General features: G+C 41.9%; 56 protein-coding genes (2 of these 56 cut by a window edge). 31 read left to right on the top strand and 25 right to left on the bottom strand.

Going from position 1 to position 57671, the window contains the following annotated elements:
• Nucleotides 1–1090, top strand: partial view of a menaquinone biosynthesis decarboxylase gene (locus tag KTO63_RS00490; RefSeq protein ID WP_217789155.1) — the 3' portion only. 833 nt of this gene lie to the left of the window's left edge; only the last 1090 of its 1923 coding nucleotides appear in the window; its start codon lies off the left edge, out of view; it ends in the stop codon at nucleotides 1088–1090.
• Between the two features lie 94 nt (nucleotides 1091–1184).
• Here the strand turns inward: KTO63_RS00490 and KTO63_RS00485 are convergent, their stop codons facing one another.
• The 10 genes from KTO63_RS00485 to cobA all read right to left on the bottom strand — a co-directional run bounded on the left by KTO63_RS00485 (nucleotide 1185) and on the right by cobA (nucleotide 9537).
• Nucleotides 1185–2120 carry a TraB/GumN family protein gene (locus tag KTO63_RS00485; RefSeq protein WP_217789154.1) on the bottom strand — a complete coding sequence of 312 codons (936 nt, stop codon included), beginning with the start codon at nucleotides 2118–2120 and terminating at the stop codon, nucleotides 1185–1187.
• A 286-nt stretch (nucleotides 2121–2406) separates the two neighbouring features.
• Nucleotides 2407–3318: a bifunctional molybdenum cofactor biosynthesis protein MoaC/MoaB gene (gene moaCB / locus KTO63_RS00480; RefSeq protein ID WP_217789153.1), complete on the bottom strand. Its 912-nt coding sequence runs from the start codon at nucleotides 3316–3318 to the stop codon at nucleotides 2407–2409.
• A 2-nt stretch (nucleotides 3319–3320) separates the two neighbouring features.
• Entirely contained in the window at nucleotides 3321–3758 is a 438-nt protein-coding gene (locus KTO63_RS00475; RefSeq protein WP_217789152.1) for a molybdenum cofactor biosynthesis protein MoaE, read from the bottom strand.
• Complete coding sequence (locus KTO63_RS00470) at nucleotides 3751–4845, bottom strand: HesA/MoeB/ThiF family protein (protein ID WP_217789151.1); 1095 nt, start codon at nucleotides 4843–4845, stop codon at nucleotides 3751–3753. The genes KTO63_RS00475 and KTO63_RS00470 overlap by 8 nt, the downstream gene beginning before the upstream one ends.
• Nucleotides 4846–4914: 69 nt before the next feature.
• On the bottom strand, nucleotides 4915–5145 hold the full coding sequence (locus tag KTO63_RS00465; protein WP_217789150.1) for a MoaD/ThiS family protein: 231 nt from the start codon (nucleotides 5143–5145) through the stop codon (nucleotides 4915–4917).
• Nucleotides 5146–5155: 10 nt separating this feature from the next.
• Nucleotides 5156–5677: a molybdopterin-binding protein gene (locus KTO63_RS00460; protein ID WP_217789149.1), complete on the bottom strand. Its 522-nt coding sequence runs from the start codon at nucleotides 5675–5677 to the stop codon at nucleotides 5156–5158.
• A gap of 35 nt (nucleotides 5678–5712) precedes the next feature.
• Nucleotides 5713–6456 (bottom strand): sulfite exporter TauE/SafE family protein, encoded by a 744-nt coding sequence (locus tag KTO63_RS00455; RefSeq protein ID WP_217789148.1) that lies wholly within the window; start codon nucleotides 6454–6456, stop codon nucleotides 5713–5715.
• A 15-nt stretch (nucleotides 6457–6471) separates the two neighbouring features.
• Nucleotides 6472–7656 (bottom strand): molybdopterin molybdotransferase MoeA, encoded by a 1185-nt coding sequence (locus KTO63_RS00450; RefSeq protein WP_217789147.1) that lies wholly within the window; start codon nucleotides 7654–7656, stop codon nucleotides 6472–6474.
• 104 nt (nucleotides 7657–7760) lie between these two features.
• On the bottom strand, nucleotides 7761–8459 hold the full coding sequence (locus tag KTO63_RS00445) for a Crp/Fnr family transcriptional regulator (RefSeq protein WP_217789146.1): 699 nt from the start codon (nucleotides 8457–8459) through the stop codon (nucleotides 7761–7763).
• 304 nt (nucleotides 8460–8763) lie between these two features.
• On the bottom strand, nucleotides 8764–9537 hold the full coding sequence (gene cobA, locus KTO63_RS00440) for a uroporphyrinogen-III C-methyltransferase (RefSeq protein ID WP_217789145.1): 774 nt from the start codon (nucleotides 9535–9537) through the stop codon (nucleotides 8764–8766).
• Between the two features lie 201 nt (nucleotides 9538–9738).
• On the opposite strand from cobA, the gene nirB reads away from it, so the two are divergent.
• The 7 genes from nirB to KTO63_RS00405 all read left to right on the top strand — a co-directional run bounded on the left by nirB (nucleotide 9739) and on the right by KTO63_RS00405 (nucleotide 21578).
• Entirely contained in the window at nucleotides 9739–12234 is a 2496-nt protein-coding gene (gene nirB / locus KTO63_RS00435; RefSeq protein ID WP_217789144.1) for a nitrite reductase large subunit NirB, read from the top strand.
• 123 nt (nucleotides 12235–12357) lie between these two features.
• The gene (gene nirD / locus KTO63_RS00430) at nucleotides 12358–12747 is read left to right on the top strand and encodes a nitrite reductase small subunit NirD (protein ID WP_217789143.1); all 390 of its coding nucleotides are present in this window, start codon (nucleotides 12358–12360) and stop codon (nucleotides 12745–12747) included.
• A 113-nt stretch (nucleotides 12748–12860) separates the two neighbouring features.
• Entirely contained in the window at nucleotides 12861–14213 is a 1353-nt protein-coding gene (locus KTO63_RS00425) for an alginate export family protein (RefSeq protein WP_232372970.1), read from the top strand.
• Nucleotides 14214–14291: 78 nt separating this feature from the next.
• The gene (locus KTO63_RS00420; RefSeq protein ID WP_217789142.1) at nucleotides 14292–15599 is read left to right on the top strand and encodes a NarK family nitrate/nitrite MFS transporter; all 1308 of its coding nucleotides are present in this window, start codon (nucleotides 14292–14294) and stop codon (nucleotides 15597–15599) included.
• A gap of 178 nt (nucleotides 15600–15777) precedes the next feature.
• Entirely contained in the window at nucleotides 15778–19287 is a 3510-nt protein-coding gene (locus KTO63_RS00415; protein ID WP_217789141.1) for a nitrate reductase, read from the top strand.
• Nucleotides 19288–19450: 163 nt separating this feature from the next.
• On the top strand, nucleotides 19451–20935 hold the full coding sequence (locus tag KTO63_RS00410) for a rubredoxin (RefSeq protein ID WP_217789140.1): 1485 nt from the start codon (nucleotides 19451–19453) through the stop codon (nucleotides 20933–20935).
• Nucleotides 20936–21095: 160 nt separating this feature from the next.
• A complete protein-coding gene (locus KTO63_RS00405; RefSeq protein ID WP_217789139.1) occupies nucleotides 21096–21578 on the top strand; it encodes a hypothetical protein in 483 nt (160 codons plus the stop codon).
• Nucleotides 21579–21804: 226 nt separating this feature from the next.
• Here KTO63_RS00405 and KTO63_RS00400 read toward each other — a convergent pair whose 3' ends face one another.
• A complete protein-coding gene (locus KTO63_RS00400) occupies nucleotides 21805–22074 on the bottom strand; it encodes an HU family DNA-binding protein (RefSeq protein WP_217789138.1) in 270 nt (89 codons plus the stop codon).
• Between the two features lie 302 nt (nucleotides 22075–22376).
• Nucleotides 22377–23447 carry a class I fructose-bisphosphate aldolase gene (locus tag KTO63_RS00395; RefSeq protein WP_217789137.1) on the bottom strand — a complete coding sequence of 357 codons (1071 nt, stop codon included), beginning with the start codon at nucleotides 23445–23447 and terminating at the stop codon, nucleotides 22377–22379.
• Nucleotides 23448–23607: 160 nt separating this feature from the next.
• On the opposite strand from KTO63_RS00395, the gene KTO63_RS00390 reads away from it, so the two are divergent.
• Nucleotides 23608–24927 (top strand): outer membrane protein assembly factor BamB family protein, encoded by a 1320-nt coding sequence (locus tag KTO63_RS00390; protein WP_217789136.1) that lies wholly within the window; start codon nucleotides 23608–23610, stop codon nucleotides 24925–24927.
• A 277-nt stretch (nucleotides 24928–25204) separates the two neighbouring features.
• Here KTO63_RS00390 and KTO63_RS00385 read toward each other — a convergent pair whose 3' ends face one another.
• Together KTO63_RS00385 and KTO63_RS00380 are read right to left on the bottom strand one after the other, a co-directional pair.
• Nucleotides 25205–26320, bottom strand: a complete 1116-nt coding sequence (locus KTO63_RS00385) for a BT_3928 family protein (protein WP_217789135.1) — start codon at nucleotides 26318–26320, stop codon at nucleotides 25205–25207.
• A gap of 133 nt (nucleotides 26321–26453) precedes the next feature.
• Nucleotides 26454–27005: a DUF1599 domain-containing protein gene (locus KTO63_RS00380; protein ID WP_217789134.1), complete on the bottom strand. Its 552-nt coding sequence runs from the start codon at nucleotides 27003–27005 to the stop codon at nucleotides 26454–26456.
• Between the two features lie 190 nt (nucleotides 27006–27195).
• Between KTO63_RS00380 and folP the strand changes: the two genes are divergently transcribed.
• The 3 genes from folP (at nucleotide 27196) to KTO63_RS00365 (ending at nucleotide 29845) form a co-directional block, all read left to right on the top strand.
• Nucleotides 27196–27972, top strand: coding sequence for a dihydropteroate synthase (folP, locus tag KTO63_RS00375; RefSeq protein ID WP_232372969.1), 777 nt, complete (start codon nucleotides 27196–27198; stop codon nucleotides 27970–27972).
• A gap of 423 nt (nucleotides 27973–28395) precedes the next feature.
• The gene (locus tag KTO63_RS00370; RefSeq protein ID WP_217789132.1) at nucleotides 28396–28866 is read left to right on the top strand and encodes an Lrp/AsnC family transcriptional regulator; all 471 of its coding nucleotides are present in this window, start codon (nucleotides 28396–28398) and stop codon (nucleotides 28864–28866) included.
• Nucleotides 28867–28873: 7 nt separating this feature from the next.
• Nucleotides 28874–29845, top strand: a complete 972-nt coding sequence (locus tag KTO63_RS00365; protein ID WP_217789131.1) for an EamA family transporter — start codon at nucleotides 28874–28876, stop codon at nucleotides 29843–29845.
• Between the two features lie 136 nt (nucleotides 29846–29981).
• Here the strand turns inward: KTO63_RS00365 and KTO63_RS00360 are convergent, their stop codons facing one another.
• From KTO63_RS00360 to KTO63_RS00350, 3 genes are all read right to left on the bottom strand, one after another.
• Nucleotides 29982–30527, bottom strand: a complete 546-nt coding sequence (locus KTO63_RS00360) for a hypothetical protein (RefSeq protein ID WP_217789130.1) — start codon at nucleotides 30525–30527, stop codon at nucleotides 29982–29984.
• A 240-nt stretch (nucleotides 30528–30767) separates the two neighbouring features.
• A complete protein-coding gene (locus KTO63_RS00355) occupies nucleotides 30768–31361 on the bottom strand; it encodes an acyloxyacyl hydrolase (RefSeq protein ID WP_217789129.1) in 594 nt (197 codons plus the stop codon).
• A gap of 10 nt (nucleotides 31362–31371) precedes the next feature.
• Nucleotides 31372–32028 carry a DUF4136 domain-containing protein gene (locus KTO63_RS00350; RefSeq protein WP_217789128.1) on the bottom strand — a complete coding sequence of 219 codons (657 nt, stop codon included), beginning with the start codon at nucleotides 32026–32028 and terminating at the stop codon, nucleotides 31372–31374.
• Nucleotides 32029–32283: 255 nt separating this feature from the next.
• On the opposite strand from KTO63_RS00350, the gene KTO63_RS00345 reads away from it, so the two are divergent.
• Nucleotides 32284–33003, top strand: coding sequence for a hypothetical protein (locus tag KTO63_RS00345; protein WP_217789127.1), 720 nt, complete (start codon nucleotides 32284–32286; stop codon nucleotides 33001–33003).
• A gap of 136 nt (nucleotides 33004–33139) precedes the next feature.
• On the opposite strand, the gene KTO63_RS00340 is transcribed toward KTO63_RS00345, so the two are convergent.
• The 3 genes from KTO63_RS00340 to KTO63_RS00330 all read right to left on the bottom strand — a co-directional run bounded on the left by KTO63_RS00340 (nucleotide 33140) and on the right by KTO63_RS00330 (nucleotide 34564).
• The gene (locus tag KTO63_RS00340) at nucleotides 33140–33658 is read right to left on the bottom strand and encodes a YkgJ family cysteine cluster protein (RefSeq protein WP_217789126.1); all 519 of its coding nucleotides are present in this window, start codon (nucleotides 33656–33658) and stop codon (nucleotides 33140–33142) included.
• A gap of 179 nt (nucleotides 33659–33837) precedes the next feature.
• The gene (locus KTO63_RS00335; protein WP_217789125.1) at nucleotides 33838–34113 is read right to left on the bottom strand and encodes a hypothetical protein; all 276 of its coding nucleotides are present in this window, start codon (nucleotides 34111–34113) and stop codon (nucleotides 33838–33840) included.
• A gap of 184 nt (nucleotides 34114–34297) precedes the next feature.
• Complete coding sequence (locus KTO63_RS00330) at nucleotides 34298–34564, bottom strand: hypothetical protein (protein ID WP_217789124.1); 267 nt, start codon at nucleotides 34562–34564, stop codon at nucleotides 34298–34300.
• Between the two features lie 456 nt (nucleotides 34565–35020).
• Here KTO63_RS00330 and KTO63_RS00325 point away from each other — a divergent pair, with 456 nt between their 5' ends.
• The 3 genes from KTO63_RS00325 to KTO63_RS00315 all read left to right on the top strand — a co-directional run bounded on the left by KTO63_RS00325 (nucleotide 35021) and on the right by KTO63_RS00315 (nucleotide 38404).
• A complete protein-coding gene (locus KTO63_RS00325; RefSeq protein WP_217789123.1) occupies nucleotides 35021–36202 on the top strand; it encodes a putative sugar nucleotidyl transferase in 1182 nt (393 codons plus the stop codon).
• 10 nt (nucleotides 36203–36212) lie between these two features.
• The gene (gene tpiA / locus KTO63_RS00320; RefSeq protein ID WP_217789122.1) at nucleotides 36213–36974 is read left to right on the top strand and encodes a triose-phosphate isomerase; all 762 of its coding nucleotides are present in this window, start codon (nucleotides 36213–36215) and stop codon (nucleotides 36972–36974) included.
• Nucleotides 36975–37057: 83 nt separating this feature from the next.
• Entirely contained in the window at nucleotides 37058–38404 is a 1347-nt protein-coding gene (locus KTO63_RS00315; protein WP_217789121.1) for a lipopolysaccharide biosynthesis protein, read from the top strand.
• Here the strand turns inward: KTO63_RS00315 and KTO63_RS00310 are convergent.
• Nucleotides 38401–38658 carry an acyl-CoA-binding protein gene (locus KTO63_RS00310; protein ID WP_217789120.1) on the bottom strand — a complete coding sequence of 86 codons (258 nt, stop codon included), beginning with the start codon at nucleotides 38656–38658 and terminating at the stop codon, nucleotides 38401–38403. The genes KTO63_RS00315 and KTO63_RS00310 overlap by 4 nt on opposite strands.
• Nucleotides 38659–38883: 225 nt before the next feature.
• On the opposite strand from KTO63_RS00310, the gene KTO63_RS00305 reads away from it, so the two are divergent.
• Entirely contained in the window at nucleotides 38884–39708 is an 825-nt protein-coding gene (locus KTO63_RS00305) for an alpha/beta hydrolase (RefSeq protein ID WP_217789119.1), read from the top strand.
• 141 nt (nucleotides 39709–39849) lie between these two features.
• On the opposite strand, the gene KTO63_RS00300 is transcribed toward KTO63_RS00305, so the two are convergent.
• From KTO63_RS00300 to KTO63_RS00285, 4 genes are all read right to left on the bottom strand, one after another.
• The gene (locus tag KTO63_RS00300; protein WP_217789118.1) at nucleotides 39850–40347 is read right to left on the bottom strand and encodes a lipocalin family protein; all 498 of its coding nucleotides are present in this window, start codon (nucleotides 40345–40347) and stop codon (nucleotides 39850–39852) included.
• Between the two features lie 89 nt (nucleotides 40348–40436).
• Nucleotides 40437–40649 (bottom strand): hypothetical protein, encoded by a 213-nt coding sequence (locus KTO63_RS00295; RefSeq protein ID WP_217789117.1) that lies wholly within the window; start codon nucleotides 40647–40649, stop codon nucleotides 40437–40439.
• Between the two features lie 85 nt (nucleotides 40650–40734).
• A complete protein-coding gene (locus KTO63_RS00290) occupies nucleotides 40735–40992 on the bottom strand; it encodes a type II toxin-antitoxin system VapC family toxin (protein WP_217789116.1) in 258 nt (85 codons plus the stop codon).
• A gap of 117 nt (nucleotides 40993–41109) precedes the next feature.
• Nucleotides 41110–41331, bottom strand: coding sequence for a hypothetical protein (locus tag KTO63_RS00285; RefSeq protein ID WP_217789115.1), 222 nt, complete (start codon nucleotides 41329–41331; stop codon nucleotides 41110–41112).
• 133 nt (nucleotides 41332–41464) lie between these two features.
• Here KTO63_RS00285 and KTO63_RS00280 point away from each other — a divergent pair, with 133 nt between their 5' ends.
• The 14 genes from KTO63_RS00280 to KTO63_RS00215 all read left to right on the top strand — a co-directional run.
• Nucleotides 41465–42340, top strand: a complete 876-nt coding sequence (locus KTO63_RS00280; RefSeq protein ID WP_217789114.1) for a carbon-nitrogen hydrolase — start codon at nucleotides 41465–41467, stop codon at nucleotides 42338–42340.
• Nucleotides 42341–42530: 190 nt separating this feature from the next.
• Nucleotides 42531–43568 (top strand): agmatine deiminase family protein, encoded by a 1038-nt coding sequence (locus tag KTO63_RS00275; protein WP_217789113.1) that lies wholly within the window; start codon nucleotides 42531–42533, stop codon nucleotides 43566–43568.
• Nucleotides 43569–43798: 230 nt separating this feature from the next.
• Nucleotides 43799–44635 carry a hypothetical protein gene (locus KTO63_RS00270; protein WP_217789112.1) on the top strand — a complete coding sequence of 279 codons (837 nt, stop codon included), beginning with the start codon at nucleotides 43799–43801 and terminating at the stop codon, nucleotides 44633–44635.
• 110 nt (nucleotides 44636–44745) lie between these two features.
• On the top strand, nucleotides 44746–45243 hold the full coding sequence (locus KTO63_RS00265) for a hypothetical protein (protein WP_217789111.1): 498 nt from the start codon (nucleotides 44746–44748) through the stop codon (nucleotides 45241–45243).
• A gap of 6 nt (nucleotides 45244–45249) precedes the next feature.
• Nucleotides 45250–47784 carry a replication restart helicase PriA gene (priA, locus tag KTO63_RS00260; protein WP_232372968.1) on the top strand — a complete coding sequence of 845 codons (2535 nt, stop codon included), beginning with the start codon at nucleotides 45250–45252 and terminating at the stop codon, nucleotides 47782–47784.
• Between the two features lie 269 nt (nucleotides 47785–48053).
• Nucleotides 48054–49958 (top strand): DNA topoisomerase IV subunit B, encoded by a 1905-nt coding sequence (locus KTO63_RS00255; protein WP_217789110.1) that lies wholly within the window; start codon nucleotides 48054–48056, stop codon nucleotides 49956–49958.
• A 152-nt stretch (nucleotides 49959–50110) separates the two neighbouring features.
• Nucleotides 50111–50464 carry a four helix bundle protein gene (locus KTO63_RS00250; protein ID WP_217789109.1) on the top strand — a complete coding sequence of 118 codons (354 nt, stop codon included), beginning with the start codon at nucleotides 50111–50113 and terminating at the stop codon, nucleotides 50462–50464.
• A 48-nt stretch (nucleotides 50465–50512) separates the two neighbouring features.
• Nucleotides 50513–51352: a DUF1835 domain-containing protein gene (locus tag KTO63_RS00245; RefSeq protein WP_217789108.1), complete on the top strand. Its 840-nt coding sequence runs from the start codon at nucleotides 50513–50515 to the stop codon at nucleotides 51350–51352.
• A gap of 98 nt (nucleotides 51353–51450) precedes the next feature.
• The gene (locus KTO63_RS00240; protein ID WP_217789107.1) at nucleotides 51451–53085 is read left to right on the top strand and encodes an ArnT family glycosyltransferase; all 1635 of its coding nucleotides are present in this window, start codon (nucleotides 51451–51453) and stop codon (nucleotides 53083–53085) included.
• A gap of 122 nt (nucleotides 53086–53207) precedes the next feature.
• Nucleotides 53208–53387 (top strand): hypothetical protein, encoded by a 180-nt coding sequence (locus KTO63_RS00235; protein ID WP_217789106.1) that lies wholly within the window; start codon nucleotides 53208–53210, stop codon nucleotides 53385–53387.
• Entirely contained in the window at nucleotides 53359–53472 is a 114-nt protein-coding gene (locus tag KTO63_RS26490; protein ID WP_394371597.1) for a transposase, read from the top strand. Before KTO63_RS00235 ends, KTO63_RS26490 begins: the two co-directional genes overlap by 29 nt.
• A gap of 563 nt (nucleotides 53473–54035) precedes the next feature.
• A complete protein-coding gene (locus tag KTO63_RS00225; RefSeq protein ID WP_217789104.1) occupies nucleotides 54036–56552 on the top strand; it encodes a DNA gyrase/topoisomerase IV subunit A in 2517 nt (838 codons plus the stop codon).
• Nucleotides 56553–56672: 120 nt separating this feature from the next.
• Entirely contained in the window at nucleotides 56673–57362 is a 690-nt protein-coding gene (locus tag KTO63_RS00220) for a hypothetical protein (protein ID WP_217789103.1), read from the top strand.
• 26 nt (nucleotides 57363–57388) lie between these two features.
• Nucleotides 57389–57671, top strand: partial view of a hypothetical protein gene (locus KTO63_RS00215; protein WP_217789102.1) — the beginning only. 413 nt of this gene lie beyond the right edge of the window; only the first 283 of its 696 coding nucleotides appear in the window; it begins with the start codon at nucleotides 57389–57391; its stop codon lies beyond the right edge, outside the window.

Below are 57671 nucleotides of genomic sequence, written 5' to 3'. Positions count from 1 at the left end.
GATTTGGGAAGGACCGTTCGGTGATCATACAGGCTACTATTCACTGCCAGACTGGTATCCGCGTTTTCACATCACGGCTATTACACATAAAAAGAATGCGGTTTATCCTGCGACCATCGTTGGTATTCCACCACAAGAAGACGCATGGTTAGGAAAGGCGACAGAAAGAATTTTCCTTGCACCGATCAAAATGACGATGGTGCCGGAAATCATTGATATGGATATGCCGATTGAAGGTGTGTTCCATAACCTGGTGATTGCGCAGATAGAAAAATCATATGCCGGACAGGGACAGAAAGTAATGAACGCCATGTGGGGAGCGGGGCAAATGATGTTCAACAAAATTTTGGTGCTGGGAGACCAGCATGTTAAAATACAGGACTACAAAGCACTTGCGAAATATGTGTTCGCCAATTTAGACGTGGCAAACGATGTGATCATCAGCACCGGCCCGATGGATGTGTTGGACCACAGTTGCAACAAACTGGGTTTTGGCGGTAAGATCTGTATTGACGGTACCAAAAAAATGGAAGAAGAAATTGAAGATTGCAATTGGTTGGCACCTGCCGCATTTGCTTTGAACGAAAACACACTTCTCCAATTGTATCCTGAAATAAAAAGCGTGAACACAGCGCTGCTGAAAGATGGTATTGGCTGCATTATTGTTTCCGTGGAAAAAGATAGAAGACATCACGTAAAAGAGTTGCATGAGCAGCTTTGCAAACTTCCTGAAATGGAAGGCATCAAAATGATCTTGTATGTTGAACATACGGTGGACGCGAAAGATCTGCCAACTGCATTGTGGCGTTTCTGTAACAATCTTGATCCAAAACGTGATTCGTTCCTGGTGAAAAGAGATTCGCTTACGCAAACCGGCAAAACCTTTGCCTGCCTTGGTCTGGACGGTACGCGCAAAACCAAAGAACTGGACGGCTTTCAGCGTGACTGGCCGAACATTATCGTCGCCGCAGATGAAACCATCAAATCAGTAGATGAAAAATGGAGCAAGCTTGGTTTGGGAGCATTTCTTCCATCACCATCTTTAAAGTACAAGGGACAAATGTATGGCGAAGAAGCGGTAGTGGAGTAACTGATTGACTGAATAACTGAATAACTGAGTGGTTGATATTTGTACTGAGTAACTGAATTTGAACTTTCAGTTATTCAGTTACTCAGTTATTCAGTTATTTCCTCGCTACTTGCGTGTTTTTGTTCGTTGGGGCATGCTTAACCGGTGTTAAAACATATCCTTGTTTTTTCAACAAATTGATGACGCCCAAATCGCCCGGAAGGTGCGCTGCGCCTACGGCAAAAAGACATGGCGTGGATTGAATGATATCATTAATTTTTACCGCCCAGTTTTTATTGCGGTTGTATAAAAGCAGGTCGAGCGATTGATTGATATCGTCCTCCTTCATTACCATTTCCTGGATTTTAGTAAGGTCCTGGCTCCTGTACACATCCTCCAGATCGGTGTCATCATTACTTTTAACATCAATACTATCAATCATCTTCACCAGTTCATCAGCCTGCGTCTTGTAAGGAATACTGTCAAAAATACTCGCCTGATATGCCGCCGTTTCAAGCCCCTTTATTTCCTTGCCTTTTTTCTTAGCGTAGGTCATGATCACTTGCTCCATGCCGTCTTTCTGCGGGCAATCCATTTTTTGTTCAGACAACAGCGATGCAATGAAATAAGGTTTGAATTTCTCCATCATGCTGAATGGGATCATAGACGGATTCTTCGTGAAATAATCCTTCACTTTTTTGTAGTCACCCTCACTCAGCAAGTCCGCCAATTTCTGATTGCCATTCATGCGAATGTATCTCAATGCACCCATCATCTCCATCATGTTGTCCATGTCAATTTCAAAATACACTTTGTCCGTGGTTCTGATGACATATTCCAGCGAGTCACTCAGCTGCGCATCATCGGCGCAGAGAATGTGCATGGTTCCAAAAAGATAAGAAGGATGGGCTAGTCCGTGACCGCTAATTTTCCAAAGCAATGTATTGGCCAAAGGTTCATTTTTAACGGCGGCAGATTTATTGTTAGATTTCTGTGCATACAGCCCCAGGGCCACGGCACAGAAAAGGATGAACGCGGTGATTTTTTTCATACTTCTAATTTACGGAAAATGGAACGCAGATTTTTAAGATTATTATGACTGGTGATGATTTGAGATTTGAAGTTCGTTGAGTTTGATGTCCCTCATTTACCACTAAGGCACTAAGTGCACTAAGTTGCACTAAGAAGTATCTAAATTTAAAACAACCCTTAGTGGAGCTCAGTGGACTTAGTCCCTTAGTGTTGAACCGGGGAGGTCGCATATAACGAATCTCAAATCAAAAGATCTTAACAAATCATGACAATCATGAGCATCTGCGTTCCCTTTCATTTTCAAATTAATCATGTCTCATCCCTTCCGCCACTTTAAAAATATGCAGCACATAGGGGAACAGCGCCTGCATTGTTTCTTCGGCGCCGCGAGTGGAACCGGGTAGTGTTATAACGAGTGTGTTTTTAATGAAACCTGCAACGCCCCGTGAAAGCATAGCGTATGGAGTACGTTGTTGCCCATAGCTGCGGGCCGCCTCCATAATGCCGGGAATGGCACGGTCGAGTAGTGGAGTAATAGCTTCAGGAGTTACATCGCGGGGCGACAAACCCGTGCCACCCGTGATGAGAACGAGGTTGTAATTCTCTTCGCTCAGTTGTAAAACTTTTTCCTGGATCAAGGAAAACTCATCAGGAATTACCCCGTAATAATTTGTTTGCAAACCATGGTGCTGCAATATCTGCATGATGGCTTTGCCCGCACTGTCTTTCTTTTCCTGCGCGGCAATACTATCTGAGCACACAACTACCGCACACAACAATTGCTTGTTAAGGCGATCGCTATAATCTGATTTGCCGCCTTTCTTGTTCAATAATTTTATATGGCTGATCTCGATTTCTTTATCAATCGGTTTCAGCATATCGTACATTGTTAATGCCGTGAGAGAGGCTCCGTGCATGGCTTCTACTTCCACACCGGTCTTGTAAATCGTATGAACTTCCACTTCGATGATGATATTGAAACCGTCAATCGTGTAGGTAATGTTTGCAAACTCAACGGGCAAAGGATGGCAGTCAGGAATCAGGTCACTTGTTTTTTTAATTGCCAGTAAACCTGCGGCACGGGAAAACTCAAACACATCACCTTTAGGAACCTGCCTGTTCTTGATGGCCTCGATCGTTTCCTGCTGCGACACGCTCACAACCGCTTGCGCAATGGCTTTGCGAAGACTGTTGACTTTGTTTGTGATGGTTACCATGCTTATTTATTTTGCTTCCACTGATAGGATTCGTTTTCAAATATCTCTTTTCCCCACACCGGCAATTCTGCTTTGATCCGGTTCACTACTTCTTCGCATGCGTCGATGGCCTCTTTTCTGTGGGCAGAAGAAGTGAACACAAATAAACATATTTCTCCGGCGTTTACAATGCCGAGGCTGTGATAAATATGCATACAGGTAAGCGGATATTTTGCAAAAATTTCTTCACGGATCTCATGCATTTTTTCCAGCGCCATGTCTTTGTATGTCGTGTATTCAATAGCCGCAACTTGTTGCTCATTGATCACATCTTTTCTCACCTGGCCGAGGAAAATACTGTGTGCGCCAATCTCCGTTTTTGTTTGATGCTTGCCAATGCTATCTGCGATCATAGCAGGAGGGATGGCTCCTTCAATAAAAATATCTTTGGGTTTATGCATGATCCATTTTGTTTAATGTGAGCCAGTTATTGAGACCTCCTTGCAGGCTAATAACATTCTTGTATTTCCTTGAAAGAAGCGCCGCTGCTGCTTTGCTTCTGTGTCCGGATTTGCAAACCACCACAATGGTCTCGCTGTTGGGTAGTGCCATGTTTTCATCAAAAACACTGAATGGCATTTGGATACTTTCAAGGGCCGGCGTTTCATTCAACTCATATTCTTCGCGAACATCTACAACAATGGTGCCCGGTAAATTGCGTATTTCGTCGAAAGAAGCGATGTCAATTTCCCGAACAGAAAATACATCGCAAACTTCGCCGTAATCAGCATTCTCAAGTGCTTTTTCATCAGCAGGCAAAAACGAAGCTGCCAGTAGATTTGCTGAAATGTTGAATTCGTACAGGCTGTTGTGCAGCATATTGTAAGTGATCAATTTGCCAGCAGCAACTTGTCCTATTCCTGTTATTATCTTAATCGCTTCTGCCGCTTGCAGACTTCCTATAATCCCCGGCAACACGCCAATAACGCCTGCTTCGTTGCAATCAGCAATTTCATTTTCTTTTGGTTGTTGCGGAAACAGGTCTCTGTAGGTAATACTTGTATTGTAGTTGAAAACGGCCAGCTGTCCTTCAAATTTTAAAATACTTCCGTAGATCAGCGGTTTTCTGAGCAGGTAACACGCGTCATTGACAATGTATCGTGCCGGAATATTATCTGTTGCATCAACTACCACATCATACAAACGAATGATGGGCAAAATGTTTTTGTTGTCCAGCCTTACAATGTGCTGATTGATTTTTACAGTGGAGTTCATTCGCTGCAAAACATCGGTAGCAGCTTCCGCTTTTAATTTGCCAACGTGCTTTTCTGTGTATAAAATCTGGCGATGCAAATTGTTGAGAGCAACAACGTCATCATCCGCAATGCCGATCTCACCAACACCGGCTGCCGTTAAATACTGCAATACCGGGCAACCCAGACCACCGGCACCAATGACCAATACCTTTGCCTGCAACAGTTGTTGCTGCCCCTGATCACCAATTTCTTTTAGTGCGGTCTGACGTTCGTATCGTGTTGTTTCTGTCATTGATAAAATGTAGAGACGCATGATAATGCGTCTTTGTGCGGAGGCGCATTATTATGCGTCTGTATGGAATCATCCGCCGGAAAATGGCGGCAATAATGCCACCACAGCATTTTCATTTAAAAGGGTGTTGGCTATTATCGTGTTCTTATCAACTGCAATTGTATAGCGAACATGCTGCAGAGCAGGGAAAGCCTTCTCCAGCGCAAGTTTAAGCGCATTGGTATCCACTACATGATCGAAAGAAAATGTAGTGCCGGTGATTTCCGCTACTTGCCCGAATGCTAAAATTGACAATCCCATACAACTGTTTTTATTGAACGCTTTTAACCTCGATTGAAGCTACCGATTTAGAGAAACGCCTTCCGGTGTTGTAATCACTCGGTGTAATGATCGCTATCTTATCTTTCATTTGCGAAAGTTGCTGGCCATCTTTATCTGTTACAATGTAAGTGGCGTCGCCGGTGGGCGAATTAAATAATTCGTTCCAGGAATACACCACTGTATAATCATCGGTACACTTTACAACGATGCAAAACTCGCTGAACTTTTTAAAATTGCTTTCATCAAGTTCCACCTTTGCCAGCAAGTCCTTTAACAGCACACCTTGTACATTCAATAACGTATCTTTCGGTTTGCCTTCATGGTTCTTTATCACTACGTTTCCCAAAGTTACTTTCTTATAAGCAGAAAGCGATGCCGGCGTAATAACCATTGGTGCTTTTATATTTCCCTTCACCACAATACTATCACTTGTTGCAAATGTTTTTTTCTGCGCAAAACCGATTGAAGCAGACGCCAACACTAAGGCCAATGCAATTATCAGGTTCTTCATTATTAATTTCTAATTATTAATTATTAATTGATTTCCTATGCTTTTGTAAACAACAGTTTGTACGCCGCAATTGCCAGTGCACAAGACAAAATGCCGCGCAAAATTGTTTGGTCAAATTTCTTTGAGCCCATGTATGCGCCTGCGAGTCCGCCCGCAAATGCAATGGCTACATACAGGTACATGTCCTGCGTAAACTGGATGCCTTTTGTAAGTTGCCCCATCAATCCGGAGACCGAGTTTACAAAGATGAATATGGCGCTGACTGCAGCTGCTTGTTTTTGGTCCGCCCATTTCAATAGCAACAACACGGGCGACAAAATAATACCACCACCAATGCCAATCATTCCTGAGAGTAAACCAATAACACCGCCAATCAACAATGAAAGGCCAATGCTGTTTTCTTTTGTTTCGGTGGTTTGCAACTTGTTGAAAAACGTAAACCTGATGACGGGTATAAGCAATAACAGCCCGAGAATTCTTTTGTAAGAGGTGCCGTCTACCGACATCAAACCACCCACGTAAGAAAGGGGGATAGATGCTAGTGCAAACGGCCAGAACAACCGCCATTTAAAGTGCCCGCCGCGGTAGAATTGTATGAATGAAACCATGGACACAAACAGGTTCAGCAACAAAGCTGTGGGTTTCATAACAGCAGGAGCGAAGCCGAATACCGCCATCAAGGCGAGATAGCCGCTGGCTCCGCCATGACCAACAGAAGCATATAAAAAGGCAACAATAAAAAGTAAGCTGTAAAATACCAGTACAAGACTTTCCGACATTCTTTCTTTGTTTTACTATATGGGTAACAAATGGACTTCAACTAAAGATCCTTTTTTATAGACGGTTTCATTTTCCGCAAGGCATACCAAACAATTGGATTTTGCAAAAGATGACATTCTGAAAGACTCCTGCGCGCCACAGGAAACAACCGTTTTATCAGTACAAATTCCCTTCAGAAAAAATGTAAGGCCTGCTTTTTTTTGCACATCTTCCGTTAATTCTACCATTTTGGTAGACAGAACCGGTACGAAGGTCGATGTTAATTTTGATAATGCCAAGGTTACGTACTCATAAAAACAAGTTAGTACGGATGCTGGATTGCCGGGCAATCCAAAGAAGATTTTGTTCTCCTTCTTGCCAAAGAACAAAGGCTTTCCCGGCTTTTGTTTGATCTTATGAAAAAGTTTTTCAACGCCAAAGTTTGCAAGCGCTTGCGTCACAAAATCGTAATCGCCAACGCTTACGCCACCTGTCATTAAAATGATGTCAGCTTGTGCCGAAGCCCGTTCAACAGCGTTCATGACATCAACAATATCATCACTCGCATGAAAGGTAATCACGCTGTGAATATGCAATTGTTGCAATGCTGCTTTCAATGCAAATGAGTTTGATTCATACACTTGTCCGAGAGTGAGTGTTGCACCGGGCTTTTGCAATTCATTGCCCGTAACTATGATGGCAACTGTGATTTTTCCATACACTTCAATTGCTGCAATGCCCATATTGGCAACAAAACCAATGGCAGCAGGAGTGAGGCGTGTGTGGGATTCGAGCGCCAGAGAACCCTTTGCGATTTCGGAACCTTTTAAGCGAACATTGGCTCCTTTTTGCAGAAGCTCGTCTTGTATGTTGAGCAATTTATTTTCTGCTACAACCTTTTCCTGCATCACAACGGTGTCTGCGCCCGGAGGAACCGGAGCACCTGTAAATATGCGAACGGCATTGCCTTGCGCGAGTGTTTCAATTGTTGATACACCTGCGGCCAATTCGCCGCTTATGGTAAGTGAATTGTTTTTCCAACTATCAAAATGAAAAGCATACCCATCCATCGCCGATTGATCAAAGAAAGGGACATCAACGGGTGAATAAATATCTGTGGCTGTTATAAGCCCCGCAGCTTCCATCAGCGACAGTTTTACGGAAGGTAGCGCCTGAACGTTATCGGTTATAATTTGCTTGGCTTCTTCAACAGAGATCATTCTTTTTGTTTTTTTGATTGCGTGCTTGCACCCGTAGTGACAAGGCAGTGCCCTGTCTCTGATACACCCGGATGATGTGAGACAGACAAGGCACTGCCTTGTTTCTACCCGCCGGTTTCGCTGTTGACAATCGCCCGTAATCTTTCTGCATCAACGATCGCAATACTCTTGCCTGATGCATTGATTAACTTTTCTTCCGAAAAATCAGACAACACTCTAAACACCGTTTCGTACGTCGTGCCGGCATAGGAGGCAATATCCTGCCTGCTCAATACAAGGTCGATAAAGCCCTCGCCATCAATTCCGAATTTGCTGTGCAGCGAAAGCAGTGCATTTGCCACACGTCCCTTTACTGACATGTGGGCCATGTTGCGCATATTCTTTTCCGATTCCTGTAGTTCATTTGCGTAGAACATCATCAGGTTAAACATCAGGTCGTGGTTAACTTTCAACGAAGTGAGCAGAAATTCCTTTTCTATAAAACAGACAGTAGTAGTTTCCAAAGCCGTTGCAGAAATAGGGTAAACGGTGTCATTACCCAAACCGCGGTGCCCGAAAATGCCGCCACCAGTGGCAAAGCGAATGATCAGTTCTTTATCATCGCCCCATTTCTTATGCACTTTCACTTTCCCTTTGTAGATAAAATAAATACCCACTACAGGATCTCCTTCTTTAAAAATCAGTTCGCCTTTCTTGTACTCGAAATTCTTCTTGTGTTCTTTTACTGCCGGAAGCCATTCTTTCATACTTAATCTGCACAAAAAACAGCTTTCAACATCACACTCATGTTTACTTTTTTTCATTCGCTTTAAAATTATTCCTGCCTTTAAGTTATACGAATTTGAATATTTATCGCAGAACTATCATGACAAATTTCAAATTCCTCCTTTCATGTTGCGGTCAGTTGCCGACAGTTGACGATCATAGCTTCTGTTTAACGGGGCTTCGACAAGCTCAGTCCCGCAGGCGTTAGCGGGACTGAGCTTGTCGAAGCCCGTCCGAACTTGATTCATCCGGGCGGGCCTTCTTGCATCAGCGAAATGACAAAATTTTCCTCAGAATGATTGACAGTAAAATCCTCAGTTATTCAGTTACTCAGTTATTCAATTATTCGCCACGTTTCGCACTTACCAATTCTTTCGCAGCAAAAGTCTTCAGGAACGACGGATGCAGCGTCACTACTTCGCCCACCATTATAATCGCCGGGTTGGTGATTTCGGCGTATTGCGCTCTGTACACAATGTCCTTTACTTTACCGATAACGATCTTTTCATTGGGCAATGTGCCGTTTTGTATAATGGCGACCGGCGTTTCAGCCTTGCCGTTTGCCTTAAAAATATCCATGATTTCTTCCAGCTTGCTCATGGCCATTAATATAACCACGGTTGCAGAGGATTTCGCAGCCAACGCAATGTCGTCGGAGATGTTGCCGGATTGGGTTGTGCCGGTCGTTACCCAAAAGCTTTCATTAATGCCACGGCAGGTAAGGGGGATCATTTGAGAAGCAGGCACCGACAATGCACTTGAAATGCCAGGAACCACTTCTACCTCTATGCCATGTTCTCTTGCCGTATCTATTTCTTCCTGTGCGCGACCAAATACAAACGGATCGCCGCCTTTTAACCGCACTACATTTCCGTGAGCCAATGCGCTGCTAATAATAAGGTCGTTGATTTCTTTTTGAGATAGCGCGTGACAACCATAGCGTTTGCCCACAAATTGCTTCACGGCGTGAGGGGAGGCGTATTCTAAAAGTTCATTGTTTGCCAGCGCATCATATAATATTACATCGGCATTTTTAATAGCTTTGATCGCCTTCAAAGTTATAAGCTCTGGGTCGCCCGGACCCGCACCTACCAGCGTTAGTTTTGGTCTTTTCATATATTGTAAAAATAATTATGTGTTTAATTTACCTAGTTTGTATTTGCAATATGAAAGTAAATTACCTAAATTTATAGTAGAAATCATAAAATGACTGCCAAAAATTGAAATTTTATGATTAAAGATATTACATAGTATAAAATGTAATATGTGACCAAAACGATTGTTTGCCATCCATTCTAACCAAAAAAATAACGCTGCATGAAAGTAGTTGTAATTGGAAATGGCATGGTTGGCTACAAATTCTGCGAAAAGCTGGTAGCGAAATTCGAACCGGGAACTTATTCTCTTACGGTGTTTGGAGAAGAGCCTCGCCCGGCGTACGACCGTGTTCATCTTAGCGAATTCTTTTCCGGCAAATCTGCCGATGATCTTTTAATGGCTCCGGCAAACTGGTACGCCGACAACAATATTATATTGCACACCAGTGATCCCGTTAAAGAAATCAATCGCGAGCAAAAAACAATTCTTTCCCACAAAGGCCTTACTGTTGAATACGACTACCTGGTGCTGGCTACCGGTTCAGCTGCGTTTGTTCCTCCAATTCCGGGTGTAGATAAACAAGGCGTTTTCCTTTACCGCACAATAGAAGATCTTGAAATGATGACGGCACACGCATCGAAAGCGAAACGTGGTGCTGTTATCGGCGGCGGTCTGCTTGGGCTTGAAGCTGCAAAAGCAATGATCGACCTTGGTGTAACCGACACGCATGTAATTGAATTTGCCCCAAGACTGATGCCGCGCCAGATTGATGACAGCGGTTCTAAAATATTGCAATCAAAACTTGAAACACTGGGCCTCACCATCTTCACCAATAAAAACACAAGCTGCATTACAGGTGATGAAAGCATTACGGGTATGCAATTTTCGGATGGTACTTCCATAGATGTAGATATGCTTGTAATATCTGCCGGTATCAAACCGCGCGATGAGCTCGCTAAAGCTGCGGGTTTAGAAACTGGCCCACGTGGTGGTATTGTGGTGAACGAAAAAATGCAAACTACCGATGAAACGATTTTCGCTATCGGCGAATGTGCTTTGTTCAACGGTATGATATATGGACTCGTTGCTCCGGGCTATGAAATGGCAGATGTAGTGGTGGCCACTCTTTCAGCCGCTGAGAAAGCTTTTGCCGGTTTTGACATGAGTACCAAACTCAAACTGATCGGCGTGGATGTGGCAAGCTTTGGCGATCCTTTTGTTCCTGCCGCAGATTGTCGCACCGTTGTTTTTGAAGACACGATGAAAGGCGTGTACAAACGCATCAATATTAGTACTGACGGAAAATATCTGCTTGGCGGCGTATTGATAGGCGATGCTGCTGCATACAATATGTTGCTGCAAACCACTAAAAATAAAGTTGCCCTGCCGGAAAATCCCGAAGATATTTTACTTGGCAGCAGAGGTGGAGATGCCCCGCAAGGCGCTGGTGTAGCGGGTTTGCCGGCAGATGCCGTTATATGTAGCTGCGAGGGAATTACCAAAGGAGCCATTTGCAGTGCGGTGGAAGCTGGCAATGAAACGCTTGATAGCATTAAGAAATGTACAAAGGCAGCGACTTGCTGCGGCGGTTGTGCACCAATGGTAAAAGACATTATTACCTATACGCTGAAATCACAGGGCAAATACATCCGCAATGTGGTTTGCGAACATTTCAACTATTCACGCCAGGAGTTGTATTACCTGATCAAGATCAAAAAGATAAAATCGTACGATGACGTGCTAGATGAACTTGGACATGGCGATGGTTGCGAAGTTTGTAAACCTGTTGTGGCTTCCATTCTTGCGAGCTTGTGGAACGAAATGATTTTGGTAAAAGGAAATGACACCGCGCAGGATTCGAATGACCGCTATCTCGCAAACATTCAAAAAGGAGGTACATACTCAGTAGTGCCGAGAATTCCCGGCGGAGAAATTACACCTGAAAAATTGATCGTGATAGGCGAGGTGGCAAAAAAATACAATCTCTATACAAAAATAACAGGCGGCCAACGTATCGATTTGTTTGGCGCACACGTAAGCGATTTGCCTGCCATCTGGGAAGAATTGATTGCTGCAGGTTTTGAAAGCGGCCATGCATACGGCAAGGCATTGCGTACCGTGAAAAGCTGCGTAGGCTCTACCTGGTGCCGCTTTGGTTTGCACGACAGTGTAAGTTTTGCGATACAAATTGAAGAACGCTACAGAGGTTTGCGTGCTCCGCACAAAATCAAATCCGCGGTTTCGGGTTGCATTCGCGAATGTGCCGAGGCACAGTCCAAAGACTTCGGGATCATCGCAACAGAACGAGGCTGGAATTTGTATGTGGGAGGCAATGGCGGATCGAAACCACAACATGCAATTTTGCTGGCGGCTGACCTCGACAGCGAAACATGCATCAAATACATTGACCGCTTCCTGATGTTTTACATCAAAACTGCAGATCCGCTGACCCGGACTGCTACATGGCTCAACAAACTGGAGGGCGGTATGGATTATCTCCGCAACGTAGTGATCAACGACAGTTTGGGCATTAATGCAGAACTCGAAGCAGAAATGCAATCGCTGGTGGACAACTACAAATGCGAATGGAAAGAAGTGGTTGACAATCCTGAATTGCGCAAACGCTTCAATCACTTCGTAAACGCACCGGAAGAAAAAGATCCTAGCATTCAATTTGAAATGATGCGCGATCAGAAGAAGGCCGCGGGATGGTAGAGAAAATTAGGAATTAGGAATTAGGAGTTAGGAATTAGAAGCGTGGTAGGCTGTTTCATTTTCAAATTTTCAAATTAGCACATTTTCAAATTGCCTTTATTAACAACTTATAAAACCAATACTATGTCCTCAACAACAACACTCACGGAAGTCCACTGGTTCTTCGCCTGTAAAACGGATGACGTTCCTTTAAACGGCGGTGTTTGCGTAAAATATAAGGAAGAGCAAATTGCGCTTTTCCATTTTTCAAGAAGAGAAGAATGGTACGCAACACAAAACATGTGTCCGCACAAACACCAGATGGCGCTCAGCCGTGGTATGATCGGTACACAGAACGGCGAACCCAAAGTGGCTTGTCCTTTCCACAAAAAAACTTTCTCACTCGAAGATGGCCGCTGCTTGTCCGACGAAGCAGAATGCTCACTGAAAACATACCCAGTAAAAGTTGAAGAAAACCGCGTGTATATAGGCTTCTATGGAGGCTTCGACAAGCTCAGCCTGACAACTGTCTGAACTTGTCACCCTGAGCTTGTCGAAGGGTAAAAAGCGAAGCCCGGAAGATTGCACTCTTACCAGGCTTCTCGATCTTAACTGATAGCGTCAATTAAAACCAAACCAAAATTAACATGAAAAATTTATTCCGCGCAGGGATATTTTCCGTGGTGTCATTGGCTTTGCATTCTCCTTTTAAAAGCCTCGCGCAATTATCCCTCGGCGCACAATTAAGAACCCGCTCAGAACTGCGGGATGGGCAAGGGGCACCGTTGCCGGAAGGCACAAAGCCCGCATTTTTTACCTCCCAGAGAACACGATTGAATGCCGGTTTCACGGGCTACCGATTTAAAGTGGGCCTTAGCGTGCAGGATGTTCGTGTGTGGGGACAGGATGCTTCCACAGTGAACCGCACTACCACTCAAGACAACAACGGCCTGATGGTACACGAAGCATGGGCAGAGGTAATGCTTACGGATACAACATTAAAAAACAAAACGTTCAGTATAAAACTGGGCAGGCAAGAATTACTATATGATGATTCACGTTTATTGGGCAACCTGGACTGGCTGCAGCAAGGTCGCCGCCATGATGCAGCTTTGCTGAAATATGAAGCTAACAGCTGGATGTTACATCTGGGTGGTGCTTTCAATCAGAATAAAGAATTGTCATCGGGAACGGTTTACAATCCTACGCCTCCCGGTAACTATCCTGCAAACACCAATGGCGGTGCAATGTACAAGAGTATGGAGTTTTTCTATGCAGGAAAAAAGTTTGAAAAAGGAAATGCATCGTTTTTGTTCCTGTCAGACCAGTTCAGCAAATATCATTCAGACAATAGCGTGAAAACATGGGAAACAGGGGCGTGGACAAGGTTTACAACTGGTTTCTTTTTCACCAATACATTTAACAAGACGACACTTACAGCATCGGCATATTACCAGGGTGGTAAAAATGCAGTTGGCCAAAAGCTAAACGCAGCCTTGCTTACAGCCAATGCGATGTTTGCTTTAAATAAGACTTTTTCTATAGGACCTGGCGTGGATTATACTACTGGTGGAACATCCGGCAGCACGAGTAAAGCGTTTGATCCGTTATACGGAACACCGCATAAATTCTGGGGATTGATGGATTATTATTATGCAGCAAGCGGATTTGGCGGTCACGGCCTGCAGGACTTTTACATCAAATCAAAACTCAAAGCCACTGGCAAACTATTGCTTGCCGCCGATGTTCACCAGTTTCTTAGTGCTTCCGATGTTACTTCTTCCAACAATGTTTCTTACAGCAGAAATTTTGGAACAGAAGCCGATGTCGTAGCAACGTACAATTTAACCAAAGTGATTTCCTTTGAAGCCGGCTACAGTCATTACTGGAGCACCGCTTCACTGGTTTCAGAAACTGTAAAAAATGTTGCGAATGCCAAGAGCAACAGCAACTGGGCGTACCTGATGATCAATATTAAACCGGACTTCATTCTTAAGTAATTGCTCCGCGTTTCCGATTGCCTGCCGTGCACGATTGCTTCCATATGTGTTTTATCAAACACTTCAAAACTACTAAGTATGCAGCCCACAATTAATAACAAGCCTTTAGAGAAACTCAACATATTCAGCATTAAGTCAGTGCAAATGCGCAGCTTCCACATTACGTGGCTGATGTTCTTTGTATGCTTTTTCGGATGGTTCGGCCTTGCGCCTTTAATGCCTACGATTCGTGAAGATCTTGGTTTGACAAAATCGCAGGTTGGGAATATCATCATCGCGTCTGTGTCATCTACCATCATCGCAAGGTTGATCATTGGTAAGCTCTGCGATATCTGGGGTCCTCGCAAAACAGCTATCAGACTGCTTTTGGTGGGTTCGTTGCCGGTGTTCCTGGTGGGACTGGCACATGACTACACTTCATTTTTATTGTTTCGGTTGGCCATAGGTGTTATAGGCTCTTCATTCGTTATCACTCAGTTTCACACTTCCATGATGTTTGCTCCAAAAATAAAAGGAACTGCCAATGCAGTTGCCGGAGGTTGGGGCAATCTTGGTGGTGGTGTAACAAACATGGTAATGCCTTTGATATTTGCTGCTATCGTTGGAATGGGTTATACAAAAGGAGAAGCGTGGAGATATGCCATGATCCTGCCAGGCGTTATGATGTTGGTGGCCGCATTTCTTTACTACAAATTCACGAAAGACACGCCCAACGGTAACTTTGATGAAATAGGATACAATGTGTCAAAAGGAAAAACAGATTATTCGGTTTTAAAAGACTGGAGAATATGGGCGTTGACGATTGCCTATGCAATGTGTTTTGGAATGGAAATAACCTTTGATAATGTTGCGTCACTTCACTTTGTTGACACTTTCAAACTATCGCAAAGTTCGGCAGGTTTTTGGGCGGGTATTTTTGGATTCATGAACCTTTTTGCAAGAGCACTAGGCGGCATTGTATCTGATAAAACCGGTGCCAAATATGGCATGCGTGGCAAAGGATTGTTGCTTGCATTTGTATTGTTGCTGGAAGGAATTGGTTTGATATTGTTTGCACAATCCGGCACTTTGATTGTAGCGATCTCATCGATGCTCACATTTGCGTTGTTCCTGAAAATGGCCAATGGCGCCACTTACGGCATTGTTCCGTTCATCAATGAAAAGAATGTCGGGTTGATAAGCGGTATCGTAGGTGCAGGTGGAAATCTTGGAGGAATGATGTTCGGGTTTTTATTCAAATCAAAATCGATCACTTATGTAGATGCGTTCACCTACATCGGTTGTATCGTGATAGTAGCATCGATAGTGATATTGCTTACAAGATTTAGTAAGAAAGAAGAAACTGAGGTGGTGGGTAAACTTGAAGTAGCGCTTGAGACCGTTTGAACTACAGCACACAGATAACACTGATTGGACTGATTTGCACTGATCTATTAACTGAATAACAGAGTAACTGAATAACTGAACTGATGAATGTTTTGAGTCTTCGATAAATAGTTTACCACTCGGAGAAAATCCGTGTAGATCAGTCTAATCTGTGTCATCTGTGTGCCAAAAAAATAACATGACAGAATCTATCAAAACAACTTGTTGCTACTGCGGAGTAGGTTGCGGAATTATCGTTCATAAGGACCGCGACGGAAAGCTGCATGTAGAAGGGGATAAGGACCATCCGGTAAATAAGGGCATGCTTTGTTCTAAAGGCATGAACCTGCATTACACGGTGATGGATACGTCCGACAGGTTGTTGTACCCTGAAATGCGCTATAACAAAAATCTTCCAAGACAGCGTGTTTCGTGGGACCAGGCATTGGAAAGAACAGCTGCCGTATTTTCTACGATCATAGAAAAATTTGGTCCGGAAGCTGTTGCGTTCTATGCTTCGGGTCAATGCTTAACAGAAGAATATTATGTTGTAAATAAACTGATCAAAGGTTTTATAGGCAGCAACAATATTGATACTAACTCCAGGTTGTGCATGAGCAGTGCGGTGGCTGCTTACAAAAAATCATTGGGTGAAGATTCTGTTCCTGTTTGTTATGATGATATTGAATTAACAGATTGCATCTTCGTTGCCGGCGCAAATCCTGCATGGTGCCATCCTATATTGTGGAGAAGAGTAGAAGCTGCAAAGGCAGCAAATCCAAACCTGGTGATCATTGTAAGCGATCCTCGTGTAACGCAAACCTGTTCACTGGCGAATTTGCATTTGCAATTGAATCCGGGTACGGACATTGTGTTGCATCATGCCATTGGAAGAGTGTTGATCGAGCAAGGAGATATCGATGCTTCCTTCGTGCACAATCACACAGAAGGTTTTGAAAAGTATGCGGCGAAAGTAATGGAACGCAGTGTGGAAGAGGCAGCCATTATCTGTGGCGTTCCTGCAGAGGATATTCGAAAAGCGGCGGCATATATCGGTGCATCAAAAAGTTTCATTACGATGTGGACGATGGGCTTGAATCAAAGTGTGATTGGCGTTGATAAAAATTTGAGCCTCATCAACCTTAATTTAATTACGGGAAAAATAGGAAAACCAGGCAGCGGGCCGCTTTCATTGACTGGCCAGCCAAACGCGATGGGCGGCCGCGAAGTAGGTGGATTGGCTAATATTTTACCTGCACACCGTGACCTTGCCAATCCTTTGCACAGAAAAGAAGTGGAAGAATTTTGGGGTGGAAAAAAAATATCAGACAAACGTGGATTGACTGCAACGGAAATGTTTGAAGCTTTAGAGTCGGGAAAGTTGAAAGCAATTTGGATCATGTGTACCAATCCCTTGCTGAGCCTGCCTGATGTGCGCAAAGCCGAAGCTGCATTAAAGAAAGCAAAGTTTGTAGTGGTGCAGGAAATTTCTTCCAAGCCAGAAACGATACAATATGCGGATGTGATTTTGCCTGCCGCTGCGTGGACGGAGAAAGAAGGTACGATGACGAATGCAGAACGCCGCATCAGTTATTTGTCAAAGCTTGTAACGCCGCCGGGTGAAGCGTTGCCGGATGCGGAGATCATTTGTCGTTTTGCACAAAAAATGGGTTATCACGGTTTTGATTATAATTCTTTCGAAGAAATTTACAACGAACATTGCCAGATAACAAAAGGCACGAACATTGATATCAGTGCTTTGTCGTATGACATCATCAAACGCAACAGGACGGTACAATGGCCATACAACGGCGATACTGAGCTGGGGACAAAGCGTTTGTTTACCGATCATCGATTTCACACACCTTCAAAAAAAGCGATCATTCATGCCGTGAATGATGAGAATGCTTCTGAACCTGTGAGCCCTCAATTGCCGCTGATCCTTACTACCGGCCGAATTCGCGATCAATGGCACACGATGAGCAAGACGGGAAAAGTGAATAAACTGAAACAACACATTGCAAATGCATTTTTAGAAATCCATCCTGACGATGCATTTACAAGAGACATTTCAGAAGATGATATTGTTGAAATAACCAATCGCAATGGTAACGTAAGAGTAAAAGCGAAACTGACAACCAGCATTAAGCGTGGTGTTGTTTTCCTGCCAATGCATTGGGGCAAAATTCTCAACAACGATTTGAATCGAGCCAATAATCTCACGCATACTTTGCTTGATCCTACATCGCTGCAGCCCGATTTTAAGTTCACGGCAGTGGAGGTTAAGAAATATAAAAAGCCAAAACAAAAGATCATCGTAATTGGCGCTGGTGCCGGTGCGCATGGCTTTGTGAGAAGCTATCGTGCAGTGAATAACACCGATGAAATAAAGGTTTTCAGTAAGGAAGACTTGCCATTTTACAACCGTGTAATGTTGCCGGACTATGTAAGTGGAACGCAAAAGTGGAACCAGCTGGTGAAGATGACAACGGAAGAGGTGATCGAACATGATATCGATTATTTCCAGGGAATAAGCATTACTCATATTGATCGCGCTAATAAAGTGGTGACAGATAGCAATGGTAAACTTCATTCTTATGATGTCCTTTTAATGGCAACCGGAAGTCGCGCTGCGCTACTGCGCGATACCCCTCCGTTGAAAGGAATTTTCACCATGCGCAGCAGAGTAGACGCGGACAATTTTAAGAAACATATTGATCCTGCTAATGGTAAAGTGATTGTTGTAGGTGGCGGTCTGCTGGGTATTGAAATGGCTGCATCGCTTACTGAGATGAACTTTGAAGTGATCTTAATGCAACGTTCATCGAAGCTTATGGACAGACAGTTGGATGAACTCGGAAGCCGCCTGCTGCAGGAAGAGCTTGCTGATCGCAAGATTGATATTTTATTCAACGATGAAATAGAAAGATTTCTTGGCAATAAAAAACTGGAAGGTGTAAAATTGAAAAGTGGTCGTACAATAGAGTGCCAGGCGGTTGTGATGAGCATTGGAACTACACCGAATATTGAACTTGCAAAAGCATCTGAGCTGACTTGTGTGCGGGGCGTTGTGGTGAATGAATACTTGCAAACGAATGATCCTTCAGTGTATGCGATCGGCGAGATTGCAGAGTTTAAAGGCGTTTTGTATGGAATTACTGCAGCTGCAGAACAGCAAGCTGAAATAGTTGCGAAGCATTTAAGCGGTGACATTTCCAACTATTACAAAGGTTCGCTTTTCATGAATATTTTGAAGTTGCATGGTGCTGATATTTGTTCACTTGGCACCGTGGAAACTCCAAAAGATCCGGCATATGAAGAGGTGGTGTTCATAGATAAGGCAAAGCGTTATTACAAGAAATGTGTGATTCATAACGACAGGTTGATCGGTGCAATTTTGATTGGCGATAGATCGGAGTTCCTGGAGTTTAAGGATTTGATCGCTAACAAAATTGAATTATCTGAAAAGCGTTTGCAGTTGTTGCGTTCAGGTAAAAAGGCTGAACCGGTGTTGGGAAAACTGGTTTGCTCTTGCGGAAGCGTGGGCGAAGGAAATATTTGCAATAAAATAAAAGAAGGGTTCAAAGATCTCGGAAGTCTTTGCCAGGCAACGGGTGCAGGGCAGGGCTGCGGTAGCTGCAGACCAGAGGTGCAGGCGATTTTAGAAAGGGAAGCGAATGGCGTGTTGGAGGCCGTTGGCCAAAAATGAGAAGAGGAACGCAGATTTTCATGATTGTCACGATTAATGATGATCTGATAATTGGGAATTGACAATATGATGAACGTCAAAATCTCAAATCTCAAATCAAAAAATCTTGATCAATCATGACAATCATGAAAATCTGCGTTCTTTCTCTCCAAAAATCATCATTATGAAGAAAACAGAAACGATCATTATCAATTTTACCGGAGGTATTATTTCTCCGGGGCACTTGTTTGAAGTGCTTACTGTGGCTGAGTTGTCGCAAGTGAAGGACGTGAAGTTCGGTCAGCGCCAGCAATTGATAATTGATGTTCCTGTAAAGCATTATAAAACGTTTACTGATGCCTGCAAAAAGAATAAGATCGCTTATTCGCTATTGAAAGATGCGACACCAAATATCACGAGCTCTTACCCAGCAGCAGATATTTTTATAAATGACACATGGCTTTCCGAAGGCATTTACAAAGATGTGTTTAATATGCTTGATGCATCGCATAAATTAAAAGTGAGCATTTGCGATTACAATCAAACCTTCATTCCATTCTTTACAAGCAATATTAACTGGATCGCTACAACCCAGCGTCATTACTGGTTCCTGTACATTCGTTTTCCCCGGACAAACACTTTGTTTTGCTGGCCGGAGGAAATTTACACAAATGATATCGGGGCGGTCACGAAGGCTGTAGAGAAGATACTTTTGGATGACGCATTTTCCATGATTTCCGAAACAGGTGATGGTCGAAAGCTTTTTAATTTGGTTAAGAAGCACATAAGTTACATCGGGCGAAACGTGCAGAAAGACTTGCAATTGCCTTCCTTTCATTTGCCCTATTATGAGGGATTCAACAGGCAGGGAAACTATTACTGGCTGGGCATTTACAAAAGGGATGAAGAGTTTTCTGTTCCTTTTTTGAAAGACCTTTGCACGATTTGTATGGAAACAAAAGTTGGGCAGTTTTATGCGACGCCATGGAAGTCTGTTATCATTAAAAACATTGATGCGGCACATCGTGGTTTGTGGGATTATGTGTTGGGAAAATACCGGATCAACGTGCGCCACGCTGCCAACGAATTGAACTGGATTGTTGAGGACAACAGTGAAGATGCATTGATATTGAAGCGTCATATCATACGCTATTTCGATAAGGAGGATGTGAGGACTTATGGCTTGTGTTTTAGCATTAAAATCAAAGCAAGAACGGGTTTGTTTGGATCAGTAGTGATCAGAAAATGTGACATCAAAAATGCGAGTCGTTTGAAGTCGCTTGAGCGTTATGATATTTTATACACGAAGGATTTTAATCCTAATTCCGGTGAGTTGGTGCTGTTCCGCGAGAATGTAGAGAAAGATCATCTTGGTGTTTATCTTGTTTCATTGAGCAAACTATATTATGAGAAAACCAGTGCTGTGAATGTTTTACAAAGTCATCAGTCTGCACCACTTTCACAACCTGCAGTAGCGGTTGAACACAAAGTGCATCAATGCAGTAAATGCATGACGATATATGATCCTGCAACAGGCGATGAAACGCAGGGAATAGTTGCCGGTACTTCATTTGCCGATCTTCCCGATACTTATTGCTGTTCACTATGCGAAGAGCCTTTGAGTGGATTTGTTGAGCTCTCGTTACCGTTGAGGCACGCTGAACGTTGAACTTTTTTTCACCACTAAGGTACTAAGGACACAAGATTCACTAAGGAGAGCCTAAGTTCTCAACAAGCCTTAGTGATGCTTAGTGCCCTTAGTGCCTTAGTGGTAAAGATTCGGGTCTAACACAAAAATCATTACAAAATGAAAACCCACGTCACTATAGATGAAACACTTTATTACAATCATGAAATATTCTTTGGCTGTAGCACTTCTTTGCAGCGCACTATTGTTTTACTGCAAGCCACCCGCTACCAAGATCAATGAACACAAAGCGCTTGACGGCACATGGCAACTAGTGTCCGCTTTGTCCATTACTAAGCAAGACACCGTCGTTACATTTCCTGTAAAAAATCAGCAGGTGATTAAGATGTTCAACCAAAGTCATTTCGCGTTTTTCAAACACGATCTTTCCGGTGGAAAAGATTCAACTGCTGTATTCGGCGCGGGCAGTGGCTCTTATACACTTGATGGAGAAAACTATTCAGAACACCTTGAGTACTGCAATGCGAGGGGTTGGGAGAACAACGACTTTCATTTCACACTCACCATAAACAGCGATACCTTGATCCAGCGCGGCGTTGAGAAGATTGATTCATTGGGAGTGGATAGGGTGATAGAGGAGAAGTATAGGAGAGTTGAGAATTGAGAGTTGAGAATTGAGAGTTGAGAATTGAGAATTGAAAATTGAAAATGCTTTCTGTGCTACGAGCGGCTGCAGTTGGGGCATTGCTTTGAGGTAAAATTATTCGAAGCACACATTTAATAACCATGTTGCATTCTTCTAATTCCTAACTCCTAATTTCTAATTCCTTAGTCTGGGGCAAAAAATAAAGGAGACCTTGTGGGCCTCCTTTATTTTCAAGCAACTTAATTTATATTTTCTCAGACAACTCTTTACCAGCTTTAAATTTCGCTACTTTCTTGGCTTTGATCTTAATTGTAGCGCCAGTTTGTGGGTTTCTACCAGTGCGCGCTGCACGTTTAGAAACAGAGAAAGTACCAAAACCTACAAGGGTAACTTTGTCACCTTTTTTCAAAGTTTTAGTAACGGCATCAGTAAAAGAATCGATTACTGCACCTGCTTCTTTTTTGCTAATACCTGCGTCTGACGCTAGTTTGTCGATCAAATCAGCTTTGTTCATCGTTTGAGATTTTAATGGTTAAAAGACAAATATAAGAGAGTCCGGCATGTTTTGTACAAATGGCACTCTCTTTTTCATACAGAGTTACAAGATTATATTTTTTTTGATGAAAATCAAGTACAATAACGGTTATATGGAAAAATTGTGGAATAAATGGAAACCATTAGGGCAATAATTGAATAACTGATTAACTGAATAACTGACGGTCGCCGAACGCTCAAGGCACTAAGGCTTTGCATTAACCGTTCGGCGTCGAGCACCCTTTGGGTACAATTCAGTTATTCAGTTAGTCAGTTATTCAGTCACGCAATAGTAACATCCTTGTTCAAATACACATCCTGTATGGCGTTCAACATTTCTACGCCTTCATTGAAGGGTCGCTGGAAAGCTTTCCTGCCAGATATCAAACCCGTGCCACCTGCACGTTTGTTGATGATAGCGGTAAGTACGGCTTGCTTTTTATCGCTTTCGCCGGAAGATGCACCGCCGGAGTTGATCAGTCCGGCACGTCCATTATAACAATTGATGACCTGGTAGCGGCAAAGGTCGATCGGGTTATCGGAAGTAAGTTGGGTGTAAATTCGTTCGTCCAGTTTGCCGTAAGAACTGTTACCCGTGTTCAAAGCTTTATAGCCGCCATTGTTTTCTGGTAATTTTTGTTTGATGATATCTGCCTGGATGGTGGTTCCAATATGATTCGCCTGTCCGGTCAGGTCGGCTGACACATGGTAATCCACGCCGTCTTTTTTAAAGGAGTTGTTGCGCAAATAGCACCAGAGAATGGTGGCCATGCCGAGCTCGTGCGCCTGTTCAAATACCTTTGCCACTTCTATGATCTCGCGTGTGGCGTCATCGGAGCCAAAGTAAACCGTTGCGCCGACAGCCACTGCTCCCAGGTTCCACGCATCTCTCACCGAACCAAACATGATCTGCTCCGCTTTATTGGGATAACTCAATAGTTCATTGTGATTGAGTTTTACAATAAACGGAATTTTGTGGGCGTATTTCCTGGAAACAATACCAAGCGCTCCAATGGTTGTTGCGACTGCATTGCAACCACCTTCAATAGCTAGCTTTACAATGTTCTCAGGGTCAAAATACATTGGATTGGCGGCGAACGATGCACCGGCGCTGTGTTCTATTCCCTGATCGACAGGAAGTATGGAAACGTATCCTGTATTTGCCAAACGGCCATGGCCATACATTGCCTGGAGGTTGCGTAACACCTGTGGATTGCGATTTGAGATGGAAAATATCTTATCTACAAAATCCGGCGAGGGGAGATGCAATTGTTCTTTCGAAATGGTCTTGCAGACGTGAGACAGTAATCCTTCATTTTCTTTTCCTATTAAAGACAAAAGATTTTTGTTCATAGAAACTCGTTTTATACGTTAACAATGATTGATTCGATTTGGTTTAGCGAACGGAGGGAGGGGGCGACACGTTAGTAGCGGTTTATTGCAGCGTCGCACTAAAGTACCTATATTGTTTATTTTTTGCTACTCCAGCCAAATTTTTAAAGAATTATTATTGATGAAAAAAACAATTCCTCTAGTCCTGCTCGCAACCCTCGTACATTTTTTCACACAAACTAATGCAGCCAATACAATACGATTTATAAAGCCGGGAAATGGTGATACAGCTCAGGTGTTCAAAGCCATCAAATGGCGGTTCCAAACAAAAGGAAAAATATTTTCAACGCCTGTCATTGCAAATGGCGTGGTATATATTGGCAGCGAGGATAGTTGTCTGTACGCAATTGATGAAAACAACGGCAAACTGAGATGGAAATTTAGTACGAAAGGAAAAGTGAATTCTTCTGCAACGGTATACAATAACAGGGTTTTCTTTGGAAGTTATGATGGCTGTTACTACGCTTTAAACGCAAAAAATGGACGGGAGATATGGAGGTTTCAAACAGGCGGGGAAAGGCATATCGGCGCAAAGGGCTTGTGGACAATGAAGCCCGACAGCCTGTACATGGACGATCCCTTCGATTTTTTCCTTTCGTCGCCGGCTATTGACAGCGCGAATGGCCATGTTTGTTTCGGCAGTAGTGACGGAAATGTATATGCGCTGGATGCCACAAGAGGAACTATTGCCTGGAAACTGGCAACCGGCGGGCCCATACATGCCGCGCCATTGTTGCACAAGGGTGTTGTGTATATAGGCAGTTGGGATTTTAATCTTTATGCGATCAACGCAAAAAATGGTGCAATACAATGGAAATTTAAAACCAATGAGCAACCAACGTATCATGTGCTGGAAGGCATTCAGGGGGCACCTGTTGCCGATGATAGTTTGATTTACATCGGCACAAGAGATGCATTCTTTTATGCTTTAAATGCAAATACAGGTACTTTGGTGTGGAAGTTCGATGCGGAGAGTTCATGGGTGGTTGCGTCTGCAAATTTGAAGGATAATGCGGTCTTTTTCTCTACCTCAGATTCGTACAGTTTTATTGCAGTTAATAAGCAAACGGGGAAAGAACTGTACCGCGTCAAAGCAAACGGCTATATTTATAACAAACCAGCGATTGCCAATAAAATTGCCTATTTCGGCGATTTTACGGGCCAGTTATTTGCCATCGACATTGCGAGTGGAAGACAGTTGGATGTATTTGCGTTTGATGCCAGAAAAAATAATGCGCAAAAGGTTTTAAAAAACAACAATCTTGATTTTTCCTATGCTGCAGAAGGGAAAGATCTCGCCAACTATCAAACCAGTGTTGATGCCATGAACAGATTGTATACTCTCGGTTCAATTGTTTCTTCTCCAGTTGTTGCAGGCAACGCGCTTTATGTGGGAAGTGCTGATGGGAATTTGTATGCGGTGGAGTTGCAGAGCAACTGAATAACTGAATAACTGAGTAACTGAACCTTTTCGCGAAAACCGCACCGTCATTGCGAGACCTGCGGAGCTCAATGCTCGCGAAATTTGAACAATTGTCGAAAATTAGCGACGGTCGAAGCAATCTTAGGCTCTCGAATCGAGATTGCTTCGACCGCTTCTTGAGGTTGCAAAATTGTTTTTGTATTTGGAGTATTCTTTCTACGCAGGTCTCGCAATGACGATGCAAGCCGTTTTCAGTTATTCAGTTACTCAGTTACTCAGTTATTCAGTTATTCAGTTATTTCGGCATTTCCTCTACTGCCTTTTCAAGCTTCGCATAGCTGTATTTGTTTACAATGGTTCCGTTGTTCATCAAATACAATACGGCGTTTGTGCGGCAGGCAGTTTTAACTGCTACGGCATCGCATTTAAGCAAAGGCACGTCCTGCATAGGTTTGCCTACCAATGCTTTGATGGTTTCTTCCGGTAGTGCAGACACAAAGAACAACGGAGTGTTTTTGTGTTGTGCCAATTTGTAGACCTCAAATAATTGCGCTTTCCAGTTGGCGGCATTGTCTTCATCATGAATAAAGAACAGGTACATGTTTCCCTGGCTATGCATTAACGCATCTGTGCTGTCATTTCCTGATGGCGTGATTAACACGAAGTCTTTGATGGCAGGAGCTGCGTTTCCTTTGCGAATAACTTTGTCATAACGTTTTATGAAATGGTATAAAGAGTCATCGAAATCGGCAGGGAATGAATCTGCAGTGAATTCGATGTCTTTACCTGCTTTATTGTATACAAAAGAAATTACGGTGCTATCAGGAATGGCGCCTGCAGGAATTTTCATTTTTTCCGGAATGTTATAACCAACACGGTAAGGCAGACAATCTTTCACCGGAAGATAGGTCAACACATACCACTGGAATATAAAGCTTGCTCCTAGTGAAAGCAGTAGTAAAGCAATACTGACTTTTCCACTAAATATTGGTTGGATTTTTTTGTAATTGAAAAATATGAGCAGTATCAACACGAGCAGGAACAAGTCTTTCATGAAAGATTGTTGCGCCGTTAACGGTATACAATCTCCAAAGCATCCGCAGGTTTGTATTTTTCCGGAGAACAAGGCGTAAGCGGTAAGGAATGTGAAAAAGATGATGAGCAATAGCAGTAACCAGCTAAAGAGTTTCATTCGCCAGCCCAACAAAATAGCGACACCCGCCACTATTTCGAAAACGATCATCAGTATAGATAATGTGAGTGTGAAATTGTTTAAGCCGTTCCAGCCCCAGACTTCAAAAAACTCCTGCATTTTGTAACTAAGTCCGAGCGGATCGTTTGCCTTTACGAGCCCCGAAAAAATGAACAGGACTCCTACAATGATTCTTGCAATGTTGATTAATGTTTTCATGTTGTTTAATTCAGGAAGTTAGAAGTTAATTGAAAATTGAAAATTGAAAGTTGAAAATGCTTTGTGTGTTACATCGTTATAGTGGGCCAAATGTTTTTAGGTTCATTTTCAATTTTCAACTTTCAATTTTCAATTATTTACCGTGCTTGCCTTCGCCGATCAATATCAGTGCAAAAGCTGCGTAATTGATGATGTCAAAGTAATTTGCGTCAATGCCTTCACTGATAAGGGTTTTGCCTTCGTTCAGTAAGATCTGTTTGATGCGTAAGAGTTTGGTCAGTATAAGATCGGTGAAGCTTTCCTGGCTCATGTCGCGCCATGCTTCGCCGTAATCGTGATTTTTATTTTGCATGAGCGATTTTGCCGCATCAATTTTTTCGCCGTAAAGCTTCTCTACCACATCTGCAGGTATTTCATCTATTTCGTCATTTTTCTTATCCAGCTGAATAAGGCCAATAACGCCATAGTTGAGAATACCCATAAATTCAGATTGAATATTATCGTCTATCTTTTGTTGTTTGTTTTCCTGGATGGTGCGAATGCGCTTCGCCTTGATGAATATCTGGTCAACAATAGAAATGGTACGCAGCACGCGCCATGAAGTGCCATAGTCCTTTGTCTTTTTAATAAATATCTCCTTGCAACTGTTAACTGCCTGATCGTACTGCTGAATAGTATTTGCCATGAACGGTAATGAACGTTTTTGATAAATTGTAAATCGCTGGCGGGTAATCGTGAATGGTGAAACGTGAATAATGCCCTTCTGGTGAATTCACGATTGACGTTTCACGATCTTCCCTTATTTTGCCAAAAATAATACAATGTACACACTCAATTGCAAAGGGCGGATTTTAGAAATAAACAGGCCTTTGGTAATGGGCATAATTAATATAACGCCGGATTCATTTTTTACAGGTAGCCGCCAGCAACAGGTGGACGGAATGTTGCGGCAGGCAGAAAAGATGTTGCTCGAAGGTGCCGCCATTCTTGACATTGGCGGGCAAAGCACGCGTCCCGGTAGCGATTTGATTACGGCAGAAGAGGAGTTGCAAAGGGTGGTGGAGCCGGTAAAAACGCTTCATGAGCACTTTCCGGAAGCGTTTATTTCTGTGGATACTTTTTATAGTAAAGTGGCAAAAGAAACGGTGGAAAACGGCGCATGTATTATAAACGATGTCAGCGGGGGGACGCTTGATGAAGACATGCTGTCTACTGTTGGCAAATTGAAAGTTCCGTATATCTGCATGCACATGAGGGGTACGCCACAAAACATGCACGAGTTTGCGCACTATGAAAACGTGACGAGGGAAGTGCTTGATTTTTTTATTGAAAGAATTGACCTCTGCAAGAAAAATGGCATTCACGATATTATTGTTGATCCCGGTCTGGGCTTCGCCAAAACATTTGCGCACAATTTCGAAATCCTTAAAAATCTTTCAGTTTTGAAAATGCTCGAAAAGCCTTTGCTGATCGGTCTTTCAAGAAAAGGAATGATATATCGGACACTCGGAACGACAGCCGAAGAAGCGTTGAACGGAACCACCGTTTTAAACACCGTGAGTCTTATGAACGGGGCAAGTATTTTGCGGGTTCACGATGTGAGGGAAGCGGTCGAAGCAGTGAAGTTGGTAGGCGCAATTAATTCGCAGTAGAGACAAGGCATTGCCTTGTCTGCGCCCGCAGTGTAATTGCGCAAAGAGACAAGGCAATGCCTTGTCTGTACCAGCAGTGTAATTGTGCAAAAGAGACAAGGCAATGCCTTGTCTGTACCAGCAGTGTAATTGTGCAAAAGAGACAAGGCATTGCCTTGTCTGTACGGGAAGTGCTAGCCAAAAGAAATCAAGATTTCCGCCGAATTTTATTCGGCCATAAGAATAAAATCCTCCAAACACGCATCTCATGGACATTTCAGCCCAAAACGCTCCTTTATTTTTATAAAAAATCCCGAGGCTAAAACTCACCGGTGCCAGACAATTTGCCTCCGGCGGTTCTTCTTTTCAGAATTATATTCGTTTTTACAAATTTTTCTTGAATTTAATTCTAAATGATTTTAGATTTACAGAAAATTAGTCGAAATGGAAATCACTTTAGACAAGATTGATCTGCAGATCCTGAATATTATTCAGGCGAATGCTAAGATCTCCAATGCGGATCTTGCTAAAGAAGTGAAGATGGCGCCTTCTGCCGTTTTGGAAAGAGTTCGCAAGCTGGAGCAAAAGGAGGTAATTAAAGGGTACACCACCCAAATTGATCCTTTGGCCGTAAAGCAAACGATGCTCGCATTTATTTTCATTCGTACCTCCGTTGGATTTGCATGCAGTACCAACGCTGCAACTTTGCTCGCTGCACTTCCGGAAGTGCAGGAAGTACATCACATTGCAGGTGAAGATTGTTTTTTAATTAAGGTAAGAACCGCTGACTCCGCTTCGCTTATGCGCCTCATGCGTGATGAATTGCGAAAGATACCTGAAGTCTCCTCTACGAAAACAACGATTGTACTTGAAACAGTGAAAGAGCAGCAACAGATTATCATCCCTGAAAAGTAACAACATTATGAACATCGAACAATCTAAAAAAGTGTCACCACTAATGGTGATTCTTGCCTTCGCGACAGTATACATTGTGTGGGGATCAACTTATTTCTTTATACAAAAGGCAGTAGCAGAATTTCCTCCCTTTATTATGGGGGCATTAAGATTTTTAATTGCCGGATCCATATTGCTGATCTGGTGCATTATAAAAGGTGAAAAGGTTTGGAATCCAACACTCATCAAGCATGCAGCCATCAGTGGTATTTTATTATTGCTGATAGGAAACGGTGCGGTGATCTGGGCAGAACAAACATTGCCAAGTTCGCTGGTGGCGGTACTTGTATCGTCAGTGCCTATTTGGTTTGTGTTGCTTGACAGAGCGCATTGGACAGAAAACTTCAGGAGCCGCGAAACACTGACCGGTTTGTTTATTGGTTTTGCCGGCGTGATCCTGTTGTTTGTTCAGCGCATTGCCGAGTCAATGTCGTCTGCAAATACCGGCGCGCAGGTGTTGGGACTGCTCATTTTAATTGTAGGATCAATGAGCTGGGCGGGTGGTTCATTGTATTCTAAAGCAAAAAGTTCAGCATATCCTGCGACTGTAAACACTGCATGGCAAATGTTTGCTGCAGGCATTGCATTTTTACCTTTCGCATTTTTATCAGGCGAAACAAAAAGCTTTTCATTCGCTACGGTAAGCACAAGCGCATGGATGTCGATAGGTTATCTTATCGTGTTTGGTTCACTGATCGCCTATAGCGCATACGTATGGCTGTTGCAGGTTCGTTCGGCTACGCAGGTAAGCACCTATGGTTACGTAAACCCTGTGGTAGCAGTCTTGCTGGGGGTATTCTTCAACAACGAACCAATGAGCTGGATTCAAATTCTTGGCCTTGCCATCATTTTAACCAGTGTATTGCTTATCAATATAGCCAAAGCAAGGAAGGAGAGAAAAGTGGCGGTTAAGAGAAGAATGGAAATGGCCGTTGAGTAATTAATAATTAATAATTAAGAATTAATAGGTGTAGCGGTCAAATAAAACACGATCATACTTTTTGTTTAATATGCAATATGGCCGCATTCAGTATTGAATGCGGCCATATTAATTACTAATTATTAATTCTTAATTCCTATTTCACTTTCACAATCGTGCCGTCCGGTGCAACAATTACTTTCTTCTTCTTCGTGCCGTTGGTGGCGGTTACTTCGTAGTATTCTTTGTTATTGCCGTAGTTGCTGGTTTTATAATAAGTTTTGTCTACTAAAGTGTATCCTTTTCCTTCACCTGCTTTTTTGAGGGATGCTTTTACAGCTTCAGGAAGTTCGGCATCTTTTTGCTCAAGTCTGGATACCAGCAGTTTTCCATTTGCGTCATACAAGCCATAGTACTGCATGTCGTCGCGTTTGAAACTGATGGTGTAGTGGTCGATATTTTCACCAGCTTGCAAATTGTCGTCATGCGTAATGTTCCATTTCTTCACATTCGCAGGATTGGCCTTGAAATACTGAACAGACTTCGCATCAGGAAATCTTTGGTGAAGACTGTCAACAACTTTTTTAGGAGCCATTTGCTCCGTGACAGGCGTAGCACCAGACCCTTTGATCACTACATCATCCTGCGCAAAGATGCCGAGTGAAGAAACTGAGGCAATTAGAATCAATAGAGACTTTTTCATAAAACAATAATTAAGATTTAAAGTATGGTTATAGAGAAAAATGTACCGATGGTTTACACCGGTACATCTACATGCAAGTCTTGGAATTTGAAAATTTGAGAATATGCTAATTTGAAAATGCTTTAGGTGCGGCTTACTGGTAGTTTTAAAGCAGTCTGCTCCTCAAGAAAGAATGAAATTAATTCGAGAGATGAACATAATGCATTTTCAAATTAGCATATTCTCAAATTTTCAAATCATCTAGTGTCCCCATCCGCTGATGCCAAGTTTTACTCCAAAAAAGGATGTCGCGATCATGCCATTTGCCGCAGGCAAAGTGTTATAAGTTGCTGCGATAAAAATGCCGTGATTTTCGTCTTTGTTAAATCGCACACCTAAATCGGCATTGGCTGCAAACTGCACTCCATCAGACTGAACGATGTATAAGCCAATATCAGTACGTTGGTCCTGGTAAGCACCACCGACACCAACTCTCACATAAGGCACCACTCTTTCTTTTGGATTTTTAAAGTCGTACTGCACCAAAGCCACCAGTTGATAAATATTAGTATAGTTGCTGCGATTGCCGTGCACAGTTCCTTCCGCTGTAGGAAATGTTCCTACGCCTTTTTTATCCTGGAAGTAGAACCATGTGAATGCTCCGCCAAGAGACAGTTGCGGGTTTTTAAGTCTGTGGCGATATGCACCGGAAAATCCTACCCAACTTGTTTTGCTTACAAAATCCTTAAAGTCGCCGGTAGGAAATGATACCTGGTAGCTGAACTCTGCCGTTTGCTGTGCTTGTAATGCCGTGTAAAAAGTTAATGCCGCTATTATGGTTAAAAGGTATTTCATGGTGTCTTGTTTATTGTTTTAAATAAGGTGACTGTTTAAACATTTGATCAATGTTTGTTTGAATTCTTGAAGAGATATTGGCAGTGCCGCCTTCAAGCAATCCATTGAGAACGCCTATCCAAACAACAGGAAGCTGTTTGTCCTTCGGCGCTTTGGGATTTGTCATATTTACCATCAGTGTTCCTGTATTGTAGGTTGCGCATACAACATCTGAAGGATACCACCAGCCCCAGCTTGGATCCCATGCAGGAGGATAATATCCCCATCCTGGCCACCAGCCCCAATAGCACCACCAGCAATAAGCCTGGCACACGCCTTGTTTTTGATGAGTTACTGAAGGAAGCACCACTACGTCAGATGGTTCACCGCCACTTTCATCCAATCGTTCCCAGCCCAACGCATCAAGTTGTTTCTCTAATTCTGAAAGAATAACGGGATCATAAGTGTGGTCTGGTTTATCTCCGGGGTTGACAATATGCTCTACTGAATCAGGCAGCATATAGGTTGTTACTTTTGAAAAATCGTAGGTTTTGTCTTGTTGTGTGTAGACCAGATCATAGTCCGAAATGTAATCAGGTGCAGAAGGATAACAACCCGATAACATAAAGGTCGATGAGAGAATTAGTACGGCTGCAATAGCCTTCGGATAAGCTTTTTTGATTCGCATACTTAATTAGTGTTTTAATGTCAAAAATGAGGGTAGCAGACGGGTATGAAGGAACTCGATAGGTATTTGATTAAGTAAACATAGTTTCAACACCATTGCTGGTATTTACTTTATAACCACTTACTCATACAATTGTTCGCTTATGGAGGGGGATTTAACAGTAAAATGCGGATAAGAAAGTTGAATCATTTTCAACATTTTAAACTCTTGGCTGTTAAGGAATGCAAATCAGCATTTATTATCAAAATCATCTTTATGAAACAGATAGCAACCTTACTCCTCGCTTGCTCATTAAGCTTTGCTCATGCGCAGACACCCCCGCCTACACAACCGCCTCCAACGCAACCGCCACCAGCGACTGTACAATATGTTAATCCGGCACCTGTGCAGCCGCGTCAAACGCCTCCGGCAGCAGTACCTAAAATATCCTTGAATGTGCTTGGTGGTTATGTGTTTGGCGATAATGTTTCTACCGATAAATTTTACGGAAACGTAAACGGAGGCTTTCAATGGCAGGCAGGGCTTGAATTTGGTTTAAAGAAAATGTACGGTCTTGAGTTATATTATGTAAGACAAGACACTCACATAGATGTTGAGAATTATGGTGTAACACCAAAACAAACATTCAGTGCAGGCATTAACTATATACTGCTTGGTGGTAAAAGATATTCTTATATTAAAAGTGAGACGCTGATGGCCTGGTACGGCGTAAGCCTTGGTGCAGCTTTTGGAAATAATGAAGATGGTGACGGTTCTTATTCAAAATTTGCCTGGGGACTACGGCTTGGTCTGAAAGCAAAGCCAAACAAAGAATCTAAAATAGGATTTCTCTTCCAGGCGCAATTGCTTTCTGCTGTGCAAGCCGCAGGTGGAGGCATCTACTTTGGAACCGGCGGCGTAGGAACCGGCGTATCAACATATTCAACCATCTATCAGTTTGGTTTGAGCGGTGGCATATCGATCGCGTTGAAATAATTGAATAACTGAATAACTGAATAACTGATTAACTGAATAACTGAGTCATTGAATAATTGAGTAACTGAATGATTGAATCTTCGAATAATTGAAGAAAGGTTAATTTTCAAGTTCAGTTATTCAGTTAATCAGTTATTCAGTCATTCCTAAATCCAGTTCTCTTCTTCAACTGCTCCATTACATTGTAAATGATCGGACAAGTGCCATAGTGCATGAACATTGAAAATAATCGTCTTGTAAAATTATCCTGGTGAAGGTGAGGGAAGTCCCTGCATCCCTGGAAACGATGTTCGTAGATAGTGCATTTGTTGTTGCTCAGAAAATGACAAGGAATTGTATTGATCACATATTCGTTGCCTAGTCCCTGCTCAAGATATTTCTCTTTAGTGGAATCTGCAGGTTGCTGCAATGCTGCAGAAAGATTTTGTAATTCAGTCTCGGTTACATTTATCATCAAAGACTTACAGCAATTGCCGCAAGTTGTGCAATCTATCGCCGGACTGATCTCGTCATTCAATTCATGAACAATCGTGTCGATCTGTTTGCTGTCCTCTGCATTTTTAAGAAAGGAAGTGAAAGCATCATTTTCAGTTTCTTTCGCGACCGCTTCTGCTGCAATAAAAGATAGGGAAGTATGAATTGTGTAGTTTGCCAAACGTTGGTATTAAGCGGCAAAGGTAGCGCAAGTTGTTAGTTGTTGGTTGTTAGTTATTAGCCTTTAATTTTGAATAGTTGTCATTGATGTCTAACAACTAACAACCAATAACTAACAACTTGACTTTTAAAAAAAATCCCGCCAATTACTTAGCGGGACTTTCAAAATGTCGTTATTACTTATTCTTCGGAGTAAATGTCGTCGTCAAATTCTGCTTCCAGATCATCATCATAAATATTTTCAAACTCACTAATTTTTTCATCATCCACCTCTTCTATGACTTCAGCAATTACATCTGATTTCTTTTTCCAGAAATCTTCTGGTTCAGGCGTAAAGCTTCTTAGAAGCACACATTTTTCTGTTTCAAAAATAGCGCATACCAGCTCTATTTCATCTTCCTGTGAATCCTTGATAAGATAATAGGTATCAAGCGTAAGATCAGCGTATGTTGCCATAAAAATATTTTACTAAAGTTATGATCAATTTTTATACACGGATCTAATTAACAATTAATAATTAATAATTAACAACGGAGTCAGCCTTAAAAAATGTAACTACTCATTATTCAAACGCCCAAGAAGCCTCGACCTCGAAAAGTATGTTACACCTATTAATTCTTAATTATTAATTATTAATTTCCTAATCCTCATCTTCCTCATAGTTAAAAGCATCCTGGTTAAAATAAGTCTTCTCCCAGGCTTTCACTTTATCATCACTCAACAACTCGATAATGTCAAAAATAGGTGCATCTTTTTTCTTCCACTCCATCACTTCCGTTTCATCGTAACGTGAAATGAAATGGCAATGGTCAGACTCAAGATTTATTTTGATGAGTTTTAACGGCTCCAGTTCTTTCTCCTGAATAATGTAATAACACCCCGGTTCTAATAACGAATACGAATACATACGCACTAGTTTTTCAACGTTTTATAATAGTTAAAAAAATACAAGCAAGCTTTAAAAAATGCCGAATTTAAATGGGAGAATTGATGGATAGTTAGTAGTAAAACCACAAACAAAAGGAAAACCTATAAACTGTGGTTGAAAATCAAATATACAACTATTGGTCTTTTCAAAAAATCAAGCAGATGATTTTGCTCATTATTTTTACATAAACAAAATTTATTATTAATAATCAATGTTTTACGTATTTGCAAATAGTGTTATTATCTAACAAAACGGCTCATTCTTTGAATCAAAAATAATGACGCAAAGGGCCCGTTGTTAGCGGAAAAACCCGTATCAAGCTTAAAGCCTAACGCCAAATGCTTAACGCAAGGTCTCCGCTTTGTGCGTTAGGCGTAAAGCGTTTAGCATTAAGCTTTAACCATTTTCGCCTATTTTTGAACCTTAAGCAACCCAATGGAGAAGATAATTTTCACAGAAGAATTTTGCCAACCGCAAAAACTGTTTCCATTTACGCTAACCCGGCATGTACAGGACATTCGGGTGGGTATTCTCACCATTCGTGAGAAATGGGAGGCTTATCTGGGGCTGCCATCCTTCAACAAATGGCTGGATAATTATAAGGACAACAGCCTCTCCATTAAAACAAACGAATTATCTCCCGGCGATTATCTATTGATCCACAGCAATGTGTTGCCTTCAGCTAAAATAATTTCGCAGATAAGAAAACTCAATCCGGGTGAACTATTGCTGTGCGCGGTAAACGGGCCGGTAGCACTAAAATTCTCCAACAGGGACGCCAGCGCTAATGACATTAAAGTAAGCAAAACCATTTTGCTCGAAGAAGAAGCGAAAACCATTTCACAACCCTGGCATATTTTCCAGTTGAACGACGCTGCCATTCGCGAGGATTTTCATTTGCTGACCAATGGCAGAACTTCCCAACCGATTTGCTCTACCAATAAAACCATTGCCCCGGAAAATATATTCATTGAACAGGGAGCAAAAGTAGAGCACTGCATTCTTAATGCATCCACCGGGCCGATCTATATTGGCAGGAATGCCGAGATAATGGAAGGCTCAATCATTCGCGGGCCACTGGCTATGTGCGAAGGAGCTGTTTTGAAACTGGGGACAAAAGCATATGGCGCCACAACGCTTGGCCCATACAGTGTTGGTGGTGGCGAGATCAAGAACAGCGTTTTCTTTGGCTATTCCAACAAAGGTCATGATGGTTATCTCGGTGATTCGGTGATAGGTGAGTGGTGCAACATGGGAGCGGGAACTTCTAATTCCAATGTTAAAAACAATGCCGGTGCCGTAAAGGTCTACAGCGATCTCGAAAAAAATACATACGAAACTGCGGGCATAAAATGCGGCGTGTTAATGGGTGATTATTCCCGTTGCGCCATCAATACTTCATTCAATACCGGCACTGTCGTGGGAGTGTCCGTGAATATTTTTGGCAGTGGATTGACGCCCAAATATGTTCCCTCTTTTTCCTGGGGATCGGAAGGCATAAAAACCTATAACTTTGACGCCGCTTTGCAGCATATAGAAAACTGGAAGCAACTGAAACATCAGACAATGACGGCGGAGGAAAAAAGCATTTTGAAATATTTATACGAAAATCAATAATTCCATTTTTATGAGACAACAAATTGCAGCAGCTAACTGGAAAATGAATTTAACCTGGGAACAAGGGCAACAATTACTCAAAGGTATTTTGGATGCCAATGTTACTCCAAAACAAAACCAGGCCGTTATCATCGCTGTTCCATTTCCTTACCTGACCGCTGCAAAAGAAATAGTAGAAAAGAAAGCCGGTTACTTTGTAGCTGCGCAAAACTGCTATCATAAAAAATCAGGCGCATTTACTGGCGAAGTTTCTGCAGAAATGCTGAAGTCTATCGGCGTAAAATATGTGATCATTGGTCACAGTGAGCGTCGTGAATATTTCAACGAAACAAACCAGCAACTTGCTGACAAATTAAATTTATTGCTTGAGAACGGCATCGTTCCTGTCTTCTGCTGCGGCGAGCCTTTGGCCGTGCGTGAAGCAAACGAGCAAAACAGCTACGTAGAGCAGCAACTCGTTGAATCTCTTTTTCATTTAACTCCTGAGCAGATTTCAGGTATCGTTATTGCTTACGAGCCAATCTGGGCAATAGGTACAGGTAAAACTGCAACGGCTGACCAGGCGCAGGAAATACAAGCTTACCTGCGTTCAGTTCTTGCCGGTAAATACGGTAAAGAAGTGGCTGCAAAAATTCCTGTGTTGTACGGCGGTAGCGTAAAAGCTGCTAATGCAAAAGAAATCTTCTCAAACGAAGATGTTGATGGTGGTCTTGTAGGTGGCGCTTCTTTGCAGGCAGATGAGTTTGTGAAAATTATTGAAGGACTGAAATAGTTTATATCGCAAAACGCTTGACGTCTAACGCTTAACGCCTGTCGTGTGCGTTAAGCGTTAGGCGTTCTGCATTAAGCACACATATGAACATAAAAAAGAGTTTATTGCAAGGCTTCATTTGGAGATGGCTGTTCTTCCTGTCGCTCTTTTTGCTTAATGTAGGCTTCTCACGATATTTTGGTGCATCGGAAAGCGGCAAGGTATATTTCATTACCAACACACTTAATTTCTATTTGCTCATAAGTACCGTCAATATTGAGCTGGGAATTGCTTTTTATGCAGCCAATAAAAGAAAAAGTGTTTTTACATTGTTGGTTACGGGCTTCTGCCTCTGCGTCGCTTCTGCATTTGTGTTGATTTTGCTGCAAAACATTTCGCCGGTCTCTCGGTATTTTTCTTCCCCGGAATGGCCGTGGTACTTCCCGTTGATATTTGTTGCCGGCAATTGTTTGTCCAACTTCATCAGCCCGCTTTTTTATGCCCGGGGAAACTATGGGCTGCCAAATGGTATTATGGCATTTTTCATGCTATTACTAACTGCCTTGTTTTTTACGGTAGAAAAAACGCATTTCATTGGAGGGAACACCATGATGGCCTTGTACTTCATGCTACCGTTGTTCCAGGCGCTTTTTTTATTTATCGTCTTTCTTGTTTATGAGTGGGATATTTTGAAGGATAGCAAATTCAATATGGCCTATGTCAAAAGAGTTTTCCGTTATTCCTTCATAGCATTTGGCAATAGTTTGCTGTTGTTCCTGCTCCTGCGGATTGATTATTGGTTTGCGGAACATTATTGTTCGCCGGCAGAACTGGGCAATTACATCCAGGCCTCTAAATTCGGGCAGTTGCTGCTTATTGCGCCAACGGTTTTTTCATCTGTTTTGCTGCCACGCGTTGCAGATGGAACTTTTAAAAATTACGGACGCGTTTTGTCTTTTCCCTTTGTGTTTTTAACTGCTGTTTTCCTTTTGTGCTTTTTATTGCTGCTGGTTTGCGGCTCCTCTGTTTTCGAAGTATTAATGGGGCATGATTACAATAGCATGTATTGGCCCTCGCTCATAAAAATTCCCGCCATTCTATTCTTGTCCCTTCAGAATGTGCTGGGCATTTGGTTTGCGGGAAAAAACAAAATGAAGTACAATTTTTATAGCTCACTCGCAGGCGTGATTGCAATGATAATCGCAGATCTGGTACTGATTCCGGCGAAGGGGATAGGTGGTGCAGCCTTTGCCTCTATGCTGGCATATATGGTCGCGTTTATTACCAGCATTTACTTCTATAACAGGCAATCAAAACAGCCCTTTGGACAAATATTACATCACAGCTATAGTTTGATCTTTAACTGGAAAGAAGAAACGGTGATCCTCTGGAATCAATTCAGATCACCTTCAATTGTCAGCAAATCAGCGGAAAAGAAGCTGTCCGATTAACCCTTTAGTTTAGTCACCAGATCAACATATTCCTGCATTGCCGCTTCTCTGCTTTTACCTTTCAGATTGCTCCACGCTTCATGTTTCGCTTTGTTTACAAAATCAAAGGGGTTTGATGGAGGCTCAGTATTTACATCACCTTCGGTGCCTTGTTTGTATAATGAATACAATTGAAGCAGCGTCTCGTTATCTGGTTTTTCAGAAAGTGTTTTGCTATCTGCTACTGCCTTTTCAAAAAGATCCTTAAGTTCCATAAAAAAGATTTTGCACGAAAGTATACAATTAGAAATTTGAAAATTTGAAAATGTGCAAATTTGAAAATTCTGAAAGTCGACCATTTCCTGTGAGAGCGGTCTTTCTCACTGTTCAAATTATTTGATTTAGGAGTTTGGAACTGGCATTAAATAACGGATATTTGACCTTAAGCATTTTCAAATCAGCACATTTTCAAATTTTCAAATTTTTCCCACAACACCATCATGAAAAAAATCTTTTTCTTCTTTGCGTTTTTATGCGCCATTAATGCAAGTGCCCAGCAACAATATGATACCATTAAAAATGTTCGCTACTACGCTGATTCCATCAACAAGAAAGACAGTTACATCAACTCCCAATGCACCATCGATATTTACTATCCGAAAGGTGCAAAAAACTTTGCGACCATTGTTTGGTTCCATGGCGGAGGAATAACAGGCGGTAAAAAAGAAATTCCGCATGCATTGATGCAAAAAGGCTACGCGGTGATTGGCGTTGGTTACAGACTTTCGCCCAAAGTAAAAGCGCCTGCTTATATCGAAGATGCGGCTGCTGCTGTGGCGTGGACATTTCAGCACATTGCAGAATATGGCGGGAATACCGACCTGATCTTCGTTTCAGGACATTCAGCCGGCGGTTATCTTGGGGAAATGATCACACTCAACAAGAAATATTTAGACAAGTACAATATTGATGCAAACAAAATAGCAGAAGTAGTTCCTTTCAGCGGACAAGCCATTACCCACTTTACTGTTCGCGCAGAAAAAGGTATTAAAGAAACGCAGCCTGTCATTGATGAGTATGCTCCATTGTTTTTTGTGCGTGCCGACGCGCCGCCAATGTTGCTGATTACGGGCGACAGGGAAATGGAACTTTATGGCCGTTATGAAGAAAATGCATACCTGAATCGTATGATGAAACTGGCAGGACACAAGAGAACAACTTTATATGAATTGCAAGGCTTCGATCACGGTGGCATGGCCGAACCTGCATTTCCGTTGTTGCTGAAAGAAGTGGGTAAAAGGAGTAAAGAAATCTTGGGTAATTGAAAATTGAAAGTTGAAAATTGAAAATGCTTTCTGTGTTGCAGCGTTCTTGTCGCATTAGCAGCCTGCTTGTGAAACAAGGGTCGAGCTTCGCATAAAACCAATTTTCAATTTTCAATTTTCAACTTTCAATTTTCAATTAATTTACTGGTTCTTCGTAAACGAATACATCAAATAAGTGTGTCTGCCCGCAATATCAAGTGGAGAACGCAATACCATGCTGGCTGCATCTTGTGATACCTGTTCCAATCTGTAGCCGCTTGTAATATTTTTATCTTTTACGCCTTCTTCCAGTTCTTTAAACTGTAAGTAGTTAACGCCGTTTTCCGTTAGTCTGGACCAGAGAATATTGTGCGCACCGGCCTGGCAGTTGCCGCCGGATTGAGTGATGGTGTAGTTACCATATCCATTGGATGGAAATAGCCATGTACTGCCGATCATGCATTGGCGTGGAATGCCACCCAATACTTTTACATCAAACTTGTCATTGGGAATGCCATCAAGCGTAATGCTGTTGAGTGTCCATGTTCCGTAAATTGACTTCTTGGAAGCTCCTTCAGAAACGCCGTTTGTTTTCGTGCTTTTGCAACTGAAAGCCAGGATAGAGGCGAAAAAAACGAAAGCTACAATTGGTTTTTTCATATTTATTCTATTTGTGAGAAATAACATCCATCGGGTTAAATGATTTTTTTAGATGCACCGCATTTAAACCTGGTTGCAAATGTAAAACATCAACTTTGTTTTTTTCCTGCCACCACCATCACTATTCCTGCAAGGGCAGCAATGCCTCCAACATAAGTCGGCCAGGAATAAGTTTTCTTTTCCTTTTTATTTACTTCAAGTTCGCCAACTTTAAGCACTTTCTTTTCACTGGTAAAGCTTACGCTGGGTATAACCACCATGAGTAAGCCGATAATTATCAGAATGATTCCTGCTGTTTTCATATAAAGTTTTTTAGGTTTTATATAGAAATAGCAATATTCATTCCCTACCCGAAAATCTTAAAACGGCCGCAAAGATGCGGAATATTTAGTCAAGAATGCTCAGCTCGTCAATACGGTCAAAATGCTTTCTATTCAAGGTGACTAATGGGAGATTGTTGGAAACAGCTGTAGATGCTATTAGTAAATCTGCCAGATCTATTTGTTTACGCTTTCTTTTCAGATTGGCATTGATCAGAACTGCGGTGTCAACGCAGGTTTCATCCAGAGAAAGAATAATTATTTCTTTAAAGACATTTTTCCAAAAATCTATTTGGTTTTTGAGATGCGCCTGTGTATATCTCATATTTAGTGACTACTGAAATAGCAAAGCGATAGCCCTGTTTTACAAGGGTATACCAAAGAGAATTTGATTTGTCTGTTTTGCGGTAAAAGTCGATGAGAATTGAAGTGTCAACCAATACTATTTTGTTCGCCATTGATTAAATGCTTTTCTATTTTCAGCAATAGTTTTTAGCTGCTTTTCAGTTGCAACCGGGCCGTTTAAAAGTATTGATTCAAGGTTACTTGTATGGTTAGTAGTTTCTTTTTCAATTTCGGCTTTCAATCTTTTCAGTTGATTAGCCGGAAGTGTTTTAATGATTTTTACCAATTGGTCAAATCCTATGTCTACTTGTACTTGCATAAAGCCAAATTTAAGTTTTTTTCAAAATCCGCCACACAAAATCATAACATTTTCCCAACCAATTATTAATCCTTGTTTATTAATTATTAATTGATAATAGGTTATTTTTGCGCTTCAAAATCAACAACCGGACATGGGCAAAGTAAAAGTGGGATTGGTGCAGATGAGCTGCACGGCCAACAAACAGGAGAATCTGGATAAAGCGATTTCTAAAGTGAAAGAAGCCGCGGCAAAAGGCGCACAGATCGTTTGTCTGCAAGAGCTTTTCACTTCATTATATTTCTGCGATGTGGAAGATTATGACAACTTCCAGTTGGCAGAACCGATTCCTGGTCCATCCACAGACGCATTGTCTGCTGTGGCAAAGGAACTGGGGGTGGTGATCATCGCCTCTTTATTTGAAAAAAGAGCGCAAGGTTTGTATCACAACACAACAGCGGTATTGGATGCTGACGGTTCATACCTTGGCAAATACCGCAAAATGCATATTCCGGATGATCCGGCTTACTACGAGAAATTCTATTTCACGCCCGGTGATCTTGGATACAAAATATTTGAGACAAAATTTGCAAAGATCGGCGTACTCATCTGCTGGGACCAGTGGTATCCGGAAGCTGCGAGAATTACCGCGCTAATGGGAGCGGAGATCCTGTTTTACCCAACTGCGATCGGCTGGGCGACTTCCCAGGATCAGCATACCAACAGCGAGCAATACAACGCATGGCAAACCATTCAACGCAGCCACGCCGTTGCCAATGGCGTACACGTTGTAAGTGTGAACCGTGTAGGTTTTGAACAAGGCGGTGCTATGAAATTCTGGGGTGGGTCATTTGTTTCCAATCCGTTTGGAAACCTTCTGTACCTGGCGTCGCACGATGATGAAGAAACAACAGTGGTAGAGATCGATACCAAACTAAGCGACCGCTACAGAACACACTGGCCATTCCTGAGAGACAGAAGAATAGATTCATACCAGCCAATTACGAAGCGATATATAGACGCGGATTAATTGAAAATTGAAAGTGGAAAATTGAAAATGATACTGTAGGGGCGAATCGCATTCGCCCTTCTTACAATAACAAATAGTTGAGAGTTGAGAATGGAGCGTTGAGAGTTGTAATGTGCAAAAATGAAATGTATGTTCATAATCTCAAGGTGCTCTAGTTCCTAATTCCTAATTTCTAATTCCTGATTATCAAATGACTCCCAAAGAACTCGGATACTATTTCCCCGCAGAATTTGCTCCACATGTTGCTTGCTGGTTAAGTTGGCCGCATAAAGAAGCAAGCTGGCCGGGAAAAATCGATGCTATTTACCCATATTATTGTCAGTTTATAAAAGAGTTGACCGTTAGCGAAACAGTCTGCATCAATGTAAATGACGAAGCAATGAAAGCCTTTGCCACAAAGCATTTGCAAGTTGCAGGGGTTGATCTTAATAAAGTGAAATTCTTTTTGCATCCAACAAACGATGCATGGTGCCGCGATCATGGCCCTGCGTTTTTGATCAATCCAAATGCGGAGCAAAAGAAAGTAATCGTTGACTGGAACTACAACGCCTGGGGCGGAAAATATCCTCCTTATGACCTGGACGACGTAATTCCTACGCTGGTTGGCAACCATTACAACATTCCGGTATTCAATCCCGGCATCATCATGGAAGGCGGTTCGGTAGAGTTTAATGGAAAAGGCACATTGCTGACTTCAACGGCCTGCCTGCTGAACCCTAACAGAAATCCACAACTGAACCAGGAAGAAATTGAAACCTATCTGCGCAATTACTACGGCGTAGAACAGATATTGTGGGTAGAAGAAGGAATTATTGGCGATGATACGGATGGTCACATCGACGACACAGTGCGCTTCGTAAATGAAGACACCGTTCTTACCGTTATCGAAGAAAATAAGAATGATGAAAACTACGGCATTCTGCAGCACAATCTGCAGCAGCTGTCTCAAATGAGGCTGCTCAACGGCAAACAACTGAACATTGTAGAACTGCCAATGCCTGATCCGGTGGAATATGAAGATCAGCGACTTCCGGCTTCTTATGCCAATTTTTATATAGCAAACCATGCCGTAATTGTTCCAACTTTCCGTTGCGACAAAGATGACAAGGCGCTTCAAATCATTCAAAGCTGCTTTTCCGACAGAAAAGTGGTGGGCATCGACTCCACGGAAATTATTTGGGGATTGGGCAGCTTTCACTGCCTGAGCCAGCAGGAGCCGTTGGTGTAATCGTGAACGGTCAATCGTCAATCGTGAATGGGAGGTCGCTGAACGAATATGCCTTTTCAGCAATACCAAGTACTCAACGACTCATTCACGTTTCACGATTGACCATTCGCGTTTTTCCCTACCTTTGGCCTCCTTTACAAAATGTGGACGTAAAGGCGACTGATTTATGTCAGTCATGCAACAGCCCGCAACCCTCTATATTTGCGGACTCGTTTTTTAAAATCGCGGAAATGAAAAATAAAGGATTTAAGTATTTGATGCTATTGAGTGGATTGACGCTCGTTTTAGGTTCAGCTTTTGCACAGAAAAAGAAAAGAACAACAGCAGAACAAGTAGGCAAAAAGGGAGAGTTTTACATTTCATGGGGTTACAATAAAGAATGGTACACTCCGAGTAACATTCACATTAACCAGCCTTCTCTGGGAAATGACTACAAATTCATAAACGTGTATGCCGCTGACCATCCAGGCTGGGATGAAGGCATTGCAAACAAAGCCATCAGTATTCCTCAATACAGTTACCGCGTCGGGTATTTCTTTAAGGACAACTGGGGTGTGGAAATCAACTTCGATCATACGAAATACATTGTTGCGTCAGAACAAATGCTGCATGTAAGAGGTACTATGGACGGCAAGCAAGTAGATGCTTTCTACGACAATAACAAGCCATACGGAACAGCTGACCAACCTTTGACATATTTCCTGAATAACGGGGCCAACTTCCTGTTGTTCAACCTCGTTCACCGCAAGCATTTGACAAGTTTTAAAACAGATTGGTTCGATGCGTCCTTATTGCTAAAAGGTGGTGTGGGCATGGTAATTCCTCACGTAGAGAACACTATTTTCGGTAAGGCAAATGATCCTCACTTCCAGGTAGGTGGTATGGACGTAGGCGTTGAGGCTGCATTGAGAATGACCTTTGCCAAATATGTCTACCTTGAATATTGCAACAAACTCGTATACGCAAATTACTGGGGTCTGAGAATAAAAGACGGTACTGCCAGACAAGCTTTCGGTTGTTACGAAATGATCGTGAATCTTGGCGTGAGTGTGCCGTTGAAGAAATAGAATTGAGTTGTTAGTTGATGGTTGTTAGTAGTGGCTGATAATTGTCAACACTGATAAAAGTGGATCATTCGGTCCACTTTTATTATTTTCAAGAATATTTAACCCTAAGTATGGCGAACAAATTAAAAGTAATCCTTGCATTATGTATTTCTGCTTTTTTAATCCTGACAATAGCCAAAGGCATCATTCTATGTTTGTTATTTTTCTTTCCAAGGCCAGAATCTACTTTTTACGGGTATGACAGGTCTTTTTCTTCGATTTCCAGCTTGCTTTTTGTAGGTTTTACAAGTAATCGAATCATCTTGGAAGGCCTTATAGTCGCAATGCCCTTTGTGTTTTTCACCATTCAATTCTTTAATAATGATGTTTTGAAAAACAGAAAGCGAAGTGTCTTGGTCTATGCTTTTTTTTCCTCACTGTTGTTAACTGCACTGTGGTTAATCAAAGAATTGCTTTTTCTGATAGGGAAGGATGCAAACGATATTTTATTTAAATGGATTGATATAAAGGATGAGTTTGTAGTCGTTTTGAGTTTGTCCTTTTTAGTTTATGTTTTACTTCTGTTTCCACTTTCAAAGCAAATATTTAAAAGTCATAGCAGTCAATAACGTAGATTGCAAGAATATTTTTTCTATACTTCTAAGTCAGATAATTTGAGCGGAGCTACTTACACAGAACATCTTTTTGCAGAAACTACCACCCATTTCGCGGAGGTATTGTTACCATTGGCTTTGCCAAAAAACTACACGTGGGCCGTTCCGGCAAATTTGCTGGAAAAGGTGCAGCCCGGTTGCCGCGTAGAGGTGGTATTGAAGAATAAGAAATACGCTGGTATTGTAAAACTCGTACACACAGAAAAGCCAAAGGCATTCAACCCACAACCTATTTTAAATGTACTGGATGATGAGCCCATTGTTTTTGCGAACCAGTTGAAACTTTGGGAATGGCTCTCTGATTACTACATGTGCAGCGAAGGTGAAGTAATGCAGGCTGCATTGCCCACGCATTTTAAGCTCAGCAGCGAAACGGTTTTGATGTACAACGATGAAGCTGGAGATGATTTCGCACATTTGGACGATGAGGAGTTCCTGGTAGCGGAGGCTTTGTTATTGAAAAAAGAACTCCGATTGGTGGAAGTGCAGCAGATATTGGAAGTCTCACATGTTTATCCCGTTATCAAAAAATTAATCGAGAAAGGCGTTTGTTTTGTTTGGGAAGATTTGAAAAACAAATACACGGAGAAAAAAGAAAACTTCGTTACACTTCATCCCGAGTTTGCAACGGAGGAAGCATTGTCCAATCTGCTATCCAACGATAAAAAACTGCAGAAAGCAGAAAAGCAAATGGAGTTGTTGCTGGCGTTTCTCCATTTCATGAAAACGACCGGTGAAGTAAAACAGACGGATCTTTTAAAAAAATCAAATGCCACTGCAGCGCAGTTGAAAGGTCTTGCTGACAAAGGCATTTTGATCATTGAAAAACGTTCAGTTGATAGAATAAAAAATCTGCCTAAAAGTATCAATATAGATTTTACATTGTCGGAGGCGCAACAAAAAGCGCTCGACGAAGTGAAAGCATCTCAACAGCAAAAACAAGTTGCCTTACTGCACGGTGTAACGTCCAGTGGCAAAACGCAGATCTATGTGAAGCTGATTGAAGAATTGCTGGCAAAGGGAAAACAGGTGCTGTACATGCTGCCGGAAATAGCCCTCACTGCCCAGGTTATACGCCGCTTACAGAAATATTTCGGAGGACATATTTTTATTTATCACTCCAAGTTCAATTCAAACGAACGCATCGAGATTTGGAACAAGGTAAAAACCGGGGAAGCGAAAATAATATTAGGCGCAAGATCGGCGCTGTTCCTGCCTTTCCGTGAACTCGGCCTTGTCATTTGTGATGAAGAACACGATTCGTCATACAAGCAACAGGATCCCGCCCCACGCTACCACGCACGCGATGCCGCGATCTATTTCGCTTCCTTGTTTGGTGCAAATGTAGTTTTGGGAAGTGCCACGCCATCACTGGAAAGCTACTACAATGCCTCAATCGGTAAATATGCGATGGTCGAATTACTGACTCGTTTTGGTGATGTTGACATGCCGAAAATAGAAATCGTAGACACCAAAAAACTGTTTACAAAAGAAAAGGGAAAAGTAATACTGTCTGTTCCGTTGCAGGAAGCCATTACCGAAAGCCTTCAAAAGAAGAAGCAAGTCATTTTGTTCCAGAACCGCCGCGGTTATTCGCCTTACCAGGTTTGTCAAACCTGTGGCTGGATACCGCATTGTCACAATTGTGACGTTTCGCTAACGTTTCACAAGCTAAGCAATAAGCTTGTTTGCCATTATTGCGGCACAAATTATCCTCCCGTTCATACCTGCGAAGCTTGTGGAAATCACCATTTTGCACAACAGAATTTTGGAACGGAAAGGGTAGAAGAAGAGCTGCAGGAATTTTTTCCCGATGCTAAGGTCTCTCGGATGGACATGGACGCGGTAAAAGGAAAACATGGCCACGATGCGCTGATCCAGCTTTTCGAGCAACAGCGCATAGACATTCTCGTGGGAACGCAGATGGTTGTGAAGGGACTCGACTTCGAACATGTGCAGCTTGTCGGGATACTGGACGGTGATGCTATTCTCGGATTCGCCGATTTTCGTGTGAGCGAGCGTGGTTTCCAGCTGATGGAGCAGGTGAGTGGCCGGGCCGGGCGCAAAAGTGAACAGGGAAAAGTATTGGTCCAGGTGCGTAACGTCAACCAACCGGTGCTGTTTTTCGTGCAGCAACACGACTACAAGAGTTTTTACAAATCGGAGATTGACAGCCGCAAGCAATTTCAATACCCGCCGTTTACTCGTTTGCTCCAGGTAACTTTCAAGCATAAAAACCCGGATGTGGTGGCGCACGCGGCACGCACGTTTGCCCAGGGCATGCATTCGCTTTATGGACAATATATAATTGGTCCGGCACAACCTATCATCAACAAAATCAGGAATTTATACCTTATGGAAATGATGCTGAAGTTGCCAAAAGACACGCAGCTGATTAATGCCTGCAAGCACATGATCCAGGCGCAAACAGCCATTTTGCATAATGATAGTCGGTTTAAAAGTGTGATGATAACACCGGATGTGGATCCGTATTAGGGTACAGACAAGGCAATGCCTTGTCTGTACAAGGGTGAAAGCTTGGGTGTTTTTTACATTCTGAAAAAAGAAAGTTGCACACAACGTCTAACAACTAAAAACCAACAACTAACAACTAGATTTTCAACATCTTACAAAATAAATATCCCCACTTTCACAATAAAAAATCCTCTCTGAAAACTAAAAATTTTGGGAAAGGGTTTTTGCTTTTATAATCAATCCGTTAAATTCGCACCGTTTGGAAAAAGTACCGTTTTAACACATAAACTATGGCAGAAGAAAAGAAAGAGAATTTTGAGTATACGGAAGACTCGATACGAAGCCTCGACTGGCGTGAACATATCCGCCTTCGTCCGGGGATGTACATTGGTAAATTAGGAGATGGAAGCAGTCCGGATGATGGTATCTATGTGTTGCTGAAAGAGGTGATGGACAACTGTATCGATGAGCATACGATGGGCTATGGTAAAAACGTGGAGGTTTCAATAGACGATAAAACTGTTACCATTCGCGACTACGGTCGCGGTATTCCTTTAGGAAAAGTGGTGGACGTGGTAAGTAAAATAAACACAGGCGCGAAATACGATAGCAAGGCCTTCCAGAAAAGTGTGGGTTTGAACGGTGTGGGTACGAAGGCCGTGAACGCGTTGAGTACCTGGTTTAAAGTAACTGCTTTCCGCGATGGCAAAGAGAAAACTGCCGAGTTTGAAAAAGGTGTTTTGACCAAAGAGCATAAAGAAGCTAAAACTACTGAGCCAAACGGAACCCTGGTTTCGTTTATTGCTGATAGTAACGTGTTCAAGAATTTCCATTTTGTACACGAATACCTCGATAACCAATTTTGGAACTATTGCTATTTGAATGCCGGATTGATCATCAACTTCAACGGCAAGAAATATGTTTCTAAAAATGGCCTTCTAGATTTGCTGCAACGCAAAACTAATGAAGACGAAATCCGCTACCCGATCATTCACCTGAAAGGCGAAGACATCGAAGTAGCAGTTACCCATGAAAACCAATACGGGGAAGAATATTACTCCTTCGTAAACGGTCAGTATACTACACAAGGCGGAACGCACCTCGCGGCATTCAGAGAGGCGTTTGTAAAAACCATCCGCGATTTTTATAAGAAAGATTACGATGCCGCTGATATCCGAAGCAGCATTTGCGCAGCGGTTTCCGTACGTGTACAGGAACCGGTTTTCGAATCGCAAACCAAAACAAAACTTGGTTCGTTAAACGTTTATGAGAACGGCCCAACCATGAAGAACTTCGTAACCGAGTTTCTTTCAAAAGAGTTGGACAACTTCCTTCACCGCAATCCAACAACTGCCGAGGCTTTAAAGAAAAGAATTGAGCAAAGTGAGCGCGAGAGAAAGGAGCTGGCAGGTATTAAAAAACTGGCGAACGAAAGAGCGAAGAAAGCGAATCTGCATAACCGCAAACTGAGAGATTGCCGTTATCACTACAACGACGAGGCAACAGGAAAAGATAAAGAAACCATTTTAGAGAAGCAGAAAGAAAGCACCATCTTTATTACAGAGGGTGATAGTGCCAGCGGTTCCATTACCAAATCCCGTAACGTGGAAACGCAAGCTGTGTTTAGTTTGCGTGGTAAACCTTTGAATAGTTTTGGTCTTACTAAAAAAGTAGTGTACGAAAACGAGGAGTTCAACCTGCTGCAGCACGCGTTGAACATTGAAGAGAGCTACGATGATCTTCGCTACAACAATATCGTAATAGCAACCGATGCCGACGTAGATGGTATGCACATCCGTTTGCTGTTGATGACATTTTTCCTGCAGTTTTTCCCTGACATTGTAAAGAACGGTCACGTTTATATTTTGGAAACGCCGTTGTTCCGTGTTCGTAACAAACAGGAAACTATATACTGTTACGACGAAACAGAAAAACAGGCAGCTGTTAAAAAGCTTGGCAGCAAACCGGAGATAACGCGATTCAAAGGTTTAGGAGAGATCAGCCCTGACGAGTTCAAGCGCTTTATCGGCAACGACATGCGCAAACAACCGGTGATGATCATGCCTGAAACGCATATTCAGCAATTGCTTGAATATTTCATGGGAAAAAACACACAGGAACGTCAGGAGTTCATTATTGATAATCTTAGGGTGGAGCTTGACCTTGTAGAGGAGGCAGCACCTAGTGCCAATTAATAATTAATAATTAAAAATTAATAGGCGTCAGTCTGTATATTTTTGATTACTCAGATGATTGATATTGAAACGAATTAAAGCATTCAAGGAAGTTCAGCTATTAAACATGAATTATTATTCGCTATGACCTTAGAATACTTGCTGTCATAACGATGAAGCAAGACAATGTTATTCTTGATAAAACATTCAGTTTTTCGATAAGAATTATAAAGCTCTTTCAATATTTAAAGACAAAAAAGACTGATAAAGAATTAATTGGGCAATTGTTAAGAAGTGGTACTTCAATAGGTGCCAATACCGAAGAAGCAATTGGCGGATCGTCAAGAAAGGACTTTGTTCATAAACTCAAAATCGCGTATAGGGAAGCCAGAGAAACCCGATATTGGTTAAAACTATTATTGGCAACAGATATTGTAGAGGAAAGAATTGGTAACTCATTAATAAAAGATTGCGAAGAATTATTAAAAATATTAACGGCAATCATAAACAAAAACGATACTAATTAATAGCGGTGATCTTGCGCTTTTAATTATTAATTATTAATTATTAATTCAATGCTTCACATAGTATTTAACGAACCAGACATCGCTGTTTTAAAACAAGCCATCGCGCTTGACGAAAATCTTCAGGGCGAGGTTATACAGATAAAAGATGATTACGCGGTAGGACCGCTGGAAAACATCTATGTCGGCGAAGGGAAAGAAGCGCGCAAAAACTGGTGGCGCGAAGTGCTGGCAGGTGGTGACTATGATGGCAAGGCAGATACCGATGAAGTGGACGATTACAAAACAATCGCGGAATTGGTGGGTACGATGCGCAGAAACGAAAATGAAATTATCTGGATATGGGCAGCGCAAAATAAACACGATGTATCCGGTTATTACTGGCTGTTGAAATACATGCAGGAGTTCCAGGGACGCGTGTTCATTCTGTATTTGAATAACTTGCCTTTCATTAATGAGAAGGGACAAATATTCTATCCAACGTGGCTTTCGACCATTCCGCCAAAGGAATTTTTGAAGGCGAAAAAGTTGGCCAGACCTATTACCCTCAGTGAATTTGAAGTCGACCCTGATGAGTGGGCGAAACTATGCGGCGAAAATAAAGGGGTTCGTTTGCTGGAAGGGGGAAAGAAATTGTCGCAGGCGGATTATGATTTTTATGATGAAGAGCTGAAAAAATTCATCACTGGTGATTGGCAAAAAGCCAGCAAAATCATCAACCAATTTTTGGCAAAAGCAAAACAAACTACAGGCGATGCGTACATATTGTGGCGCCTGAAACAAATGCTGGCAGCCGGAGAATACGATGTGCAGGGTGAAATAAAAAACATGAAGGATTTTGAAGTGAAGGCGAAAGCGGCGCAGGTGATGACTGACGAACAAAGCGTATAATAATAGAGTGGATATTTTTAATTAATCATTCAGCTGATTGTTCAACGGAAATGAAACAATAAGATGAAATTAGAATGGGCTTTGTAAGATCATTTGACATGACTTCAAAATTTAGCACTTTAGTGCACCAAATTGCGAAACGCGATAGTAGCAGGTTGCGATTAATTATTTTTTTAGCAGCCTGTTGTTTGTGGTTCATTCACCACCAATTTTCGTTTCTTGGTTTTTATAACAATGATGATATTAATTACGTAGAATATGCCGCATCACTGTCGCAAAACAAGTTTTCGTTTACCAGCGATAGCCAGTATGGCTTGCGATGGGCGTGTATTTTGATCACCGGCATTTTCTACAAGTTCTTTGGAATAAATGACTTTTCAACTACGGCATATAGCTTTATATCATTGATGGTTACAGGTTGGATAGTGGTGCTTTTGTCAAAAAGACGATCATTCAAATATTTCATACTTGCGCTGATGCTGTTTTTTTTGAATTACACACTCTTGTTTTATTCCTACAGGCTCCTGCCTGATCCTGGAATATGCTTATGTGTAATGGCGGCTTATTATTTTTATGATCGTTACAAATTTGACAAAGATTATTCGCTGTGGCTGCCGGTGCTATTTGGCGCCATAAATTTTGTTGCCGTCATCACGAAAGAAAGCATCGTTTTAATATTGCCTCTTTTTTTGTGGTGGATAGTTCAGGATCTGCGAAATGTAAGACAACGGAGATTTTGGTTAACGGCCATTGTTACGATGTTTGTATTAGCATTCAGTTATCTGCTGTACTTTAAAATTGCCACGGGTAGCTGGTTTTATCGTTTAGACGTATTAATGCAAAACAACTACGTTAACATTTGCCGGTATGATCTACTGCCCGCAAAAGAAACGATAAAACGAGTAACCTATTTATTATGGAATGCTTTCTGGCAATCGGGTGATGGTATATGTCTGATCTTTGGAATAACGGCGTTGGTTTACAGGAAAAAACTGCAACTGCAGGAAAGAGAAATGCACATACTAAGCACGTTTTTTGTGTTGCTACTATGTGCAAATTTTATGACAGTTTCATACAATGGATATGTTCCGTTATGTTATGACCCACGGCATTTTTTGTTCTTGCTGCCTTTTTCAATATTAGCCGGAAGTTTTTTACTCGAGAAGTTTTATCAACAGCCATTTAAATTTATTGGGTTGCCTGTCTTTTTTATTTTATCTGCATTGTTGCTGGTAATAATTAAAGCGGGGGATATGAAATATTTTTATGGCTTGATTGGTGTGTTTTTGCTTGGCTGGTGTTTTGTGGCTAAGATGATTGTCGACAAAAAGGCATTTTTGGTTTTTACCATTTGTTTTTTTTGCCTGCTTTCGATCCGGCCTTTGATAGACATTTATCGTCATAATAATGTGATGTATTTTGATCACAGAGCGTTGATAAAAAAAACGTTTCCTGCAAGGATTACAAATGCAATCGTGTATACCGATGATCAGATAGACAGGGATTTGAGTAAGTATTTTATGCAATATGATACGCTGCAGGTGCGGTTTTTATATACAAAAACTTTGAGCAAACAACTTTTATATAATGTGGATGGTCCAGTGTATTTTTTGCTAAATGAAAAAAGAATACCTGCAGGCGATTTCGAAAAAAATATTAATTCAAATGATTTGAAAGCTGTTACTTTTACTAAATCAGGTTATTTTTCTTTGTATAGAATAGAAAAAAAATGACCGGATTTATCAAGTGGCTTATCAGTAATTAGTTCTTTGGCTATGGACCCAATACTTTACCGGCTTTCTGTTCACGCATTTAGGCGTGATCGGAAGGAAAAAAGCAGCGTAAATGTTCATCCATGGCAAACACATATACGCAGATCTATATTCAAATAGTATTTGCAGTAAGGGGAAGAAAATGTTTTATACAAGAGGATTTTAGAGAAGAGGTGCAGAAATATATGACCGGCATTGTTAAAAACAAGAAACAGAAATTGTTTGCTGTTTTGTATGCCAGATCATGTGCACATGTTGATTAGTATCCAACCAGACGTATCATTATCTACTTTGGTAGGAGATATTAAGGTAAATACAACAAGATATTTGAAACAGCAAGGCTTGTAAGTGGAGGGTTTAGTTGGCAGGAAGGATTTGGAGCGTTTTCGTATTCCAAATCACAAACGTCGCAGGTTGTTAATTATATTTTGAATCAAAAGGAGCATCATAAAAAGCGAACATTTCGTGAAGAGTATTTTGAATTTTTGGACAAATTTGAAATTGAGTATGACGAGAAATATTTGTTTGAATTTTATGAGTGAAATAGATAGGAGAGCTCTTTATATAATGAGAAGTTTTGCATGTAAAGATGCTCCGCTAGGAGCATTACGTTCGTAGCAAAACGAAGATGTGGCATCTAAAATACCAGCTCCGTAGGAGCGACATGTTAATTTGACGTATCGCCCCTACGGGGCTGGCAAAGGGATATAGACGCCAACGTAGATGCTACGAACATTTAGCCCCTCTGGGGCTGAATTCTGAAGGTGAGAGATGTTTAGAGAAAAGACCTTTTTGATATGATGATTAGAAAGGTGTCAGAGAAGCTCCGTTAGGCAGACAAGATTCGTAGCGGAAGATTTAAATTTATTTCAAGCCCCAGAGGGGCGACACGTTAGTAGCATAGAGAATTTATGAGCACAAAGAATAAATCAGCGGAATTTTTAGACAACGAGCATGGTGTGCAGGGACAGTATAAAACCTGGTTCCTCGATTATGCGTCGTATGTAATTTTGGAGCGTGCGGTACCGGCTGTTGAAGATGGCCTGAAACCCGTGCAGCGCCGTATTTTACATGCCATGAAAGAAATGGATGATGGCCGTTTCAACAAGGTGGCAAACATCATTGGGCAGAGTATGCAATATCACCCTCACGGTGATGCCAGTATTGGTGATGCGTTGGTAAATATGGGTCAAAAGGACCTCCTGATTGAAACGCAGGGTAACTGGGGCGATATAAGAACGGGTGATGATGCAGCTGCGGCACGTTACATTGAGGCTCGTCTTAGCAAGTTTGCACTGGAAGTGGCTTTCAATAATAAAACAACGGATTGGCAACTAAGTTATGACGGTCGTAAAAACGAACCGGTGACATTGCCAATGAAGTTTCCTTTATTGCTGGCACAAGGTGCAGAAGGCATCGCCGTTGGTTTGGCAACAAAAATTCTTCCGCACAACTTCTGTGAGCTGATCGATGCTTCTATAAAATATTTAAAAGGCAAGAAATTTGAACTCTATCCCGACTTCCAGACCGGCGGCTCAATGGATGCATCCAACTATAACGATGGAAAACGCGGAGGTAAAGTAAGAGTTCGTGTAACTATAGAAGAGTTTGACAAAAAAACTTTAGTGATCCGCGATGTGCCTTACGGCGTAACCACTACACAGCTGAAGGACTCGATCATTAAGGCAAACGACCAGGGAAAGATCAAGATCAAGAAAGTTGAAGATCTTACTGCAGCGGATGTTGAACTGAAGATAGATCTGGCACCCGGTATTTCTCCGGACATCACGATAGATGCATTGTACGCTTTCACCGATTGCGAGGTAAGCATTTCCCCAAATGCGTGTGTGATCGTTGATAAAAAGCCAATGTTCCTTACTGCTTCAGAACTTTTAAGGGCTTCGGCAGATAACACAAAAGAGTTGTTGCGCCGTGAACTGGAGATCAAACTGAATGAGCTGCAGGAAAAATGGCACTATACATCTTTGGAGAAAATATTCTTTGAAGAAAAAATATACAAAGAGCTGGAGAAAAGACACGAGACATGGGAGAAAGTGCTGCAGGCAATTGATAAAGCTTTTGAGCCATTCAAAAAACAATTACGTCGCGACATTACAAGAGAAGACATTGTAAAGTTGACGGAAAAACCTGTTCGCCGTATTTACAAACTGGATATTGATGAATTGAACGAACAGATCAAAGCTTTAAATGCTGAGATTAAACAAGTGAAGCATGACCTCGCAAACCTTGTGGATTTCGCTGTGGCATACTATGAAAATCTGTTGAAGAAATTCGGAAAAGGCAGAGAAAGAAAAACCGAAATCAAACCTTTTGAAGCAATTCAGGCAAACAAGGTTGCCATTGCAAATGCTAAAATATACATGAACCGTGCAGATGGTTTCATTGGTACAAGCTTGAAGAAAGATGAATTGATCGCAGATTGTTCTGACCTTGACGATATCATTGTTTTTACAAAGGCGGGCAAAATGAAGATCGTTCGGGTAGCGGATAAAACGTTTATCGGCAAGGACATCATTTACGCAGCTGTTTTTCAAAAGAACGATGAGCGCACCACTTACAACATGATCTATGTGGATGGGAAGTCGGGAATCAGTTTTGCGAAGCGCTTCAACGTAACCGGCATTACCCGTGATAAAGAATACGACCTTACAAAAGGCGCAGAGAAAAGCAAAGTTCAATATTTTACTGCCAATGCAAATGGTGAAGCGGAGATTGTAAAAATCACGTTGAGCCCTAACTGTACTGCAAGAAATAAAGAGCTTGAATTTTACTTCGAAGAACTGGACATCAAGGCACGTGGTACAATGGGTAACCAGGTAACAAAGTATCCGATCAAATCTGTGAAGTTTAAAGAAGCAGGTCGTTCAACGCTGGCTACCCGCAAGCTTTGGTACGATGATCAGTTTGGCAGGTTGAGTGCGGAAGAAAAAGGTATTTATATCGGCGGCTTCGACGCAGAAGATAAGATCCTTGTTGTGTTTGCTGACGGCACCTACGAAATAACTGATCAGGAACTTACGCAACGATTTGACGTTGACAAAGTGTTATTGATAGAGAAATTCAATCAAGACAAAATATTAACGGCCATTTATTACGATGGTGATAAAGAGCAGTACAATGTAAAACGTTTCAAAATTGAAACCACTACGTTAAAAAGTAAGTTCCTGTTTATCAAAGAAGGTGAGGCAAACCAGCTGGAACTGATCACCACAGAAAATAAACCTGTTGTATTGATCTACACGGGAAAAGGCGCTCAGACCAAAACCCAGAAAATAAAGATCGCCGACTTCGTAGAAGTGATGGGATGGAAGGCGGTAGGTAATAAACTGGCTGACTACTCAAAAAGTACCGAAATGGAGTGGGAGCCGAGAGCCAAAGAAGACAACGGAATGCCGGAATTATTCTAAATAAAAAAGGCTTTGAAAAGCTACGCATTGGCGGGCCGATCGAAGCCTTTTGTTTTATATAACTAGCTTTGTAACAAACCCTTAGAAATCTATTAACCACATATAAAACCCTCTGCAAGCATGAAAAGGCTGTTAATTTTACTGACAGGCATAACCCTAATTGCAACGTCTTGTACAAAAGAAGAGTCTATAGAACCGGTAAATCCCGGAAGCGACCCAACTGGAACAGTTAACTTTCAGCCTTCCAAAAAAGATACTTATTTGAAGGTGAAAATAATGAGTCAGGGTTCTGCCGCTGCTCCGGATAGAATCTCAACACAAGTATCAACAGGACAGAAAAGTACCGTTGACGGAATTGATTTTGTGACATGGAAGGAACAGGAGTCTGGACAAACAGTGCTATTTGGTTACAAGGACCATAATCTTTACACCAAAGTGAAAGCTGCGAGTCCGACCACCGGAGCTGTAATTGATTTGAATTTTATTTATCTCAATGATACGGCGTCTGTTGGCTATAAATGGACACGTTCAGCAGGAGTTGGTGGTGGATATACTGCTAACATGCCGGGTGAGATCATTGAAAAAAATATTACAAAACAAGTACAAGGAAAAAATTATACGAACGTTACTCATAGCAGAGTTGGGTTGAGTTACATTGTTCCTGGTTTTGGAGAACTCACACTGGCCATATATGACTTTTATATTGCCAATAATATAGGTATTTTGAAAGTTGACACCCAGATTTTTGACGGATTCGGAAATCAAACCGGTTTGGCGGTCAGCGAATTGATGGAATATTCGATAAAATAAAACATTATAATAAGCAAAGATTGAGCATGAAATTATACGCATACAGAAGCATATTGATCATTTCAATCTTTGCTTTTTTATTAACCGCCTGCAAAAAAGAAATACACGGAGATATTCCGCCGGACCCTACGGCGCCTGTGTATGGCACGGGTGACTACCAACCGGCTACTGAAGGGAGTTACTGGGTGTACAATTATGTAGATACAAAAGGAAACAAGGACCTGTATACATGGAAAGCGACTAAAGACACTGCATCTTACGATACGCTCACCTACAGGATCTTTGTGAACTATGCCAATTCTGCCGGAC

The sequence above is a fragment of the Pinibacter aurantiacus genome (assembly GCF_019130065.1).
Classification (GTDB): domain Bacteria; phylum Bacteroidota; class Bacteroidia; order Chitinophagales; family Chitinophagaceae; genus Pinibacter; species Pinibacter aurantiacus.
This window is presented reverse-complemented; position numbering and strand designations above follow the sequence as displayed.

What these genes read in the sequence shown, in the direction of transcription:
- KTO63_RS00485 (WP_217789154.1), bottom strand. Translation starts at nt 2,120, where the DNA reads ATGAAAAAAATCACCGCGTTCATCCTTTTCTGTGCCGTGGCCCTGGGG.
- moaCB (WP_217789153.1), bottom strand. Translation starts at nt 3,318, where the DNA reads ATGGTAACCATCACAAACAAAGTCAACAGTCTTCGCAAAGCCATTGCG.
- KTO63_RS00475 (WP_217789152.1), bottom strand. Translation starts at nt 3,758, where the DNA reads ATGCATAAACCCAAAGATATTTTTATTGAAGGAGCCATCCCTCCTGCT.
- KTO63_RS00470 (WP_217789151.1), bottom strand. Translation starts at nt 4,845, where the DNA reads ATGACAGAAACAACACGATACGAACGTCAGACCGCACTAAAAGAAATT.
- KTO63_RS00465 (WP_217789150.1), bottom strand. Translation starts at nt 5,145, where the DNA reads ATGGGATTGTCAATTTTAGCATTCGGGCAAGTAGCGGAAATCACCGGC.
- KTO63_RS00460 (WP_217789149.1), bottom strand. Translation starts at nt 5,677, where the DNA reads ATGAAGAACCTGATAATTGCATTGGCCTTAGTGTTGGCGTCTGCTTCA.
- KTO63_RS00455 (WP_217789148.1), bottom strand. Translation starts at nt 6,456, where the DNA reads ATGTCGGAAAGTCTTGTACTGGTATTTTACAGCTTACTTTTTATTGTT.
- KTO63_RS00450 (WP_217789147.1), bottom strand. Translation starts at nt 7,656, where the DNA reads ATGATCTCTGTTGAAGAAGCCAAGCAAATTATAACCGATAACGTTCAG.
- KTO63_RS00445 (WP_217789146.1), bottom strand. Translation starts at nt 8,459, where the DNA reads ATGAAAAAAAGTAAACATGAGTGTGATGTTGAAAGCTGTTTTTTGTGC.
- cobA (WP_217789145.1), bottom strand. Translation starts at nt 9,537, where the DNA reads ATGAAAAGACCAAAACTAACGCTGGTAGGTGCGGGTCCGGGCGACCCA.
- nirB (WP_217789144.1), top strand. Translation starts at nt 9,739, where the DNA reads ATGAAAGTAGTTGTAATTGGAAATGGCATGGTTGGCTACAAATTCTGC.
- nirD (WP_217789143.1), top strand. Translation starts at nt 12,358, where the DNA reads ATGTCCTCAACAACAACACTCACGGAAGTCCACTGGTTCTTCGCCTGT.
- KTO63_RS00425 (WP_232372970.1), top strand. Translation starts at nt 12,861, where the DNA reads ATGAAAAATTTATTCCGCGCAGGGATATTTTCCGTGGTGTCATTGGCT.
- KTO63_RS00420 (WP_217789142.1), top strand. Translation starts at nt 14,292, where the DNA reads ATGCAGCCCACAATTAATAACAAGCCTTTAGAGAAACTCAACATATTC.
- KTO63_RS00415 (WP_217789141.1), top strand. Translation starts at nt 15,778, where the DNA reads ATGACAGAATCTATCAAAACAACTTGTTGCTACTGCGGAGTAGGTTGC.
- KTO63_RS00410 (WP_217789140.1), top strand. Translation starts at nt 19,451, where the DNA reads ATGAAGAAAACAGAAACGATCATTATCAATTTTACCGGAGGTATTATT.
- KTO63_RS00405 (WP_217789139.1), top strand. Translation starts at nt 21,096, where the DNA reads ATGAAACACTTTATTACAATCATGAAATATTCTTTGGCTGTAGCACTT.
- KTO63_RS00400 (WP_217789138.1), bottom strand. Translation starts at nt 22,074, where the DNA reads ATGAACAAAGCTGATTTGATCGACAAACTAGCGTCAGACGCAGGTATT.
- KTO63_RS00395 (WP_217789137.1), bottom strand. Translation starts at nt 23,447, where the DNA reads ATGAACAAAAATCTTTTGTCTTTAATAGGAAAAGAAAATGAAGGATTA.
- KTO63_RS00390 (WP_217789136.1), top strand. Translation starts at nt 23,608, where the DNA reads ATGAAAAAAACAATTCCTCTAGTCCTGCTCGCAACCCTCGTACATTTT.
- KTO63_RS00385 (WP_217789135.1), bottom strand. Translation starts at nt 26,320, where the DNA reads ATGAAAACATTAATCAACATTGCAAGAATCATTGTAGGAGTCCTGTTC.
- KTO63_RS00380 (WP_217789134.1), bottom strand. Translation starts at nt 27,005, where the DNA reads ATGGCAAATACTATTCAGCAGTACGATCAGGCAGTTAACAGTTGCAAG.
- folP (WP_232372969.1), top strand. Translation starts at nt 27,196, where the DNA reads ATGGGCATAATTAATATAACGCCGGATTCATTTTTTACAGGTAGCCGC.
- KTO63_RS00370 (WP_217789132.1), top strand. Translation starts at nt 28,396, where the DNA reads ATGGAAATCACTTTAGACAAGATTGATCTGCAGATCCTGAATATTATT.
- KTO63_RS00365 (WP_217789131.1), top strand. Translation starts at nt 28,874, where the DNA reads ATGAACATCGAACAATCTAAAAAAGTGTCACCACTAATGGTGATTCTT.
- KTO63_RS00360 (WP_217789130.1), bottom strand. Translation starts at nt 30,527, where the DNA reads ATGAAAAAGTCTCTATTGATTCTAATTGCCTCAGTTTCTTCACTCGGC.
- KTO63_RS00355 (WP_217789129.1), bottom strand. Translation starts at nt 31,361, where the DNA reads ATGAAATACCTTTTAACCATAATAGCGGCATTAACTTTTTACACGGCA.
- KTO63_RS00350 (WP_217789128.1), bottom strand. Translation starts at nt 32,028, where the DNA reads ATGCGAATCAAAAAAGCTTATCCGAAGGCTATTGCAGCCGTACTAATT.
- KTO63_RS00345 (WP_217789127.1), top strand. Translation starts at nt 32,284, where the DNA reads ATGAAACAGATAGCAACCTTACTCCTCGCTTGCTCATTAAGCTTTGCT.
- KTO63_RS00335 (WP_217789125.1), bottom strand. Translation starts at nt 34,113, where the DNA reads ATGGCAACATACGCTGATCTTACGCTTGATACCTATTATCTTATCAAG.
- KTO63_RS00330 (WP_217789124.1), bottom strand. Translation starts at nt 34,564, where the DNA reads ATGTATTCGTATTCGTTATTAGAACCGGGGTGTTATTACATTATTCAG.
- KTO63_RS00325 (WP_217789123.1), top strand. Translation starts at nt 35,021, where the DNA reads ATGGAGAAGATAATTTTCACAGAAGAATTTTGCCAACCGCAAAAACTG.
- tpiA (WP_217789122.1), top strand. Translation starts at nt 36,213, where the DNA reads ATGAGACAACAAATTGCAGCAGCTAACTGGAAAATGAATTTAACCTGG.
- KTO63_RS00315 (WP_217789121.1), top strand. Translation starts at nt 37,058, where the DNA reads ATGAACATAAAAAAGAGTTTATTGCAAGGCTTCATTTGGAGATGGCTG.
- KTO63_RS00310 (WP_217789120.1), bottom strand. Translation starts at nt 38,658, where the DNA reads ATGGAACTTAAGGATCTTTTTGAAAAGGCAGTAGCAGATAGCAAAACA.
- KTO63_RS00305 (WP_217789119.1), top strand. Translation starts at nt 38,884, where the DNA reads ATGAAAAAAATCTTTTTCTTCTTTGCGTTTTTATGCGCCATTAATGCA.
- KTO63_RS00300 (WP_217789118.1), bottom strand. Translation starts at nt 40,347, where the DNA reads ATGAAAAAACCAATTGTAGCTTTCGTTTTTTTCGCCTCTATCCTGGCT.
- KTO63_RS00295 (WP_217789117.1), bottom strand. Translation starts at nt 40,649, where the DNA reads ATGAAAACAGCAGGAATCATTCTGATAATTATCGGCTTACTCATGGTG.
- KTO63_RS00290 (WP_217789116.1), bottom strand. Translation starts at nt 40,992, where the DNA reads ATGAGATATACACAGGCGCATCTCAAAAACCAAATAGATTTTTGGAAA.
- KTO63_RS00285 (WP_217789115.1), bottom strand. Translation starts at nt 41,331, where the DNA reads ATGCAAGTACAAGTAGACATAGGATTTGACCAATTGGTAAAAATCATT.
- KTO63_RS00280 (WP_217789114.1), top strand. Translation starts at nt 41,465, where the DNA reads ATGGGCAAAGTAAAAGTGGGATTGGTGCAGATGAGCTGCACGGCCAAC.
- KTO63_RS00275 (WP_217789113.1), top strand. Translation starts at nt 42,531, where the DNA reads ATGACTCCCAAAGAACTCGGATACTATTTCCCCGCAGAATTTGCTCCA.
- KTO63_RS00270 (WP_217789112.1), top strand. Translation starts at nt 43,799, where the DNA reads ATGAAAAATAAAGGATTTAAGTATTTGATGCTATTGAGTGGATTGACG.
- KTO63_RS00265 (WP_217789111.1), top strand. Translation starts at nt 44,746, where the DNA reads ATGGCGAACAAATTAAAAGTAATCCTTGCATTATGTATTTCTGCTTTT.
- KTO63_RS00255 (WP_217789110.1), top strand. Translation starts at nt 48,054, where the DNA reads ATGGCAGAAGAAAAGAAAGAGAATTTTGAGTATACGGAAGACTCGATA.
- KTO63_RS00250 (WP_217789109.1), top strand. Translation starts at nt 50,111, where the DNA reads ATGAAGCAAGACAATGTTATTCTTGATAAAACATTCAGTTTTTCGATA.
- KTO63_RS00245 (WP_217789108.1), top strand. Translation starts at nt 50,513, where the DNA reads ATGCTTCACATAGTATTTAACGAACCAGACATCGCTGTTTTAAAACAA.
- KTO63_RS00240 (WP_217789107.1), top strand. Translation starts at nt 51,451, where the DNA reads ATGACTTCAAAATTTAGCACTTTAGTGCACCAAATTGCGAAACGCGAT.
- KTO63_RS00235 (WP_217789106.1), top strand. Translation starts at nt 53,208, where the DNA reads ATGGCAAACACATATACGCAGATCTATATTCAAATAGTATTTGCAGTA.
- KTO63_RS26490 (WP_394371597.1), top strand. Translation starts at nt 53,359, where the DNA reads ATGCCAGATCATGTGCACATGTTGATTAGTATCCAACCAGACGTATCA.
- KTO63_RS00225 (WP_217789104.1), top strand. Translation starts at nt 54,036, where the DNA reads ATGAGCACAAAGAATAAATCAGCGGAATTTTTAGACAACGAGCATGGT.
- KTO63_RS00220 (WP_217789103.1), top strand. Translation starts at nt 56,673, where the DNA reads ATGAAAAGGCTGTTAATTTTACTGACAGGCATAACCCTAATTGCAACG.